This is a genomic window from Flavobacterium noncentrifugens (assembly GCF_900100375.1).
Lineage (GTDB): Bacteria > Bacteroidota > Bacteroidia > Flavobacteriales > Flavobacteriaceae > Flavobacterium > Flavobacterium noncentrifugens.
The window spans coordinates 230685-288355 of the sequence record NZ_FNEZ01000005.1 but is presented as its reverse complement, the minus strand read 5'-3'; the positions used below and the strand labels follow the sequence as shown (position 1 = coordinate 288355).

The window sequence follows — 57671 nt, the reverse complement described above, 5'->3', positions numbered from 1 at the left end:
TTTCCGGCAACGGTTACGGCACGCGAGGCATCATTCACATGAACAACCGTTTCCCTGTATTCCGGCGCGATTTTGACTGCTGTATGGGCGCGTGAAGTTGTGGCGCCTCCAATCATGATTGGGATTTTAATATTGAGTTTGTCGAGTTCTTTGGCCAGATACACCATCTCATCTAGCGACGGCGTGATCAATCCGCTGAGGCCGATGATGTCTACATTTTCATTGATCGCCATTTCGATGATTTTCTCTGGGGAAACCATCACACCAAGATCGACAATCTCATAATTGTTGCAGCCTAAAACGACTGAAACGATATTTTTTCCAATGTCGTGCACGTCGCCTTTTACAGTTGCCATCAGGATTTTCCCAGCGCTTTGTGACGTTCCGTCTTTTTCGGCTTCTATATAAGGAAGTAAATACGCGACTGCTTTTTTCATCACGCGCGCCGATTTAACGACCTGTGGCAGGAACATTTTCCCGCTTCCGAACAAATCGCCTACAACGTTCATTCCGGCCATCAAATTGATTTCGATGACCTGGATGGGTTTTACTGCGAGTTGGCGCGCTTCTTCGACATCAATTTCTATGAATTCATCAACGCCTTTGACCAAAGCATGCGTCAACCGTTCCTGAACCGGAAGCGCCCGCCATTCCTGAACTGCCTTTTCATTGGCTTTGTAATCGCCTTTGAAGGTTTCGGCCAGATCTAAAAGCCTTTCGGTTGCGTCGTCGCGGCGATTTAATAAAACATCTTCAACGTGTTCGAGTAAGACTTTATCGATTGAATCATAGACCTCGAGCATTTCGGGATTTACAATTCCCATCGTCATGCCGTTCTGGATCGCGTGGTACAAAAATGCCGAATGCATCGCTTCGCGGACTTTGTCGTTTCCACGGAAAGAAAACGACACATTGCTGACACCGCCCGAAACATGAGCATACGGCAAATTTTCCCGAATCCATTTCGTTGCCCGAAAGAAATCGAGCGCATTGAGCTTGTGTTCGTCCATACCAGTGGCAACCGGAAAAATATTTGGATCGAAAATAATGTCTTCGGCCGGGAAACCTACTTTATCAACGAGCACATCGTAAGATCTTTTACAGATTTCGATGCGGCGTTCATACGAATCGGCCTGTCCGTTTTCGTCGAATGCCATTACAATCACAGCCGCACCGTAGCGTTTTACAAGTTTTGCTTGGTGGATGAAATTGGCCTCGCCTTCTTTTAAAGAAATTGAATTGACAACGCTTTTTCCCTGCGCGACTTTGAGTCCGGCTTCGATAATTTCCCATTTGGAACTGTCGATCATCAATGGAACTCGGGAAATATCAGGCTCGGAAGCGATGAGGTTTAGGAAAGTCGTCATCGCATGAACACCGTCGAGCATGCCTTCATCCATGTTGATATCAATGATCTGGGCGCCGCCTTCGACTTGGGCGCGGGCAACGTCGAGCGCTTCTTCGTAGCGTTCTTCTTTAATTAAACGAAGGAATTTTCGGGAACCAGTAACGTTCGTGCGTTCGCCAACGTTGACGAAATTCGTTTCGGGAGTGACAATTAACGGTTCGAGACCCGATAATTTTAAGTATTTATTACAGTCTGCGTCAGCCATTAGGTGGTTACTTCGATTTTTCGTGGTTCATATTCTGCGGCAACTTCAGCGATGAGGCGAATGTGATCGGGATTGGTACCGCAACAGCCACCGATGATGTTGATCAAATGGTCTTCGAGGTATTCGCGGATCAGCGCCTGCATTTCTTGCGGCGTTTGGTCGTATTGGCCGAAAGCATTTGGAAGTCCGGCGTTTGGGTGTGCAGAAATATTCAAAGTTGTATTTCTGGACAATCTTTTCAGATATGGTTTTAATTGATCTGCTCCGAGGGCGCAATTGAATCCGACGCTTAATAGCGGAATATGCGAAATCGAAATTAAAAAAGCTTCAACCGTTTGCCCCGACAAGGTGCGTCCCGAAGCATCGGTGATGGTGCCTGAAACCATGACCGGAATGTCGAGGTTTCTTTCTTCTTTGACTTCTTCGATGGCGAACAAGGCAGCTTTGGCATTTAAGGTATCGAATATGGTTTCGACCAATAAAATATCGCTTCCTCCATCGATTAGCGCTTCGACCTGTTGTTTGTATGCGATCCTTAAATCGTCGAAAGTGACGGCGCGGAAACCCGGATCATTGACATCGGGCGACATGCTTGCTGTTCTGTTTGTCGGGCCGATCGAACCGGCGACAAATCTTGGTTTGTTTGGATTTCTGGCAGTGAATGCATCGGCGACTTCGCGGGCAAGTTTAGCCGATTCATAGTTGAGTTCGTATACCAGATCTTCGAGATGGTAATCGGCCATCCCGATTGTAGTTCCTGAGAACGTGTTGGTTTCTACGATATCGGCGCCTGCTTCGAAATATTGCGCATGCACGTCGCGGATCGCCTGCGGCTGTGTCAGAGACAATAAATCGTTGTTTCCTTTGAGCGAATGCGGAAAATCCTTGAAGCGTTCGCCACGGAAATCTTCTTCTGAGAAGTTATAGCGTTGCAGCATTGTTCCCATGGCGCCATCGAGGACGAGAATTCTTTTTTGTATTTCCTGGGTTACTTTTGACATTTTTATTGCCATGAAGGCGTTTGTTTTTGCCACGAAGTCGCAAGGCGAAAGGCAGTTTTGAAAACGGAAACTTTATCAATTAGCCCCGATTGCAGCGAAAATCCTTTTTTGCCATTTTTCATGGCATAAAAGATTGCAGCGAAAAGCGGGACAAAACATGAACTGGAAACCAGCTGTTGTGCTTCAAAAAAATAAAAATTGTATCATGGAAAGGGAGAAAATCTCGTGGTTATCTGTCCCGAAAAACGGGTAGAATGTAGCACCTTCTTTAAGATAAAGGGTTGCTAAGGCTTCACAGGGTCTATCCCTCGGCCTTTCGTGATAACAGTCAGTATGTTTATGAACCCTGCAAAGTAAGGCAATCGCATTGGATTTTGCAACTGCATTTGACGAAAAAAACCTACAACGTTGTCGCTGCAGGCTGGATTTAGGCAAAAAGGGATTCTTTGACGCGGATCTGGCTGGCGATTTTGAGAATATCGGTGAGTACGCCGCGTGCGGTGACTTCTTTTCCTGCTCCGGCGCCCTGGATGACGATTGGGTTTTCACCGTAGGAATTCGTGTAGATTTCGATGAGGCTGTCGGCGCCTTTGAGTTGGCCGAGTGGCGAACTTTCGGGTTCAGATGTAAGTTTGACTTCGAGTGTTTTTTGGATTAGGTCGAGTTCGCCGATGTAACGCAGGACGTGGTTTTCTTTTTGGGTGAGTTTGGCGGTTTGATAAGGTTTATCGAATAACAATTTATTGACCGAATATTCGGCTTTAGAGTGCTTTTCGTTTAGGTTTGGGAGCAGTAAAGAGGTGATTTTGATGTTTGAGAATTCTGTTTCGAGGCCGAGTTCGCGGGCCAAAATGAGTAATTTCCTGGCGACATCATTTCCGGAAAGATCTTCTCTGGAATCGGGTTCGGTGTAACCGATTTTTTCTGCGTCGTGGAGAATTTGGGAAAACGGAATATTTTCTTTTCCGAAACGGTTGAAAATGTAACTTAACGAACCTGAGAATACGCCGCGGATCTTGGTGATTTTTTCTCCGGAATGGTGTAAGTCTTTTATAGTATTGATAATTGGCAATCCGGCTCCGACGTTGGTTTCGTATAAAAACTGCTTGTCGAATTTTTTGAAGTTTCTTCTAAGTGCTGCGTAAAAATCGTTGTGCAACGTGTTTGCAATTTTGTTTGCGGCGACAATGTGAAATCCGTTTTGGATGAGTGGAATGTAGGATTTTACGAGATGTGAACTGGCGGTTGCATCTACGGCGATCAGGTTTTCGAGGTTTTGGAATTGCACATATTCGATAATGTCCTCGATGTTAAATGGAATGGCCGATTGTGCAAAATTAGCTCCGCTCAGTTCGGCTTCGCCTCGGGTTGCTTCCCATTTGTTTTTTAATCCGTCTTTTTCGAAGAACGCTAAAGTTGAATTGGTGATGATTGGAAACCGGAGTTCGATATTTTGGCTTTCGAGGAAGAATTGCTTGCTTTCGACGATCTGATTGATGAGTGTACTGCCGACATTTCCGATTCCGAAAAGGATGATATTAATTTTGAGTGACATAGCTGGGTTGTTTTTGGGTGTTGAAAATCGGTTGGATGATTTTAGACAATTGTTCGAATTCGATTAAAAATGCATCGTGTCCGTGGATGGATTTGATTTCGTGGTAAAAGATATTTGATTTGGTTTGCTGCAAGCTGGAAACTGTTTCGCGATTTTCCTGCGGAATAAAAAACAAGTCGGAATCGACAGCAATGACGTGAATATTTGCCTGAATTTCATTGGCTACAGCCTCAAAACTCTGATAGTTTTTTGAAATATCGACCGTTTTTAAAAGATGGTTCATCAATTTATATGACGCTAATCTGAAGCGGTTTTGCAATTTTTCACCGTGATGCAACAGCCAGGTCTCGATGAGAAAACGGATTTCTCCTGCTGGTTTTTCGCGGTTGAATTTGAGTCCGAGCGATTGCGGCGTGCGGTAAAGCAACATCGCATGAATGCGTGCATCAGAAATTGGGTTGTCTGAATTGTTGAGGATCTGGTCTTGTATCCATACATTTGCAATGACCCAATCGGTCGCTTTCCAATCGGTGGCAACCGGAATGAGATTTTCGATTTTTGTTGGATGCAAAGCCGCCATTTCCCAGGCAATTCCGCCGCCAAGGCTTCCACCGATAATGGCAAATAAATTTTCAATTTTCAATGCAATCAAACCCTGCCAAAAAATCTGGGCGATGTCTTTTGCGGTAAAATCTTTGTAATTGTGGATCAGGTTTTCATATTCGCCATTAAATCCGTTACCGGGAATGTTGAACGCGATCACGGTAAAATCATTGGTGTCTATGGTTTTATTTTTTCCAATAAGTGCATTCCACCAGCCGTTTTCTCCGGCAACATTAGAATTTCCGGTGAGTGCGTGATTGACCAAAACAATCGGTGCGGTTCCAATTTCAGGGCCAAATTTTTGCCAGAATAACGGCACATTTTGATGCGATTTTCCGTTCTCAGTGATCCAATCGCTTATGATTATTTTCTTTAATTTTCCCATGATTTCTTTTTTAAAAACTGCCCGGCCGAAAACGTGTCGGCCGTTGCAGTTTTAACAAACAAACAAAAAACAAACAATTTATTTTGCGATTAAGCCGCGTTGGCCGAATCGTATTCTTTGAGCAAAGTCAGGTGCACCGGAGTTGGATTAACGATGTTGTCCTGAATGGGGCAGCGGGATTCGACGATCTGAATCCAGTTTTTGAGTTGTTCTAAAGTCGCGTCAGATGTTGGTTTTACAACAATTTGGATCGATTCAAAACCCGCGCGTTTATCGGTTTCCTTCCCATTGTATTTATCGAGTTCCAAGGTTCCCGAAATCTCGACCTGAAGTGATTTCAGGCCGATGTTCAGTTCTTTAGCAACAATTTTTCCCACGGCATTAATGCATCCGGCGAAACCGGCGAGCAAATATTCAATCGGGCTTGGGCCTTCTAATTCTGGCGCAAGCGGATTTTTACTGATTCTGACGTCAAAGCTTTGCGCCTTGACTACAAACTGGCCATTGCCGACAGCATATCCTAAAACATTTACGGTTTTTAAACTCATGATTACGCTAATTGAGGGTTTTTGATATTGGCAAATACCGCTTTTAAGTCGGCTTTTAAATCTTCGATGTCTTCGATTCCGACAGACAAACGAATCAGGTCTTTTGAAACTCCGGTTGCCAATTGCTGTTCGTCTGATAATTGCTGGTGTGTCGTACTTGCTGGATGAATGATCAGTGATTTGGTATCGCCGATGTTGGCCAATAATGAAAACAATTTGGTCTGGTCGGCTACTTTTTTAGCGGACTCATAGCCGCCTTTAAGGCCAAATGTCACGATTCCGCTTTGCCCTTTCGGCAAATATTGTTGTCCGAGTTCGTAGTATTTACTCGATTTTAATCCCGGATAATTGACCCATTCCACATCTTCGTGCGCTTCAAGCCATTCGGCCAAAGCCAATGCATTTTCGCTGTGTTTCTGAATTCGGATCGGCAAAGTTTCGAGGCCCTGAATAATCTGGAAAGCGTTAAACGGACTCAGCGCACCGCCGAAATCCCGCAAACCTTCGATGCGGACTTTTGCGATGAATGCTGCATTCCCGAGTGCTTCATGATAAACGAGTCCGTGGTAACCGGCTGAAGGCTCTGTAAATTCAGGAAATTTTCCATTGCTCCAGTCGAAGTTTCCGGCATCGATGATGGCACCTCCGAGAGACGTTCCATTTCCAGATATGTATTTGGTTAAGGAATGAATGACGATATCTGCACCGTATGCGATCGGATTCAAAAGGTATGGCGATGGAACGGTGTTGTCAACAATAAAAGGCACTTTGAACGCTTTGGCTTCCGCCGAAATGGCTTTGAGATCAAGTACATCAAGCTTTGGATTTCCAAGTGTTTCTGCAAAAAATACGCGGGTATTTTCTTTGGACGCTTTCGTGAAATTATCGGGATTTGACGGATCGACAAAAGTCGTTGTAATGCCCAATCTTGGCAAAGTCACATTCAATAAATTGTAAGTTCCGCCGTACAAACTGTTTGACGCTACGATATGGTCGCCCGATTTCAATAATACCAAAAGTGCTGTAGTTAACGCGGCAGTTCCTGATGCGGTGACCACTGCTGCGATTCCACCTTCAAGTGCGGCGAGGCGTTGTTCGAGAATGTCATTCGTTGGATTGTTCAATCGGGTGTAGATAAATCCCGGTTCTGCAAGTCCGAAAAGATTGGCTGCATGTTCGGCGTTGTTGAAAACATAAGAAGTCGTTTGGTAAATCGGCACGGCTCTGGTTCCTCCGGTTTTGGTAACATCGTGTCCTGCGTGTAGTGCGTTTGTTGCAAATTTCTGTGTGCTCATGATAAATAGATTTTAGTAATTAGATATTTAGATGTGTAATTTTTCGGGAATAAAAAAGCCCTTTTGGCTGGCTTACCAAAAGGGCTTATAGTTTGAACTATAACAAAGATTAGATCTTTCGCTTTTGGCAATAGCAATTCGGGATGCACATACACATCATACAACAGATCATCATTTGGCTTGCTACTGGAAAATTCATTTTTTGTAATTTTTTAATTTTGAAACAGATTGAAATAAAAAAAGCCCCTGCGGTTGGCAGAGGCTTTTGCTTTATATTTTAAAAATTTAAAATCAGGCAATAGTGTTCTCTGCGGAAGTCTTCCACATCATTCGACACATATTGCAAATTGTAAATTTCATTTTTTCGATCTTTTCGTTGGAACAAACTTCTGAATTGTTTTTGGATTCACCAAACCCAATTTCAAATTTTAACATTAAAATTTTCATTCCATAAAAAAACCCGTCAAAAAAAACGGGTTTTAAAATATTGAAAACTTAAATTAGTTTTTAACGATTTTTGTTGTTCCAACACCTTGTGCAGAAGTTGCTTTCAAGAAGTAAACTCCTGTATTCAATTCGCTGATGTTGATTTGATTCGAAACTCCTGAAGCTTTCACTTCTTTAACGATTCTTCCGTTAATATCGGTCAATTGCAACTGGCTTAGCTCTGTATTGTTTTTAGTTTCAACGTTCAAAACATTGGTAGCAGGGTTTGGATATACAGCAAAGTTTGATGCGAAGAAATCCGCAGTTGCTAAAGTACGGTCAACAGAAAAAGTATCGATTCCAATAAGGCTTGAGTTATCACCCACCGGACCTCCATCAGTTACGAAATATCTGAAAGCAAATTTCGCAGAAGTCGCCTCATTAAGTCCTGAAATTGTTGCGCTATATTTCGTCCAAACTTGCGGATAAGAATTTGCTGTTGTAAGTAGATTTGGATTTACAGTAACTAATAAAGCTGTGAAATCACCAACATCAGTTGGGCCTGCTGATGGAGAGGTTGTGAAATCGCCATTGCTACTCATTCTGAATTCCAATCTGTCTGCGTAAGAGGTTGTTCCATTTGCAGTAAATGTTCCAACTCTAGTGTAGAAAGAAACAACATCACCATTTTGTACTGTAATAGAAGGAGTTATTAACCAGTTGCTAAGTGTAGCGCCAGTTGCAGCGGTACTAGTAGAACTGGTATAGTTAACTAAAGCAAAACCGTTAGCAACTCCATTTTGACCTAGTGGTGCAGGGTAAGCCTGACCTGTGGTATAAACCTGATTTTGAAATTGCCCCCCGTTTGTAGCAGTAGCTACTCCAGGCAAATAACTAGCAATGCTCCATAATGTTGTTGCAGATGCTAATGTACTTTGATTAGTTCTAGTAAATCCCGCGGTAGTTAAATCAGCGGTAACACCGCTAAAGTCATAACTGTAAACATTTTGCGCCTGGGCAGTTCCAATTGCAAAAACAGCAGACAATAAGAGTAAAGTTTTTTTCATAATAGTTGATTTTTAAATTGATTCACAAATCTAACAAAAAAATAATACAAAGGATCAGGTATTTATCTTCTTAACAGTATCGCAATGTGATTTTTTTCAGCAAAAGTAGAATAAATGTATAGATTCATTCCCTCGACGATAAATTAAACGTTAATAGTTTTACCAATCAAAAACGGTTTCCTACATTTGCAACCGAAAATCGAGAGGAAAAATTTGACTGATTGCAACCTCATTAAAAAAATGCTAAAGCAGAAATTCTCCTTTAGCTTCCTGCAATCCTGTTTTTACCTTCCAAATTAATTTAAAATAAATTTTTTATGGCTTATTTATTCACGTCGGAATCAGTTAGTGAAGGACATCCTGACAAAATTGCCGATCAGATTTCAGATGCTTTAATCGATAATTTTCTGGCGTTTGATTCAGAATCTAAAGTAGCCTGTGAAACTTTGGTTACAACCGGACAAGTAATCCTTGCAGGCGAAGTAAAATCAAAAACATATCTTGACGTGCAGCAAATTGCCCGCGATGTCATCAAAAAAATCGGCTATACTAAAAGCGAATACATGTTTGAGGCCAATTCTTGCGGAATTTTATCTGCAATCCACGAACAATCGCAAGACATCAACCAAGGTGTAGACCGTGCCAGCAAAGAAGAACAAGGCGCCGGAGATCAGGGAATGATGTTTGGATATGCCACCAATGAAACTGAAAACTACATGCCACTGGCCTTGGATTTATCCCATGCCTTGTTGCGGGAACTGGCAAATTTGAGAAGGGAAAATTCCGAAATCACCTATTTGCGCCCGGATGCGAAATCGCAGGTAACCTTAGAATATTCTGATGACAACAAACCACAACGCATTGATGCCATTGTAATTTCTACGCAACACGATGATTTCGATGACGAAGCTTCGATGCTGGCAAAAATCAAATCAGATTTGGTTTCGATCTTAATTCCGAGAGTAAAAGCGAAATACCCTCAATATGCCCATTTATTCAATGACCAAATTACCTATCACATCAATCCAACCGGAAAATTCGTCATTGGCGGGCCACACGGAGATACGGGTTTGACAGGAAGAAAAATCATTGTGGATACTTACGGCGGAAAAGGGGCTCACGGTGGCGGTGCTTTTTCAGGAAAAGATCCGAGTAAAGTAGACCGAAGCGCTGCTTATGCGACGCGTCATATTGCCAAAAACTTAGTGGCTGCCGGTGTTGCCGATGAAATCTTAGTTCAGGTTTCGTATGCTATCGGAGTGGCAAAACCAACATCCATCAACGTGGTGACTTATGGAACTTCCAAAGTGGATTTAACCGATGGGGAAATCAGCAAGAAAGTAGAAGCGATCTTCGACATGCGCCCCTATTTCATCGAACAACGTTTGAAACTCAGAAACCCGATTTATAGCGAAACCGCTGCTTACGGACACATGGGACGCAAACCTGAAACGGTAACCAAAACCTTCAGAACGCCAAACGGCGAAGAAAAAGTATTGACAGTTGACTTGTTTACATGGGAAAAATTAGACTTTGTAGACAAAGTAAAAGCCGAATTCGGATTGTAATTTTTTCTTTACAGATATTAAAAACCTTCATCTTCCCGGTGAAGGTTTTTTATTTTCCGCAGTTCGTATATTCAAAACCGCCGTTGGATTGAAGTACATTTTATGTTTGGGAGATTTGATGCACTTTTGAATCAGCAAACCAGGGTTAAGGTTTAAATCATTCAAAAACTAAAAATAAACATCATGAAAAAATTACTGATATTACCAGCGCTCTTTTTGTCCCTTTTGACTTTTTCCTGCTCCGATGATGACAGCAGTAACAGCACACCAGCGGCTGATGATCCAACTACGCGAATTCCGGTAAAAGACGAAGTCATGCAGGCATCTACATTTAAATACAAGCGATTTTACCAGGAAGCCGAAACCGAAGCTACAAGAAAAGGAATCGTGATCCTGGCGCACGGCGACGGAACAGATGAAAATGATGCTACATTAAACGACCAGTGTATTGCGTTGGCACAACAAGGCTATGTTGCCGTAACAACCTCTTACGACATACCCGAAAACAGTACGTTAGCAGAAACAAATCTGCGTTTTAAAGGCCAAATAAACGAAGTGATCGTTGATCTTACCACGATTTTTGACATCCCGAGAAACAAAGTGATCATTGGCGGATTGTCGCGCGGCGGAAACAACAGCTTTGCCTTAGTGCTTCCTGGCCAGGCCGGAATTTCACCAATCGAAGGTATCAAAGGTGTGATTCTCGAATGCTCGGGCGGCGATACCTGGAAAGGCAGCGCGATTTTATTTCCGGTCGCTTACATGAGCACGCTAAATGATGACGTTATGAATGCGAATGCGAATGAGTTCAAAACCGGGCTCACACAAAACAACAACGCCGGAGTAGCTACAGCCAGCGAATGCCTGATCATTCCCGGAACCGGACATTGCACAGACAGCGGAAAATACAAAGCATTCGTAGTTGCAAAAGTCAAACAATGGCTGCCATAAAATGTACGATTTCAGATGTACGATTTACGCTATCAGCATCCGCATCTTCATTAAATCGTACATCTGAATCCTGAAACTCGGCATCCGACAGTCATTAAATATTTATTACAAATTGTATTTCAACGAAAAAATCACGTAACGCGGCTGCACCTGATATTGGGAAGTCCGCGTTGAAAATTGCGTAAAGCTGTCGTCGTTTAAAGTCGTCGTATTCAGCAAATTCGTAGCTGAAACCTTATATTCCCATTTACTGCTCTTCTTCTGGTAAATCAGGCTCGCACTCAGGAAATCATATTCATTATTGATCGTATCGTCCTTACTCGTATAATGAAAATATTCATATTCGGATACAAATGAAAAAGCGTCCATAAAATAATAATCGAGTTTCACTGACGGTTTTTCCGTATAAAATGTATTTTGTTGGTAATGGTTAATCGCGATGTTGTAGCCGACTTCAATATTCGGAAAATCTTTATAATTTGTAGCTAATTTCGCTGTGTAGCTTTGCGTAAACGATTCTGTTGTTTCGGGAATTTCAAGGTTCGTAATTGGCGTGATGCGGATGTTGTTGAATTTTGACCAATTCACATTGGCATTCACCGAAGCTTTATAATCTCCGAAAGAGCGCCCGTAATTTCCAACACCAGTCAGCATTTCATCTGCAAAATTAGAATTATACGGTTCGGATGATTGGTTGATTCCAATGAATTTCGCCTTGTTTTTCACCGCGTCCATCCTTCGGCTGTAATTCACAAATCCGAAAATATTCGTAAAATTGAACATGTTGTATTTAAAATACCGCAGCGAATGCGTTTGCACTAAAGCATTTTCGAGGTAACGGTTTCCTTTGAAAAGCGAATTGTAGCCGTTCATGACATACCCTTCGGCGAGTTTATTGATATCGGTGAAATCAGTAGTCATTGCATAATTATACGTCAGCGATTCCGATTTTTTGAGTTGGTAAATCGCATATACATCGGGCAGAAATCTGTAAAAATCATCACTCGCTTTGCTTTCCAGCTGATTGTTAAAAGTATTGTACCGATGCACGCTGAAACCCGGATTGATCGTAAATTTCCCCGTAATGAATTTGTAATGCAGCCCTAAAAATACATCGTTAAAACTGTAAGCGACGTCATTATCGGTATTCGGATTCAGGTCATTCACACTGTTATTATCCAAAATCTGAAAAATATCCGAATCAAAATTCTGATACGAATACGTATTTCCCAAAGTAACGTTGATGTTCGATTTCGGCGTCAGCATGTAATAATAATCAAACTTCGAATCGACTTTATTGGTCTTTACAAAGCGGTTTTGGTTTAAATCGTATCGCGACTGATCGGCAATGCCCAGATCGTCGCCCTGATTCTGCGGCAGCAACGAATCCGGAAAAGGGTTTCGCCCCAGATTCGCGTTGTAAAACGGATCTTCCTGCTGGAATAAATGCTGCATTTCAAACGCAAAAACATTTTTGTCGCTTTGTGTATAATACAAATTCACGTTCTGGTTCAGCGAAATCGGATCTTGTTTTTTAAGCGTGTTGACTGTTTGCGAATCGCTTAAAGCAGATGCGGTCGTTTGCGTAAATAAATTCGAATATTCATTTTGGGATGACTTTTTGAACAGCGCATCATAGTCGAATTGCAATTTCGTATTCGGTTTATAACTCGAACTCAGTTTCACGAGTGCAAGATTGCTCTTCTGGTTTGTCGCTTCATCGGTATTGATTTTTGTTTCAGTATTTTGCTGGTTTCCGATTCCGTTTAGCAAATCGCTTCTTGTCGTTTGTGATTTGGTTTCGAGCTCGGTCAGTGTTGATGAAACAATTGCAAATCCGCTTAAACTCCACGCTTTATTGACATTGTAAGCAAAATTTGTCGCGCCGAATTGTGTTTCAATTTCCTTTGCGCGGTTGTTCCGAAGCAACGTCAATCCGAGGTCATTCGACGAAACATTAAATCCGGTTCCACCCTTTTTCATCAGGCTTTTAAATCCGCCGGTAAATTTGAAATAATCCTGAGGCGTAAATGGCAATTCGCCAATGTTGTTGAAATTCCCAATCAGATTGATGCTGTATTCCGGACTGTAATAAAACAATTTCGGATTGATCACATAACGGCGGTCTTCGTGCCCAACGCCAATTCCGGCGGTCATATCGCCAAACCAAAAGTTCTTTTTGCCTTTTTTGAGTTTGATGTTCATCGCGACATTCTCCTCGTTATTTTCGAGTCCTTTGAGTGCTGAGACTTCGTTGTAATTGCGCAAAACCTGAATCTTGTCGATTGCATCTGCCGGAATATTCTTCACGCCGAGTTTGGTATCCCCGTCGAAAAAATCCTTGCCTTCGACCATTAATTTCTGGACTTTTTTGCCTTCCACTTCTATTTCACCATCGGCATTAACTTCTACTCCAGGCAGTTTTTTAAGCACATCTTCGAGTTTTCTTTCGGTTCCCGATTTAAAAGAATCCGCATTGTAAACGATCGTGTCGCCTTTGATCGAAACCGGCATTTCACGCACGACTTCCACGCCTTGCAATTCGATTCCGCCAGCTTCAAGCTTAATGTTTTGAGAGGCGTTTTGTGTAGAAGTTGTGATGGTAACATCTTTCGATTGCATGCCAAGATAACTGACTTTTACCGTATAAGTCGCATTCGGTTTTAACGTCAATTGGTATTTTCCCTTGTCATTCGTGATCGCATACGAATCCATCGCATTCGTTCCCGAATGGATCGCCATGACATTTGCCATTTCAAGCGGTTTATCCGAATTATCGAGAATCAAACCGTCGAGCTTGACGTTTTGCGAAAAGGAAAAAGCAGTAATAAAAAGCAGGGCAAATAGCAAAAAATTCTTCATAAAATACAGCAATTAAGGCATGCGCATCGGCATTCCGTTGCCATTTCTTCCCGAATTCATTTTCCGGATCTCTTCCATTTTCTTTACAACGGTTTCGTCATATTCTTTTTGCGAGATCACTTTTCCATTTGTTGGCGCTTTAATTACGGCTTTGTCTTTTGGATTCAGGACGATTTTCGAACACAAGATCGTTGTTTTCCCGTCGTTGGCTTCAAGGATCAAACCAGGCAATCCCCAATAATTTTCCGGGCCTTGACTCACAGGGATTTCCGGTGTATACCAGGCAGTGATCGTAATGTTTTCAGGCATTTCGAGTTCTTCCATAATGCTGGTCGTTTTTTCTTTACTTTCGGTTTTAGCAGCGTCTTTTTTGTCGTTTTTGAATTTGATATTCCGCAGATCCGATTTGCTCACCGGACGAACGGCAGTCGCTTTAAAGCAATTGTAACCGCCAATTTGCCGCGTTTCCGATTCCATTTTCCAGTTCAGTTTTGGAAGCGAATCTTTGACAAGGAATTCTTTTCCCATGAATTCTTTATCCACGACATAATTTTTGTCTTTAATGTTTTTGTAAAACGTTCCGCCGCCCCCCATCATTGAAGCCATCATTTTTACGCCACCACCAAACTGGCTTTGCTGTTGTCCGGGTGCGTCGAGTTTTTCTTCTTCTTTATAAGTCGATGTGATTTTATCGAAATTCAGGATGAATGTTTTTTCAAACATGCCTTTCATGCGGTCTTCAATCATCTTGCGCATCTCGGGCGTAATGTCTTTGTTGCCTTCAAATCTCGATTTAAGATCAGAAGTGCTGGTTTTGGATTCGTATACCGCCATGCCTTGAAAGTCCTGAGCCTGAGCATTTATAAATCCGACAATAATCAGTAAAAAGGAAAGAGTGAACTTTTTCATTTGGAGTAATTTTTAGCAAAACAAAGATGGACGAATGGCATTTATTTTTGTAACAATGTTTTGTTAAAAGATTGTACTTTAGCGGTTATGAAAAAATATGTGTTGTTTTTTTTAATGTTGTGGATGTCAGGCAGCTTTGCCCAAAACCCAAAAATTGCAGTTTCCAAAATTAATTCTTTTGCGTTTGCCGCCGATACTTTTTTGGGTTATGATAAATTCGGATGGAAATATTTTATCATCAACAACACTTTCAATAAAGAAAAAGACAGCCTGATTTTGCAGTATAAAAACCTGGCTTTAGGGAAAATCACGAAAGTCGATTTGCAAAATCCGCTGAAAATCATGCTGTTTTATGAAAATTTCAACACTGTGATTTTATTGGATAACCAATTGAACGAAACCCAGAAAATCAGTTTTTCAGAAAACCAGGTTCCGATTGTCGTGGCAGGAACCGGAATGGCCGCGCAAAATCGATTGTGGATTTACAACAGTTTGTCCCAGCAGATCGGGCTTTTCGATTATCTGAAAAACGAATACAAGTCGATCACGGTTCCGTTTACCGGAAAATTAAAATACTATGAATCCGATTTTAATTATTTCCAATGGATCGATGAAAACCACGAAAGATTCGCCTGCGATGTTTATGGAAAAATGGCTGATTTAGGGAAACTTCCCGATTTTGACCGCGTGCGCTTTGCATCTGACAACTGGATTTTATATTCATTGGACAATCAATTGTTTGCATTGGACATCAAAAACAACAAGCCGACACCGCTTTCAATTCCCGAAAAAAGCTTCAAAAGTTTTACGGTCAGAGACCAAATTTTATCTATTTTTACAACCGACGGAATTACGAATTATAAAATCATATTACCATAATGCACATAGCAGTAGCAGGAAACATTGGCGCGGGAAAGACTACTTTAACGCGTTTGCTGGCGAAACAATTCAAATGGGAACCGCATTTTGAGGACGTGGTCGACAATCCATATCTTGACGATTTTTACCATCAGATGGAACGCTGGTCGTTTAATTTGCAGATTTACTTTTTGAACAGCCGTTTCCGACAGGTTCTTCAAATCCGCGAAAGCGGGAAAAAGATCATACAGGATCGTACGATTTATGAAGATGCGCACATTTTTGCCCCAAACCTGCATGCGATGGGTTTGATGACGAACCGTGATTTCCAGAATTATTCTTCTTTGTTTGAATTGATGGAATCATTGGTTGAAGCGCCGGACATGTTGATTTACCTGCGAAGCTCGATTCCGAATCTTGTAAACCAAATCCACAAACGCGGCCGTGAATATGAAAATTCGATTTCAATTGATTATTTAAGCCGTTTGAACGAACGTTACGAAGCTTGGGTTCAAACGTACACCAAAGGAAAGTTATTGATCATTGATGTAGACAATATTGATTTTGTCAACAATCCTGAAGATCTGGGAATGATTATGAATAAGATCAATGCGGAATTAAACGGATTGTTTTAGAAAATATAAACCATTAAGGGATTGAGTTTTATTAAGCTTAATAGATTTTAATCCCTTAAGGTTCAAAAGAAAAAGCCTTACATTGCTGTAAGGCTTTTTTATTATTGCAAAAGTATTATTGCTTTTTAAGCTCTTCGAGTTTCTTATTCACTTCGGCTTCTGTACCTTCAACGGTTTGCGTTTGGGTCACTGGTTCTCCGTCATTTTCAACCATCGTCGTTGTGATGGTTGCAGATACTTTTCCATCCACATTGGTTTTGCTCACCACTACTTCCCTGCTCGTGTTTTTTGATGCCGGGGCATCTGTAGTGATCACCTCAACATTGACACCTTTGGTTTTTTCAGCCCCGGCAACATGTCCGCCTAAAATAGGAGCAATCACCAATCCGATCAGACAAGTTAATTTGATCAAGATATTCATCGATGGACCAGAAGTATCTTTAAACGGATCTCCAACCGTATCTCCGGTTACCGCGGCTTTGTGCGCATCAGAACCTTTGTAAGTCATTTCTCCGTTGATCATCACTCCAGCTTCGAATGATTTTTTAGCATTATCCCAAGCCCCGCCAGCGTTATTTTGGAACACTGCCCAAAGTACACCAGAAACGGTCACTCCAGCCATGTAGCCGCCTAACATTTCCGCGATCAATTGGTTGTTGTCGCCGTAAACCAGTTTTCCTAAAATCACGATTGCAATTGGAAAACCGATCGTTAAAATTCCAGGCAGCATCATTTCGCGTAAAGCGGCTTTTGTAGAAATTTCAACACATTTGCCGTATTCCGGTTTGCCTGTTCCTTCCATAATTCCAGGAATTTCTTTAAACTGTCGGCGCACTTCATATACCATGTCCATGGCTGCTTTTCCTACGGAATTCATAGCTAATGCGGAGAAAACCACCGGAATCATTCCACCTACAAATAACATCGCCAAAACCGGCGCTTTGAAAATATTGATTCCGTCGATTCCTGTAAATGTGACGTAAGCAGCAAATAATGCTAGAGATGTTAGTGCTGCAGAAGCGATTGCAAAACCTTTTCCGGTTGCTGCGGTTGTGTTTCCAACAGAATCTAAAATATCAGTTCTGGTACGCACTTCTTTCGGCAATTCGCTCATTTCAGCGATTCCACCGGCGTTGTCAGAAATCGGCCCAAACGCATCGATTGCCAATTGCATTGCTGTGGTTGCCATCATCGCAGATGCCGCTAAAGCCACGCCGTAGAATCCTGCCAAAGCATAAGTTGACCAAATTGCTGCGGCAAATAATAAAACCGTTGGAAAAGTTGAAATCATTCCTGTTGCTAAACCAGCGATCACGTTTGTTCCTGCTCCGGTTGATGATTTTTGTACGATTGCCAAAACCGGTTTTGTACCCAATCCGGTATAATATTCAGTTACCGAAGAAATCGCGCCACCAACAAATAATCCGATTAAAGAGGCGTAGAAAACCCGCATTGACGAAATATCCTGCAAGCCTTCTCCGAAAAAAGTCATTTTCATCGTTTCCGGAAGCATTTTTCCGACAAGGAAATAACAAGCCACAGCGGTTAAAGCAATAGAAACCCAGTTTCCAATATTTAATGCTTTTTGAACTTGTGCTTCTTTGGCATTGTCATCTGTAATTTTTACAAGCATCGTTCCGATAATCGAGAATAAGATCCCAAAACCTGCGATCGCCATTGGCAATAAAATCGGGCCGATTCCGCCGAAAGCGTCTTCGATTTTCCCGCCCATATCTTTAATAACGTAGTTTCCAAGAACCATAGCTGCTAAAACTGTCGCAACATAAGAGCCAAATAAATCGGCGCCCATCCCGGCTACATCGCCTACGTTATCTCCAACGTTATCTGCGATTGTTGCTGGATTTCTCGGATCATCTTCTGGGATTCCAGCTTCGACTTTACCAACTAAATCGGCACCTACATCGGCAGCTTTGGTATAAATTCCGCCACCTACTCTGGCGAATAGCGCAATCGATTCCGCTCCAAGCGAAAATCCAGCCAGCGTTTCAAGCACTTTGGTCATGTCTTCAGTAGAAGTCCATATGCCGCCCATAAATAAATGGAATAATATGATGAAAAATCCGGTCAATCCTAAAACGGCCAATCCGGCAACGCCCAATCCCATTACGGTTCCACCGCCAAAAGATACTTTTAAAGCCTGTGGCAAACTAGTGCGCGCCGCCTGAGTTGTTCTTACATTGGTTTTGGTTGCGATCTTCATTCCCATGTTTCCAGCCAATGCAGAGAAAAATGCCCCGAAGATGAATGCGACTACTATTAATATATGTGTTGTTGGAACTACGTATGAAATTCCGGCCAATGCGATGCTGGCACCGACTACGAAAAAGGCCAATAAGCGGTATTCTGCTTTAAGGAAAGCGAGCGCGCCTTCGTAGATGTAATCTGAAATTTCTTTCATTTTACCGTCGCCGGCATCCTGTTTTAAAACCCAGGCTCGTTTGGCCGACATGAACGCAAGCCCGATAATTGCCATGAAAATCGGCACATAAATCATAATTGATTCCATATAAATGTTTTTTGGTAATTGTTAATATTTTTGTAAATGTAACAAAACACTTATAAATAAAAAAGCAATATTCCGGTTAGAATACTGCTTTTTTTATTAATCTTCAATTATTTAGGCTATCTGATGCTGAACAGGCCTTCGGGCTTATTTTCGATCTGGTCGAAACGGTCGATACATTCCTGCAAAATTGCGTAGGCTTCGTTTACATCGCCCCAACCTTCTACGTCCACTTGTTTGTTCTCCAAATCTTTATAAACCTGGAAGAAATGTTCGATTTCTTTCAAAAGGTGAGGATTCATATCTGACAAATCATTTAATTTATTCCAGATCGGGTCTGAAACCGGAACACATAGTACTTTTTCGTCCGGGCCTTTGTCGTCTGCCATGTGAAACACGCCGATTGGTTTTACCTGCATCACACAACCTGGAAAAGTAGGCTCGGTCACCAAAACCAAAACATCAAGCGGATCGCCGTCCAATGCCAGTGTTTCCGGGATAAACCCGTAATCTGCCGGGTACATCATCGAAGAGAACAACATCCTGTCGTAACGGATTTTCTTCAATTCGAAATCGTATTCATATTTATTTCTGCTCCCTTTTGGTATTTCGATCAATACGTCAAAAGCTTTTAATTTTGCTGCGGTCATTTTTGTATGATTTTTCTAAAATTTTGCGACTGCAAAAGTAAGCAAACACAAGGTTTTTCCAACAAAAATCAGGGTTTAAATTCAGATGATTTATAGAAATTTAATAAACGACCGCCCTATTACGTTTTCGGAGGCAATGATGCGATAACATACGAGTCTGAAAGTTTAGTTTCCATGGCTGGTACTTTTAGCCCGGATAGCAGCGGAAATCCTTTTTTAATGACCAGCGGGAATAAAAAGATTGCAGCGTATAGCCGGAAATAGCTCCTTAAAAATAAAACCCAAACGACCCTTTTACCGCAAATTTCTGTGCGTCGGGAACGTTGATGTAATTGCCGCGCCAAGAGAAATCGATGCGGAATACCTTAAAGATATTCCCGATTCCGGCGCTGTATTCCCAATAAACATCTTCGGGTGCACGATACTCCAATCCTGACTTGTTAATGGCTTTGTTGGCATTTGAAACCGTTCCGTAAACGCCGCGAACGCCAATGATTTCGCGCCAGTTTAGTTTTCTGAGCAGCGGAATCCGTGCAAATATCTTCCCATGGAAATTGTGTTCCCATTGAAAAGTCGCATATTCATCGGCTACAAATTCGTAGAAATTCAGGTTGCTAAACGTGTTTTCGATCGTGAAATAAGTCTGGTTTCCTGGAACGATGCTCATTAGTCCGAGCGGCACGGTTCCGAAGGTTTTCCCGAGTTCGACGATGAAATTCGACCTCCCGATTGGCCCGATCAAAACCGGTTGTTTGAAATACAATTGCAATCTTTGGTAATCAAAATCACTGTCGGCGATGCCTTTGTAACCGGCCGCATAATTGACGAAAATCCTTGTGTACGGATTGTCGACCACGTCTCTTTCTACGCCGTAACCGATCGTTTTCCTGTTTGGCGTGTAATCGAGCTGGACTGCGGCTTCGAATTGTTTCACATCGCTTTTTACTGTTCCCGTCGCATCGATGTAATCAAGGCTGAATGTTGGCGATGCCGATTCGAGCGTGCGATACGAGAATTGCGTGCCAACGACGAGGTTTTTTACCGGTTCGATCTCAAATCCGAAAGTCGATAAATTAATATTAGTGAGTTTGCCGTTGCTTCCGCTTGAAAACAGCGAGGAAGATGCGAAGCTTCGACCGAGCACATCATTTGTAGTCGTTAAGCTGGCGCCGATTTGCTCAATGTCGCGCCGGTTTCCGCCCGATAAAATGATGCGGCTTTTTTTGTCGATCATCCATTTTCCGGATAGGCCATATTTGAATTTATTGTCATCGAAACCATAAGCCGTGTAACCCTGCAAACGCCAGGAATCATTGGGACCGAAATACGTTCTTCCGCCTGCGCGAAGCCTGAAACCTTCAACTTCGTTGTATCCGACAGTCGAAAATATTGGACCGTAATCAAAATTCCAGTCGGGAAATTCTATATATCCGCTGCCGAGAATTGAAACCAAATTGTAGATTCGCTGGAATTTCTTGACGGTTTTGAGTGTGTCGAGCATTTTGTAAACGCCGAGTTCGTCCTTACTTAATTTCTCAAAACGGTTCTGTGCCCAATAATCATCCGATTTTTTATAGGCTGCTTCATCAATATAATTGACATCGGCTTTATAAAAATCTTCTGGTTTTTCTTTATTGAATTCATGGTTTCGGTAGAATGTGGTTCGTTTTCCGTAAACGCCTTTGGATTTTTCTTTCTTATTCAAAGCGAAATCCGACATCATATAATCTTTTGTCAACAGGAAAACCGAATCATTCAACACTTCAAATTCCTGTTCGATATAAATGTCTTTAACCCAGTTGATGTTGGCGCTTTTGGTCACGGCCATATTGATATTCTTGATTGCCCAGGTCGTGTCATTGACCCAAAAATCGCCTTTGAAAGTGAGTTCGTTTTTCCTTCTCGGATAAAACACAATATTGTAGCACCATTTGTTGTCAATGAAAGCACTGTCGCTCAATACATAATTGTACACGTCGATTCCGGTACGCGACAGCGGGCTTGTAAAACCCTTGTCGAAAAACGTCAGGTAATTGTTGTAAATGTCATATTCGGCATACAAATCTTTGATAAAAGCAATGATTTGCTGGTTGTTGCTGAAGCCCGAATTTTTATTTGCCTTGAGCACTTCTTTGACTTTGTTCCTTACATTATCGCCATAAACGTTGGAAAGCGCTTCGTTGATGAAAATTGGCAGATAGGTTTTCCCCGTAACTTTTGAAGTATCGATCTGGTCGAAAATAAATTCCATGCCTTTAAAAATCTTGCGTTTCATAAAAGCACTATCGATCGAATTCATGTCAAATTCTACCTTTTCATATTTTTCCATCTGGTACTGCTTGAACATGTGAAGTCCGTTTTTGCGTTTGTGTTCCCAGATTTTCCGTAAAATATCAAGCGCCGGATTGTTCTTTTTAGATGTTTTTCCAGAATAAACGACGACTTCTTTTAATTTTTCACCATCGCTCAATTGGATCTTAAAATCGTAATTCACAGCTTTCGTCAGCGGCACTTCTTTCGTATCAAAACCCATAAATGAAACGACAAGCGCGGTGTATGTTTTTTGCGATTCAATATAAAAACGCCCGTCTTCATTGGTCACAATGCCTTCGCTGGAACCTTTAAAAACCACATTTGCATACGGAACCGGCTGGCCGCTGTTGTCTACAACAATCCCGCTGACTTTGGTTTGCGCCAAAGCCGGAATGATGAATCCCAACAAAAAAACAAGGGGGAATAATATTTTTTTCATATCAAAAAAAAAACTTCATCAAATGGACTGATGAAGTTTCAAATATAAGTTTAAAATCGTCGAATGTCAAATGTCAAACGTCTAAAGTCTGACAAAATTGTCGTTATCCTTTCCTTTGACATCCGAAGTTTGACGTTTGACTATTTGTACATTACTTTTTTAACCGCTTTTACAACGTCCCCAGAATTTGGAAGCCATTCTTTAAGCAGTGTCGGAGAATACGGAGCCGGAGTATCGGCAGTCGTGATTCTCTGGATTGGCGCGTCTAAATAATCAAACGCTCTTTCCTGAACGATATAGGTGATTTCTGAAGCAACGCTTGCAAACGGCCACGCTTCTTCTAAAACTACAAGTCTGTTTGTTTTTTTAACTGATTTCAAGATCGCGTCATAATCCATTGGACGAACGGTTCTCAAATCAATGATCTCACAAGAAATGCCTTCTTTTTGCAATTCATCCGCAGCGATAAACGCTTCTTTGATGATTTTTCCGAAAGAAACGATCGTTACATCCGTTCCTTCTCTTTTAATATCGGCAACGCCAAGCGGAATCGTGTATTCTCCTTCAGGCACTTCGCCTTTGTCGCCATACATTTGCTCCGATTCCATGAAAATCACAGGATCGTTGTCACGGATGGCCGCTTTCAACAAGCCTTTCGCATCATAAACTGTTGATGGAACAACGACTTTCAATCCCGGAGTATTTGCAAACCAGTTCTCGAACGCCTGAGAGTGCGTTGCTCCCAATTGTCCTGCCGAAGCAGTCGGGCCGCGAAAAACCATCGGCATTGGAAATTGTCCCGCCGACATCTGGCGCATTTTCGCAGCATTATTGATGATCTGGTCGATACCAACCAATGAGAAGTTGAAAGTCATGTATTCTACAATCGGGCGACAGCCGTTCATCGCTGAACCTACTGCAATTCCGGCAAAACCAAGTTCTGCGATCGGTGTATCAATGACTCTTTTCGGGCCAAATTCGTCGAGCATTCCCTTCGAAGCTTTATACGCCCCGTTGTATTCTGCGACTTCTTCACCCATTAAATAAACCGATTCGTCGCGGCGCATTTCTTCACTCATGGCCTCGGCGATCGCTTCCCTAAATTGTATCGTTCTCATATCTTTTAATTGTATGTCCAAAATTTGAACAGCAAAAATAAATATTTTAAACAACTAAAAGCATAAAATTGGTGTAAATTATTAGGAGCTGTTTCCGGCTATACATTTCAATCTTTTCCGGCTTCGTTCCTCCGCCACAAAAGGATTTCCATTGCTATCCGGGCTAGTTTTCTTTTGTCTTGAAACAAAAGAAACAAAAATTCAAGCCTTAGACTGTTCGGCGACCTACTATTTCTTGATTCCTAAATCAAAAGAACTCGCTTCGCTCAAACAGCTTTTGATTTAACGGAATCTTTGAAATGCAGGTGCCCGCCTGCCACAGTCTAATGGCAAAAAAGAAAAATGTTATTTTATTTTTGGCTTTTACTCCGCTACGCTCTGTACAATTCGCCCTTTGGGCTCGGGTCTGAAGAAGCGCCAAAAATCCTCCTAAGAATGTTGTCAGTTTATTGGCGTATTTTCACCTTCCAAGGCAAGTGATATTCGCTCAATCATTACAAATTTTTCATCGTGAAGCAGCGCTTTGATTGCGCAGGCGGGCACCTGCTGTTTAAAGATAACATAAAATCAAAAGCTGTCTGAGCGAAGCGAGTCTTTTTGATTTCGACATCGAAAACTTAGCAGGTCGCCGAGCAATTAGCGCGGGCATTTTTGCTTCTTTTGTTGCCAGACAAAAGAAGGCCTCGCGGCAGCGAAAGACTGTAAATCTATCGGGAGTTAGATTTTTTATCCATCTCAACTTAACGTTATAATATTTTAGTAGTTTTCGCCTAATCTCGCAAACCCGATTTATTTCAAGACAAAAGAAGAAGAAGAAGAAGAAGAAGAAGAAGAAGATAAAAGTTACGAAATCGATATAAATATTATGCATGCATACTACTTTTTTAAAAATAATTCCTTAATTTCGTCCCGCAATTACACAATTTAAATCCTAAAAAATGAAAATATTAGTCTGCATCAGCCATGTGCCTGATACTACTTCAAAAATTAATTTTAGCAACGGCGACTCTGAATTTGACACGAATGGCGTACAGTTCGTGATCAATCCGAACGATGAATTCGGTTTGACGAGAGCGATCTGGTTCCAGGAGCAGCAAGGCGCAAATGTTACTGTGGTCAATGTTGGCGGCGCTGATACGGAGCCAACATTAAGAAAAGCTTTGGCGATCGGAGCAAACGAAGCGATTCGCGTAAATGCTGCACCAACCGACGGTTTTTTCGTAGCCAAACAACTCGCAGAAGTCGTTAAAAACGGCGGGTATGATTTGGTGATCGCCGGAAGAGAATCTTTGGATTACAACGGCGGAATGGTTCCGGGCATGCTTGCCGGATTATTAGGTTACAACTTTGTAAATTCCTGCATCGAATTGAAGGTGGATGGCACCAATGCAACCGTTGCGCGTGAAATCGACGGCGGAAAAGAAATTGTTGCGACTTCATTGCCATTGATTATTGGTGGACAAAAAGGCCTTGTTGAAGAAAAAGACCTGCGCATCCCGAATATGCGAGGCATTATGACCGCGCGTACAAAAGCGTTGACAATCCTTGAACCGGTTTCGGCAGAAAGCAATACCAAAGCAGTTAAATTTGAAAAACCAGCACCAAAATCAGCAGTAAAATTGTTCTCTGCAGATGACATTGACGGTTTGGTAAATGCGTTGCACAACGAGGCGAAAGTCATTTAGGCCGAATGAAAAACGACGAATGACGAACGAAAAATCATTCAACCATTAGACATTCGTTATTCGACAGACCGCGTAAGGGATTGCAGCGTAAATCCTTTTATTTTATGTAGCGCAGCGAAAGAAAAATAAAAGATTGCAGCGAAAAGCCCGGCCCGCAGGGAAACGCCAAAAAAAACGATTAAACGATTAAATAAAAAACGATTAAACAAAAAAATCATGTCTATATTAATATATGCAGAATCGGCAGAAGGAAAATTCAAGAAAGTGGCTTTCGAGCTGGCTTCTTATGCCAAAAAAGTAGCAGAAACCTTGGGAACAACGGTAACAGCAGTGACAGTTAACGCCGGAAATGTTTCAGATTTGTCTAAATACGGTGTGGACAAAGTGTTGAAAGTAAACAGCGAAAAACTCGCCGGGTTTACTGCAAAAGCATACGCCGATGTGATTCGTCAGGCAGCTGAAAAAGAAAATGTGAAGTTGGTTTTATTGTCGTCGACTACGGATAGCTTGTATTTGGCTCCGCTAGTTGCCGTAGCTTTGAATGCAGGCTACGCTTCAAATGTCGTGGGATTGCCGCTCAGCACTTCGCCTTTCCAGGTGAAAAGAAATGCGTTCTCGAACAAAGCATTTAACATTACTGAAATCGCGACTGACGTGAAAGTATTGGGATTGGCGAAAAATTCTTATGGTGTTTTCGAAAATGGGTCGTCTTTAGCTGAAGAAGATTTTTCTCCGGCAATTGGCGAGAATGATTTTGGCGTAAAAGTACAATCTGTTGAAAAAGCTTCCGGAAAAGTAACGATAGCAGATGCGGAAATCGTAGTTTCTGGCGGACGCGGATTAAAAGGCCCGGAAAACTGGGGCATGCTTGAAGAATTGGCTGGCGTTTTGGGCGCGGCGACCGCGTGTTCGAAACCGGTTTCTGATTTGGGTTGGAGGCCACACACTGAGCACGTTGGACAAACAGGAAAACCGGTTGCGGCGAATCTTTACATTGCCATCGGAATCTCGGGTGCGATCCAGCACATCGCGGGAATCAACTCTTCAAAAGTGAAAGTCGTGATCAATGCCGACGCGGATGCGCCATTCTTTAAAGTAGCCGATTACGGAATCGTAGGCGATGCTTTTGAGATTGTTCCTAAACTGACTCAAAAATTAAAAGAATTTAAAGCACAGAATTCATAATATTTTATAAATTGTGCCTTGAAAAGGCTATCTGGATTTTCATGATTTCAGATAGCCTTTTTTGTAGGTATTAATTAAATTTGTTGGTACGAAGTCAAGGATACTTTGTACTTTTGCAGCTATGAGTTTAGTAAAATTAACGATAAAAGGAATTTCATACAGCCAGACGCAAAACGGTGCGTATGCCTTAATTTTGAATGAGGTCGACGGCGAGCGCAAACTTCCGATCGTCATTGGCGCTTTCGAAGCACAATCGATTGCGATTGCTTTGGAAAAAGAGATCAAGCCACCGCGTCCGCTGACACACGATTTGTTTAAAAATTTCGCCGACCGTTTTGACATTGTGGTCAAACAGGTGATCATTCACAAACTCGTTGACGGTGTTTTTTATTCGAGCATTATCTGCGAACGCAATAAAATTGAGGAGATCATTGATGCGCGGACTTCAGATGCAATCGCTTTGGCATTGCGATTTGCCGCCCCGATTTTCACTTATAAAAACATATTAGACAAAGCCGGGATTTTCCTGAAAGCGAATCCAAACGATGGCGAAAAAGAATCCCAGGACATGGACGACGTGCTTTCAAATCCGGAAACTTTTGGCATGGAAGAAAGCAATCAGGCCGGAGAAACGTATTCGAAACACAGTTTGTCTGAATTGCATGAACTTTTAGAAGGCGCTGTGAATGACGAAGATTATGAGAAAGCGGCGAAAATCAGGGATGAGATTTCGAAACGGGAATCTTAGCTGTTTTGTTTGGTTGCTCGTTTTAACAGTAACATTAACGAATTGTTCGCCAAAAATAAAACCTGCTGAAGCATACAAAATGCTGCAAGGCAAATATATAAAAAATGATAATCAGACTTCAACAGCAAGGCAACTGGAATTGGAAAAAGATTATGCTGACGAATTAAACAGCGGTGATTCTGTGTTTGTTTCAGACACAAAAAACCACCTTTATTCTTATTATAAAGTTTACAATATCCGATTAGAAACTGATAAAAAATACAAAATAAGCCTGAGCAGTTTATGCGATTGTTGGGGATTTAAAAAATACTTGTTTATCCCTGCTGTGATTGGTTTCGATCAACAGGAAAATCCGGCTGATGCCAAACTTGAAAAAGAAAACGTTGATTTTGGTTATGAATTTGGCCCTTTATCTTTAAATACCAGCTACATTTTAGACAGTAATTATGGCGGGAATTTTAATTTTTTTGTTTTTTCGGCTAATAAAGACCTAAACCAAGAGTTGTATACTTTTTTAACGCTGCCAATACCAATTCCTGTAAAAGTAAAATCGACGCTCGTTGGCAAATTTCACATCAAAATTGAAGAACTAAAACCATGAAACAATACTTAGACCTCGTAAAGCACGTTTTAGAAACCGGAACCCAAAAAGGCGACCGCACCGGAACAGGAACAAAAAGCGTTTTCGGTTACCAGATGCGTTTTGACCTCAGCGAAGGGTTTCCGATGGTGACGACGAAAAAATTACACCTAAAATCAATCATTTACGAACTGTTGTGGTTTTTGAAAGGCGAAACCAATATTGCTTACCTAAAAGAAAATGGCGTAAAAATCTGGGACGACTGGGCTGATGAAAATGGGGAGCTTGGGCCGGTTTATGGCCACCAGTGGCGCAACTGGAACAGCGAAGAAATCGATCAGATCACAGAAATCATTGAAACTTTAAAAACGAATCCAAATAGCAGGAGAATGCTTGTTTCGGCTTGGAATCCTTCGGTTTTACCAGATACTTCTAAATCATTTGCTGAAAATGTAGCCAATGGAAAAGTAGCGCTTCCGCCGTGTCATGCGTTTTTTCAGTTTTATGTCGCCGATGGGAAATTGTCATGCCAATTGTACCAACGGAGTGCTGATATTTTCTTAGGCGTTCCTTTCAACATTGCTTCTTATGCCTTGCTGACGATGATGATCGCGCAGGTTTGCGGTTTAAAAGTAGGTGATTTCATCCATACTTTTGGCGATGCACACATTTACAATAATCATTTCGAACAATTGGAATTGCAACTGTCACGCGATCCGAAACCATTGCCGAAAATGATCTTGAATCCGGAAGTTAAAAATATTCTGGATTTTACTTTTGACGATTTTACGTTGGAAGGTTATGAGCCGCATCCGCATATTAAGGGAGCTGTCGCAGTATGATTTCTGTAACGAGAAATTATTTTTTGCTTTTTGCTCTGCTATCATCTTACACTGCGGCTTTTGCACAAAGCACAACAGAAAGAATCATTTATCTGGATTCCACATTTAACGAAACGAATCAGATCAATCAGAAATATTATCGGGTCATTAGTGATTTTTATAAAAATCAACTAACTTATAAAATGACGGATTACTATAAATCCGGCAAACTATATGCCGTTGGGTATTCAACTGACAATCGCTATTTACACGAAAATGGCGAATTCCATTATTATTATGAAAATGGAAATAAAAAAGAAATAATCAAATATGAAAAATCAGTTCCGCTTGGATTGTATTTCTCGTGGTATGAAAATGGCAACAAACAAATAGAAGGTGAATATCTTAAATCTGAAAATGACGATCGTTCAACAGGCAGTTTAAAAATCAATCAATTTTGGAATCAGCAAAACTATCAAATGATTACCGGTGGAAATGGTTATTTTGATCTTGTAACAGAAAAAGGCTGCGATGAAGGTGTGATTGCTGACGGTTTAAAAAACGGCATGTGGTATGGTACTGACAACAGATTTAAATTCAATTATGTAGAAAAATATAACAATGGTAAATTGTCTGTTGGAATAAGTTCAGATGAAAATTTAGTGCCGCATATTTATCGCCAAATAGAAATTAGGCCTGAATTCCCTGGAGGAATCGATGGATTTTACCAATACGTAGGGCGAAATTTCAGAGTTCCAGAGATCGATAATCTAAAAGGCAAAGTTTTTATTGCTTTTTATATTGAGCCGGACGGCAGCATCGACGATATTAAAATCGTCAAAAGCTTACATAAAGACGTGGATAAGGAAGCCTTTCGGGTAATGTCTGAATGCCCAAACTGGAATGCTGGTGTTTTACGGGGCATAAAAATTAAGGTCAGATATACACTGCCAATTAACATCCAGGCAGACCGTTAAATAAAAAATCCGCTCGAAAGCGGATTTTTTACTCTAATTACAGTGCTAAAACACCGTTATCTGCTCCGGCAAAACTATTCCAAACGAATGAATCAGATTCCGGTTCATTTACGAAAGTTCCATCAATTACATATTTGAATTCGTAAGAAGCATCTTTAGCGATATCGAAAGTCCCTTTGAATGTCCCGTTTTTCAGCTTGCTCAACTCACCTGCTTTTGGATCCCAATTGTTGAAATCACCAACAACAGCCACAACATTCGCATCTTTTGCCTCAGTAGTAAAAGTTACTTTGACAACTGGTTTCGTTTTTATAATTTGTTTCTTAACAGACATAACTATTTCATTTTTAGAATTATGGGACAAAGAAAATAAATTCAGATGAAGAATTGATGAAGCTGTCGCAGAATTGCTAAAATTTCACTAAGCTTCCTTATTTATGCATAATTTCTTATTTTTAAGTTCAATATATTTCAGATTTAAAACCGGAAAACGTTGGCGTACTAAATTATCCGCATGCCATAAATACCATTTTTCAAAATAAATATTATCTTTAGTATCTTAAATCCGACAAATTATGCAACCTGAACAATATGAGCAGTTTGATTATGCGAGAAAGCGCATCAGGCAAAAAAAGTATTTGTATTATCATTTTGTGTTATTTTTGCTTGGCAGCCTCTTTGCGTTCATCGGCAATCATTTTATGAAAATCGGCGATCCGCTGCAATGGTACAAATGGCTTATTTCGATCTGGCTTTTCATCTTCATCCTGCATTTTATCAAAATATTCATTACCGACAGGTTTATGAACAAAAACTGGGAGAAAGAACAAATTGACAAATTGGTGGCCAAACAGCAAAAAAAAATTACCCAACTCGAATCCAAAATCGACAACGGCTCTATCCAAAAATAAATTCCATGATTGTAATGATTGCGGCAGCAGCCGAAAATAATGCGCTTGGCAAAGACAACCAGCTCGTATGGCATTTGCCGGATGATTTCAAAAGGTTCAAACAATTAACTACCGGGCATTACATTATCATGGGGCGCAAAACATTTGAAAGTTTTCCAAAGCCACTGCCAAACCGGACACATGTTGTGATTACGCGCCAAAAAGGGTATCATCCTGCAGGTTGTTTGGTTGCCGACAGTATCGGATCTGCCATTGCTTTGGTTCCTAAAAATGAAGATGCGTTTGTGATTGGCGGTGGGGAAATTTACAAGCTCGCCATGCCTTTCGCAGATAAAATAGAACTTACCCGCGTTCACGCCAGTTTTGAAGCCGATGCCTTCTTTCCTGAAATTAATTCTATGGAATGGAAATTAGCAACCGATACATACCATCCAAAAGATGAAAAACACCAGTTTGATTTTACGTATGAGACTTTCCTGAAAACAACATAAAAAAAACATCCGCTTGTTCAGGGCGGATGTAATTTTAAAAGTCAGATTAATCAAGCAGCGAACCGCTTAAAACAGTATTTGATATGCCAATATAAAAATGGCAATCGTAAGCAAGACACCGGTAATGAAGATAATTAAATTTGCTGTTTTTTGTGAGTACATCTGAAAAAATCCTTTAACACCAAATACCACAAAGGTGTTAAAAATGAAAAAAACAACAACTTCTGAGAAAAATGTTAACCCAAGGAAGGTTTGATTGCGATCTGCACCCATTCCGGCTGAAGAGATGATGCTATTAATACTGCCTGCAATAATTATTGAAACTATTAATACCAAAAAAATCCATTTCACTTCGGTCGCTACAACTCTTGACAACATGACTTTTTATTTTTTATTCTTGCTTTGTAAATTTCCAAAATAAGCGCCAACGCCACAATACCTATATTATGGTATATTTTTTCCTAGCCGGATTCAGGGAGCACATCCCTAAATTTAGGGATGCTGAAAAGTTTAAAAAACACCTATCTTACTGAATACAACCGCAGATGAAATATCATCCAGCCTTTTTAAGATTGTCAAGTTTGTATTATATTTGTCGAAAATAAAAAATGTCAAAGAACATCACTCCGTATAAAACGTCAGCCCTGGGCAAAAAAGAACAGGTCGCTCAAATGTTTGACAACATTTCCGGAAATTATGACGGACTAAACCGGGTCATTTCTTTTGGCATTGATGTCAAATGGCGAAAAAAAGTCTTAGCACTTGTAGCCGCCCAGAATCCGAAGAAAATCTTAGACATTGCCACCGGAACCGGAGATCTGGCCATTCTGATGGCACAAACAAATGCGGAGCAAATCATCGGGTTGGACATTTCGGCAGGAATGCTCGAAGTGGGCCGCAAAAAAGTGCTCGAAAAACAACTCGCTTCCCGGATCGACCTTGTTTTGGGCGATTCCGAAAACATGCCATTTGAAGACCATACTTTTGATGCCATCACCGTAGCGTTCGGGGTTCGGAATTTTGAAACCCTTGAAAAAGGCCTTGCCGAAATTTTGCGTGTCCTGAAACCGGGCGGCCTATTTGTAATTCTCGAAACTTCAAACCCAACAAAATTCCCTTATAAACAAGGATACAATTTTTACTCAAAATACATCCTTCCGCTCATTGGCAAGCTTTTTTCAAAAGACAATGAAGCTTATGGCTACCTATCCGAATCTGCAGCCGTTTTTCCTTTTGGCGAAGCCCTGAACAATATTTTAAGGAAAATTGGGTTTATAAACGTTGTGGCAATGCCACAAACATTTGGCGTTGCCACCATCTATTCTGCTTCGAAAAAATAATATGAAAAAAATATTTGCCTTTTTTATACTCGTTTCCGCTTTTCAATCGAATGCCCAGGGCATTAAGGGATTGTTTAGTAAAGATCCGATCATCAACCACGAAAACTTCGACAAACAGCGGGTTTACTGGGGTTATTTCCTGGGATTCAATTCTTACGATTATAAATTTGATTATAAGAACATGGGAACCGATATCCTTGTGGATAAAACAACCGGATTTAACGTTGGGCTTGTCGGGGACTTACGCCTTCAGGAATACATCAACCTGCGTTTTGAACCCGGGCTTTATTATACGCAGCGAAATCTGAATTATCCGGATCTTGAAAAACCGGTCGACAGGAAACGGGAAGTGGGAGCAACATACATCCATTTTCCATTATTGCTTAAATTTTCAGCTTTGCGTACCGGGAATGTTCGGCCTTACCTTGTGGGCGGACTTTCTACAACGTTAAATTTAGCGAGCAATTCTAAATCTTTGGACGACAATGCCCAGCAACGCTTCAGGGTAAAACAATGGACGAAAAATTATGAAGTAGGTTTTGGGATTGACCTGTACCTCGAATATTTTAAATTCTCCCCTTCGATCCGCGGCGTTTTCGGAATGGGCAATGAACTGATTCCCGACAATGACCCGAACAGCCCGTGGACCGGAAACATTAAATCGATGAGCACGCGCGCGATTTTAATCAACTTTACTTTTCACTAAGAATCGCGCCTGAATTCGCTCAGGATAATCGCAGTGGCGGTGGCTACATTGAGGCTTTCGGTTTGCTTTAAATTTCCAAAACGCGGAATCGACAATCTTTCGGTTGCGGTTTTTTCTATTTTTTCAGAAATTCCGTTGGCTTCATTTCCCATGACAATGATTCCTGCATCCGGAAGTTTCTCCTTATAAATATTCTTTCCATCCATAAAAGTCCCGAAAACCGGAAGTTTGGTGTGTTTCATGAAATTTTCCAAATCGGTATAATGAACTCCAACACGTGAAATCGAACCCATTGTTGCCTGCACGACTTTCGGATTGTATAAATCGACAGTTTCATGCGAACAAACAAGCTGCTCAATTCCGAACCAATCGCACAAACGCAAAATCGTCCCGAGATTTCCCGGATCGCGAATGTCATCCAATGCTAAAATCAATCCTTTTTCAACTAATTTTTTTTGCGTTGGAATTTTGAAAACGGCCAGACAATTATTCGCTGTCGATAAAGCACTGATTTTTTTTAGATCGCTTTCGCTGATGGTCGTCTTTTTCGAACCCGGAACTTCTGGAAATAAATTCTCAGTTTCATACAAATGATCGAGCTCAAAATCGGAAGCCAGGAGTTCGCCGATGACTTTTACACCTTCTGCAAAAAACATTTCATTGGCATGCCGATATTTTTTTTGCTGCAAACCCGTTATTAGCTTTATTTGGTTTTTACTAACCATAGAAATAATGTACTTTTGATTCAAATATTTCACATCACTTGAGAAACACCGTTACAAAAATATCACTATTTATTCTAACAGGGATCATGATATCGGCTTGCGATGCGGTGAAAAGAGTGCCGATGGGCAAAAAACTCCTGACGGACACCGAGATTTTTGTGAATGACCAAAAAGAAAAATCGGAAAATATTTCAAATTTGCTTTACCAAAAACCCAACAGTTCGATCCTGGGTTACAAGCTGCGGCTGAATTTGTACAACCTGGCAAAGCTCGATCACGATTCGGTTTACAAGGCGAAATTTGCGAACGATCCTGAGAAATACCGCCGAAAATCCAAGTGGCTTTCTGCCAAGCAGGTAAACCGTTTGGGCGAATCTTTTTATTATGCAGGAATCCACGATTTTCTTCGCGATACTGGTGAACCGCCTGTAATCATTGACAAAAAAAGCACCGATAAATCTTCGACCCGCTTAAGGTCGTGGTATTTTAACAACGGTTATTTTAAAACGACCACGCGTTATGAAACCGATTCGGTTGCTGCTAAGAAAGGAAAAATCCGGTATTATGTCACGACCGGAAACCCATATTTTATCGATACGGTAAAAGTCAGTATCAAAACGCCGGTGCTCGATTCCATGTACAATCTGCGGAAGGAAAATTCGCTGATCAAAACTGGAAAACAATACAAAACAATTGATTTTAATGATGAACGAACCCGCATCACTACGCAGTTTCGAAACAATGGTGTATATAATTTCCAGCAGAATTTCATCACGTATGACATCGATACACTAAACACCAATTACAAGGCGAATGTAGATTTGAAGATCAATGATTTTTCATACCGCGAAGGCGATTCGACCAAAACGGAGCCGTTTAAAATCTACAAAATCAGCGAAGTCAACATTTATACCGATTATGGCGTTAACAATTCCAAATCTACTGCAAACGACACGATCAAAACAGTATACAACAATTTCAATTTATTGAGTACGAGCAAATTAAAATACCGCCCGAAAGCCATTACAGATGCGGTTTTTATTAATAAGGGAAATTTATTTGCCGATTTCAGGACAACTTTAACGACACGTTACCTAAGCAACCTGAAAATTTTCAATTATCCGACGATCCAATACGAAGTCAACAAAAAGGATACGCTCGGCAATTCGCTGATCGCCAATATTTTCCTGACGCCGAGAAAAAAATACAGTTTTGGGTATTCACTCGATTTTACACATTCGAACATCCAGGATTTCGGGATTGGCGGAAGTACTTCGCTGTCAATACGCAATATTTTCAACGGTGCCGAAACGTTTGAAATCGCGGCCCGCGGAAACATCGGTTCCTCTAAAGATCTGGCAAATCCTGACGATAATTTCTTTAACGTGTCGGAATACGGACTCGACATGAAGCTGAATTTCCCACGAATTTTCATGTTTTTCAATACCGAGCGGATCATCCCAAAAAGCATGATTCCGTCAACAACGATCAGTCTGGGTTTTGCCAAGCAGCAAAACATCGGACTTGACAAAGAAAATTTTACAGGAGCAATGACCTACAACTGGAATCCGAAACGGAACAACAATGCCCGTTTCGACCTTTTTAACATCCAATATGTGAAGAACATCAACGTGGGCAATTACTTCAAAGTATACAATTCTTCGTACAAAAGACTTAACAACCTGGCGCATATCTACAACGCCAATCCCGCCTATTTTGAAAATGGAAACCTGATAATCGACCAGGGAACGAATGCTTTTATTACCGATGTCCTAAGTGGAAACCCTGCAATTGCTGCCAGCGAAGAAGACCGGAAAACGATCAGCAGCATCAGCGAAAGACGCGAAAGATTGTCAGAAAATAACCTGATTTTTGCTTCGAGTTTTACGTTTTCGAAAACAACGAAATTTGACATTAAAGATGAAGGCTTTTATGCTTTTAAGACCAAAATCGAGTCGGCAGGAAATTTTCTATCGCTGATTGCCGCAGCGTCCAAACAGCTTAAAAACCAAAACGGAAACAATACGATTTTCGAAGTCGAGTATTCTCAATATTTAAAAGGCGAAATCGAATACATCAAACATTGGGATTTAAACCGTAAGAAAATTCTCGCATTCAGGAGCTTTCTTGGACTTGCCGTTCCGTATGGAAATTCGAACAGCATTCCGTTTTCACGAAGCTATTTTGCGGGCGGATCGAATGACAATCGTGCTTGGCAGGCTTATTCGCTCGGGCCGGGAAGCGTAGCGTCGATCAATGACTTTAATGAGGCGAACTTAAAAATTGCCGTAAGCACCGAATTCAGGTTTAATTTCTTCGGACAGTTCAATGGCGCTTTGTTTGCCGATGCCGGAAACATCTGGAATGTACTCGATAATATCGAAGACGACAAGGCGGTTTTCAGCGGCATAAAATCGCTCGAAGATACTGCGCTCGGCACCGGATTTGGCTTCAGATATGATTTTAACTTTTTTGTCGTCAGGCTCGACCTTGGTTTTAAAACCTACAATCCAGCCGATGAAAGCGGAAAAAAATGGTTCCGCGATTACAATTTTGCGAACTCGGTACTAAATATTGGAATAAATTATCCTTTCTAAAATTAGAAATTATTATTTTTGTAACCTTTAATTTAAAACAAACAACAATGGCTCATAATATTAAACCTGGTGTTGCTACCGGCGATGAAGTTCAGGAAATTTTCAGATACGCAAAAGAAAAAGGATTTGCGCTTCCGGCGGTAAATGTTACAGGTTCAAGCACCATCAATGGCGTTCTTGAAACTGCGGCAAAACTAAAAGCACCGGTAATCATTCAGTTTTCTAATGGTGGAGCGGCTTTTAACGCAGGTAAAGGCTTGTCTAATGCCAATGAAAAAGCAGCCATTGCTGGCGGAATTGCAGGTGCAAAACACGTGCATACATTAGCCGAAGCTTACGGAGCAACTGTCATTTTACATACCGACCATTGTGCTAAAAAATTATTGCCTTGGCTTGACGGATTGTTGGATGCCAGTGAAAAACACTTTGCCGAAACTGGAAAACCATTGTTCAGCTCGCACATGATCGATTTGTCTGAAGAACCGCTTCACGAGAATATTGAAATCTGCAAGCAATACCTTGAAAGAATGAGCAAAATGGGCATGACCCTTGAAATCGAACTTGGCATTACAGGTGGTGAAGAAGACGGCGTTGACAACTCAAACGTAGACCATTCGGCTTTATATTCTACTCCGGAAGATGTGGATTATGCATTTACCGAATTGAATAAAATCAGTCCGCGTTTTACCGTTGCAGCTGCTTTCGGAAATGTTCACGGCGTTTACAAACCAGGAAATGTAAAATTGACACCGACTATTTTAAGGGATTCTCAGGATTACATCCAACAAAAACACAACCTTGAGAAAAATCCGGTTGATTTCGTTTTCCACGGCGGATCAGGTTCTACAATCGAAGAAATTCGCGAAGCAATCAGATACGGCGTCATCAAAATGAACATCGATACCGATTTGCAGTTTGCTTTCACAGAAGGAATCCGCGATTATATGGTTAAAAACATCGACTACTTGAGAACACAGATCGGAAATCCTGATGGCCCGGAAGCACCAAACAAAAAACATTACGATCCAAGAAAATGGGTTCGTGAAGGTGAAGTGACATTCAACACGCGTTTGGAGCAGGCTTTCGCCGATTTGAACAATGTGAATACTCTATAATAACATTTATACAATTGGCCACTGACGATCTTTTAATTGTCGCTGGCCAATTATTAATTACAGATATATGGCTTGGTTTAAAAGAACTCAAAAGGGAATTACCACCGCAACAGAAGATAAAAAAGATGTTCCGAAAGGTTTGTGGTATAAATCGCCAACCGGAAAGATCATCGATGCCGATGAATTGGCCAGAAACTTATACGTTAGCCCCGAAGACGGTTTTCATGTAAGGATTGGAAGCAAGGAATATTTTGAGATTTTGTTTGACAACAACGAATTTATAGAGTTGGACAAAAACATGACTTCAAAAGATCCGTTGCATTTTGTCGACACCAAAAAATATTCCGACCGTTTGAAAGACGCGATGGAAAAAACCAAACTCAAAGATGCCGTCCGCACCGGAGTTGGAAAATCAAAAGGAAAAGATTTGGTCATTTGCTGTATGGATTTTGCCTTTATCGGCGGATCTATGGGCGCAGTCGTGGGTGAGAAAATTGCACGTGGGATCGACCATTCGATCAAAAACAACATGCCGTTTGTGATGATCTCCAAATCAGGTGGCGCGCGTATGATGGAAGCCGCTTATTCCTTGATGCAGTTGGCAAAAACATCAGCAAAACTGGCACAATTGGCCGATGCTAAAATTCCGTACATTTCGTTGTGTACCGATCCTACCACCGGAGGAACAACCGCATCTTATGCCATGTTGGGCGATGTAAACATTTCAGAGCCAGGTGCTTTGATCGGCTTTGCAGGCCCAAGGGTTGTGAAAGATACGACAGGAAAAGATTTGCCCGAAGGTTTCCAGACTGCCGAATTTGTATTGGAACACGGATTTTTAGATTTCATTACGCCAAGGAAAGAGCTAAAAGACAAGATCAATTTGTATTTGGATTTGATTTTAAATCAGCCGCTTAGATAAATATAAAGCCCCATTTTTAGATGGGGCTTTTTTATATTTATATACAATCCATAAATCGGATTATAAATTAATTAGCTGTAATCACGCAATCTCCATTGCTTTGTATAGCCCAAGACACAATCGCTCCTGTACTGGTTGTAAAGCTGGAAGGATTTGCTCTTCCAATATTATGTGTTGCACCAGGACCTGCATATATGTCGGCAGATGTCCAATAGGTATATTTAGCTCCAAGAACAGCATTCGGAATTTGGATGCCATAAGTAGACAATACATAGGAGGCTGAATAAAGAAAACTACCCGAACTGCTAAACACATACCAATTTGGAATGTTGTTCGTTGTTGGAGTGGCATTTACAACGTCTGTATAACTAATGGTTGACATTGGACCCACAGGTATTGGAGTTCCGGGCGCAACTTTGTTTCCAACGATCGTGAAATTTCCGGAAGGCCCTTCAGCCGCATAAATATATTGTATGTAAAAGGTCGTACTTGTATTATTGGTGAAGATCAATTTGTGCGACGATCCACTTGGAGCAGCATTAACAACCGGGCCGGTCGCAGGTTGTTTATTTAAAGCATTTGACGCTGACTTTGCATTGGCCTCATTGCTGGCGGTGTCACTATCATTTGAGCAAGAAATAAGCGCATTGGAAAAGGTTGCAAGAATAACAATCGTTAAAGTATAGATGATTTTTTTCATTTTAAATATTTAATATTAGTGAAACACAAAAGATAAAATAATTCTAAATTTTCTGCGGGAGCCGGCACCTCTAGTTTCAACTTTCCCAATTAATATTTTACAATTCCATATCTTAATTTTAAGTTATTAAAAGATCAGTTTACGTTAATTACACAGTCACCATTGCTTTGCACTACCCAGCTTACTGTTATTCCATTAACCTGAAAACTAGTTGGATTAGACCTCCCTATAAAATTGGAAGGAGCTGCCGTTCCTGGGATAAATACATCAGCACCCGTCCAATACGTATATTTTACACCCAACTGCGCAGATGGATTCTGTATACCATAATTGGCTAATGTATATGCAGCAGTTTGGGTGGAAATTGCGGGAGGATTAGTTGTATTGTTTGTAATTGTCCATTGTGGGATGCTGTAACTACTTGGAACTGCAGTTACAAAATCTACATAAGTAATTGTTGACATTGGACTTACTGTGATAGGCGTTCCTTCTTTCTTAGCTATTTTATAATTTCCTGCGGGTCCTTCTGCCGCATAAATAAACGGAATATAAAACGTAGTATTTGTATTGTTGTTAACAACCAGTTTGTGTGAATTTGGAAGCGGGGCATTTACAATCGGTCCTGTTCCACCCGATAATTTATTCAGGTTTGCAACTGAAGATTTGGCATTGGTTTCATTATTTGTCATCTCGCTGTCATTTGAGCAAGAAATTAAGACATTTGAAAAAACTGCAAGTATTATAATGCTTAAGGTAATGATGATTTTTTTCATATTATGCGGTGTTTTTAATTGGTTGGAGCCAAGTACACTTAACATATATTGTTAAGCTTTTCAACTCAGGAATAAAATTTTAGGGATTTCTGCAAGAATCATTACCTGCTGTAATGGATTTCTTCAATTCTTTGAGTCGATTCTATCCCATATGCAGCTTCATTTAAATTAATAACGTTACAGAACTATATGAAAATAAAGGCAAAGCACACAAAGCCCTGATTTAAAATATATTAAGATAAAATTAAAAGAAATGAAGTTACGGTTAACGGATGGAAAAAAAAGTTATAAACAATCAGATAAAGACTACATTCCTGTTCGAATAGCTTCCACCGGATCCAATCTAGAGGCCGAAATCGCCGGCAGAATTCCTGAGATCAATCCGATAATTGTTGCAAGCGAAGTTCCAAGAAGTATATTTCCAAGACTCAGCACGAATTCAAAATCGAGTACATTGGTCATCACAAGCGCAATGATCCAAACCAGCAATAATCCGATCATTCCGCCAATGACAGATAAAATCATGGCTTCGAATAAAAACTGGTATAGGATAAATTTGTTTTTTGCGCCAAGCGATTTTTGGATGCCAATCAGGTTCGTGCGTTCTTTCACCGAAACGAACATGATATTCGCGATCCCAAATCCGCCAACGAGTAATGAAAATAAGCTAATTCCCCAGCCGATCATTTTCATCTGCCCGACAATATTATCGATCATATCGGTAAAACCGGATAAAATATTGATGAAAAAATTATTGATTTCCTGAGATTTCACCCCACGAAAATTGCGAAGTTTTTGAGCAATGTTGCCTTTTAACTCTTCGATGTCAGCACCTTTTTCAGGCTTGATCAAAATAACGGGAAGCATCGATTCATTGTTGTCGCCATAAATCTTCCGAAGGAAATTAGATGAAATAAAAGCCGAAGTGTCATTGCTGTCACCGATTCCCAAAGTCATTCCCTGTTTTTTGGTAATGCCGATGACTTGAAAACGGCGTCCGTACAAACGCACCATTTTTCCAATCGGGTCGATGTCGCCAAAAAGGCCTTTCGCCACTTCATAGCCAAGAACAACTACTGCTGAACCTGAATTTGATTCCGACTCATTAAAAAAACGACCTTCTGAAAGTTCGAGCCGCTGAATGTCTGCAAATTCATAAGTCACTGCAACGATATTCACATCGGTAACATCATTAGTCTCATATTTAAAACTTTCGTGCTGCGTAAAAAACTGGAAGCAAGAATTTTCAACATTATTCAGGTTTTCCTTTAGATATTGGAATTCTTCATAATTCACTTTCGGAAATTGCTCGCGTTTCCATTCCGGAACTTCAGTTGGCCCAAACGACTGGCTCGTCAGGAAAATCGTATTTTTATCCAAAGTACTCAAATCTGCCTTGATTTTCCTGTCAAGCGAATTCACCGCAGTAAGCACCGCAATAATCGAGAATATCCCAATGGTAACGCCAAGCAGCGACAAAACCGTTCGCAATTTATTATTCCGCAGCGCATTCATCGCAAACGTAAAACTTTCCTTGAGCAAGCGCAGGTAGACGACCATAGTGTGTTTTTTGCTCTTCAAATTTAAGACATTCGACTGCAAAAGCGCACATCGTTATCAAAAAAAATCAACAACCGTCGGGCGCAATCCTTGTGATGTTGATAAACGTTTTTCCATCGAATGTAAAAGCGCCGCCAGAAGTGCCGATCCAGAGTTTTCCATCCTTGTCTTCTAAAATACTTTGAACATATTTATTCGGAAGTCCGTCTTTTTCGATATAATTTGCAAACGATTTTCCGTCATAGCGCGTCAATCCGCCGCCTGCGCTTCCAATCCAGAGATTTCCGGCTTTGTCTTCTGAAATCGTCCAGACAAAATTATTTTTGAGTCCGTTGTTTTCTGTAAAATTTTCAAATGCTTTTCCGTCGTAACGGCTCATACCGCCAAATCGGGTCCCAAACCATAGGTTTCCAGTTTTATCCTGCATAATGCATTGCACAAAATTGTCACAAAGGCCGTCTTTCTCCGAAAAATTGACGAGCGATTTTCCGTCAAAACGATAGGCGCCATTGCCATTGGAACCAAACCAGATGTTTCCGGCAGCATCCTGAAAAATGCTGTTGATTAATTTTGAAGCCGGATATGCGTTTGGAGATTTCGAAAGATCGGCTTCGGGAACGGCAAAATTTACAAACGATTTTCCGTCGTAGCACGAAACACCGCCTTCCGTGCCAATCCAAAGCTTACCTGAATTGTCTTTTAAAATGCTCCAGACCTGATTGTTGGGCAATCCGTCTTTTGTGGTAAAATTCGTGAATTGATTTCCGTCGTAAAGCGTTACCCCATTATTTGTTGCAAACCAAATCTGATTGCTTTCATCCTGCACAATGCCTCTGACAATTTCGCCACCAAAACCACTGCGCAAATCTGTCGGCGAAAAATACACATAGTTTTTTCCGTCAAAACGGCACACGCCATCACCGTTGGTGCCAAACCAGATATTTCCGTCCTTATCCTGAACCATCCGTCGGATGTACTGGCTGATCTGAACAACCGGTTTCGGCATTGGCCCATAAACCGTCGGTGCCGACCAGGCCATGTTTTTTGTTTGGACTGTTTGATCGGAAATTTGCGCTTTTGGCTGCCCGTTGCACGAAGACACAAAAACGAACACAAAGATCAGATGGAGTTGGAAAATAGTTTTCATATTGCTGTTTATTAGATATTTATAACCACGCAAACCTACACGTTCTTACGCTGGACATCCGCAACATCGGTGTAAAAAGAAATGTAAATTTTGTAAAATTTTTCAGAAACAGGGCCACATATTCGAAAAAAGCTGGACTTTTGAAATATGAAAATCAGATATGCATTCTTTTTATTTGCGGTTTTTTTGCTCGGTGGATTTTATTTTCTGATCAAAACAAAAAACAAAGCCGATTATAATTTGGCAAAACGCGAAATCGAAATCAGGAAAATCGGTGATGCGATTTTGCTTCAGGCTGGCGATAGCACTTCACGCGTATTGCCAGTAAAGAAGCTTTCGGACAAATCATACGAATTGCAATTCGAGAAGAAATTTGCCATCGAACCCAATGCGCTTGTGGCCATCATCCGGAAAACATTTGCCGAAAGCAATGATACAGATTACATCGTAAATGTTTTGGATTGCGACCACCATGAAGTCGTTTATGGATATGATGTTTCTAATCGTGAAACAAAAACCGCCACTCCGTGTTTGGGCCGCAACCTGCCTTATGGGTGTTATATGGTGTACATCAAATTTCGGGAAACTGCTCCGGATCTTAAAAAAGAAGCTGTTTCAATCTCGCTATTGGCCGTCATACTGTTTTTCCCTTTGATTGTTTTCCACTTTCGCAAAAAGAAAATGCAACCTGGGAAACTTATAAATTCCAATCAAACCATTAGCATTGGAGCCATCCTTTTTGATGTTGAAAAAAAGCATCTTATTACAACTGAAAAAACGATGAATCTAACGACAAAAGAAAACAGGCTGCTGTTAATATTTGCAGAAAATCCGAATGAAACCATCGACAGAAGCAGGTTGCAAAAAGAAATCTGGGAAGACGACGGCATTATCGTTGGCCGAAGTCTTGATGTTTTTATCTCAAAACTCCGAAAAAAATTAGAATCGGATGTTTCCGTTCAGCTCATAAACGTTCATGGCAAAGGGTACAAACTGCAAATTAAGAGTGTTGTTGATTAACCGTTGTATTGTCTGATTTTTATTGGCAAAAAGTCCAAAAATTTTAAAAAAACCAAGACTTTGTTCGGTAGAAAAAAACTACTTTTGCGGCTTCATACACAACTACAAAAATGAGCACAACAAAAATCATCAAATCAGCGCTGATCTCGGTCTTTTCAAAAGACGGGCTGGAGCCAATTGTTCGCAAACTACACGAACAAAACGTTACTTTTTATTCTACCGGGGGAACCGAGGAATTCATAAAAAATTTAGGAATTCCTGTAGTTCCAGTTGAAGACGTGACTTCGTATCCGTCGATTTTGGGCGGACGTGTCAAAACATTGCACCCGAAAATATTCGGCGGCATTTTAAACCGACAAGACCACGAAGGCGATGTGCAGCAAATGGAAGAATACAATATTCCGCAGATTGACCTTGTCATTGTCGACTTATATCCATTTGAAAAAACAGTGGCTTCGGGCGCATCAGAGGCTGATATCATTGAAAAAATCGATATTGGTGGCATTTCTTTAATCCGCGCGGCAGCGAAAAATTTTAAAGACACCGTAATCGTGGCTTCGGTAGACCAATATTCCCAATTATTGGATTTAATTTCCGAGCAAAACGGCGCGTTGACATTGGAAAACAGAAAAGCGTTTGCAACGAAAGCATTCCACGTTTCGTCCCATTATGATACTACGATTTTCAATTATTTCAACACCGACGATACTTTTTACAAAGAAAGCATTGCGAACGGACAGGTTTTAAGATATGGCGAAAATCCACACCAAAAAGGATTTTTCTTCGGGGATTTTGATGCGATGTTTACCAAATTGCACGGAAAGGAGTTGTCATACAACAATTTATTGGATGTTGATGCCGCCGTAAATTTAATCGCCGAATTCAAAGACAACGACCCGACTTTTGCGATTTTAAAACACAATAATGCTTGCGGATTGGCGACAAGAAGCTCGATGAAACAAGCTTATTTGGATGCTTTGGCCGGAGATCCGACATCGGCATTTGGCGGCGTTTTAATTGCAAATGGAAATATCGACGCAGCAACTGCCGAGGAAATCAACAGTTTATTTTGCGAAGTTGTGATCGCACCTTCATACGATGATGAAGCGGTGAAAATATTAGAACAAAAGAAAAACAGGATTATTTTAATCCAGAAAGATGTCGAACTTCCTCAAAAACAGGTTCGAACCGCTTTAAACGGATTTTTAGTCCAGGATAAAAACAAAGTCACCGACAATAAAGGCCACTTAAAAACCGTTACCAACACAGCCCCGACTGCCGAAGAAATTGAAGACTTATTATTTGCATCTAAAGTTTGCAAGAACACCAAATCGAACACGATCGTTTTTGCAAAAAACCGCACCTTGATCGCTTCCGGAACCGGACAAACATCACGTGTCGATGCGTTGAACCAGGCGATTGAAAAAGCAAATACTTTTCATTTTGATTTGCATGGCGCGGTGATGGCGAGCGACGCATTTTTCCCTTTTCCGGATTGTGTGGAGATCGCAAAAAATGCCGGAATTACAGCCGTAATCCAGCCCGGCGGATCGATAAAAGACCAATTGAGTATTGACTATTGCAATGAAAATAAAGTTGCGATGGTATTTACCGGAACGCGTCATTTTAAACATTAATTTGTTTAACTTTGTGCGTTAAAAATTTATAACAATTTAAACCCTTAAAAGACTTATGGGATTTTTTGATTTCATGACCGAGGATATTGCGATAGACCTTGGTACCGCCAACACGCTGATCATTCATAATGACAAAGTCGTGATCGACAGTCCGTCGATAGTTGCCCGTGATCGCGTATCCGGCAAAATCATCGCCGTTGGTAAGGAAGCCAACATGATGCAGGGTAAAACACATGAAAACATCAAAACCATCAGGCCTTTGAAAGATGGGGTTATTGCCGATTTTGACGCTTCTGAAAAGATGATCTCCATGTTTATCAAAAGCATTCCGGCATTGAAAAAAAGGATGTTTACGCCTGCCCTTCGCATGGTTGTTTGCATTCCGTCCGGAATTACGGAAGTGGAAATGCGCGCCGTAAAAGAATCCTGTGAGCGCGTCAACGGAAAAGAAGTGTACTTAATTCACGAGCCAATGGCCGCAGCGATTGGTATCGGAATCGACATCATGCAGCCAAAAGGAAACATGATTGTTGATATCGGTGGTGGAACTACAGAAATTGCAGTGATCGCTTTGGGCGGAATCGTTTGTGACAAATCGGTGAAAATTGCCGGTGACGTTTTCACGAATGATATCGTTTATTATATGAGAACGCAGCACAACTTATTTGTTGGGGAAGCGACTGCAGAAAAAATCAAAATTACCATCGGAGCTGCTTTAGAAGAACTCGAAACGCCTCCAGACGAAATGTCGGTTCAAGGCCGTGACCTTTTAACAGGAAAACCAAAACAGGTTGACGTTTCATACAGAGAAATCGCGAAAGCGTTAGATAAATCGATCCAGCGTATTGAAGATGCGGTTATGGAAACTTTATCACAAACGCCACCAGAATTGGCAGCAGATATTTACAATACCGGAATTTATCTTGCCGGCGGTGGATCAATGCTTCGTGGACTCGACAAACGCATCTCCCAAAAAACAGACCTTCCGGTTTACATTGCCGAAGATCCGTTAAGGGCCGTTGTTCGCGGAACCGGAATGGCCTTGAAGAACATTCCTAAATTCAGAAGCATTTTAATCAAATAGCAGATTTTTAATTTTTCGGAAACGGTTTTATTGTTGGATTTCGTCCAAAATAAAAAAGGCGTACTGATCCCTGAACACTAAAAAAAAATGCAGCAAATATTTAATTTTATATTTAAAAACAGCCATCGATTGCTGTTTTTGCTGCTTTTGGGAATTTCGTTAGTCTTGACCGTTCAGGCGCATTCGTTTCATAGAAGCAAAGTCATTTCTTCTGCGAATTTCCTTACAGGCGGCGTGTATGAACAGATCAATTCATTTAGTGAATACTTGCGTTTGAAAGACCAGAATGAAGAACTCGCGATAGAAAATGCAAGACTAAAAAGTTTGTTATTCAACGCAAAAGATACCACTTCCATCCCGAAAATCGACAGCATCAAAGGTGTGGATAAAGTCAACATCATCGTTTCAAAAGTCATCCACAACTCATATAATTCACAGGAAAATTACCTGACGCTTAACAGTGGTTCCGCAGCCGGAGTGCAACCTGATATGGGCGTCGTGAACAGTGCGGGAATCGTCGGAATTATCGACAAAACTTCAAAAAACTATGCAACGGTTTTAAGCATCCTGAATGTGAAATCGCAGATTAATGCAAAAATCAAAAAATCAAACCATTTTGGCTCTTTAGTCTGGAACGGGAAAAGCACGGGATTTGTTCAGTTAATTGATATTCCAAGGCTGGCTTCAGTTAGAAAAGGCGACACCATCGTAACCGGTGGACAATCGGTGATTTTTCCTGCAAATATCGGAATTGGAACAATTGATAAAATTTACATCGACAACCAAACGAATTATTACACTTTGAACATTAAATTGTTCAACGACATGACCAATCTTGGACATGTATACATCATCAAAAGTAAAGACCGTGAAGAAGTGTTGAATTTAGAGAAAAAAGAAAATGAATAGTGCCGTATTGGTCAATATCGCCCGGTTTATTTTGCTGCTTGCGGCACAAATCCTCATTTTCAACAACATCAACTTTTTGGGATACATCAATCCGTATCCATACATGCTGTTCATCATTTTATATCCGGTAAACGGAAACAAATACGGACTCTTGCTTGCGAGTTTCTTCCTGGGAATTATTATGGATATGTTCTGCAATTCCGGCGGCGTACATGCGGCTGCCTGCGTTGTCCTGGCTTTCTGCAGGCCTTACATCTTTAAGTTTTCATTCGGGTTGAGTTATGAATACCAAACGGTTCGGCTGAATGATGTTCTAACGCCCGAAAGGTTTTCATTCATTTTAATTGCCGTTGTCATCCACCATTTCGTATTGTTTTTACTAGAGATTTTTAAGCTCAATTTCCTGCCGGAAATCTTACTAAAAACCTTACTCAGCACCATTTTCACCATCATTCTTTGCATCACGATCATCTACATTATTAAGCCAGGGAAACGATGAGAAAAGTATTATTGCCGACCATCATAATTGTTGCAACGATCTTGCTGATTTTGAGGCTGTTTTACCTTCAGGTGATCGATGACACGTTTAAATTAAAATCAGACAACAACGCGATCAAGATCCAGTATGATTATCCGGAGCGCGGTTACATTTATGACCGAAACGGGAAATTAATGGTTGCGAATCAGCCATCTTATGACATCATGGTGATTCCGCGCGATCTGAAAAACATCGATACGCTTGAATTTTGCCATTTGCTGAATATCAAAAAAGAGGATTACATCCGGATCATTGCGAAAGCAAAAGTATACAGTCCGCGACTTCCTTCGGTTTTCTTACCGCAATTAAACAAAGCCGAATTTGCTGCCTTTCAGGAAAAGATCAGGAAATTCCCTGGATTCTACATTCAGAAAAGATCGTTACGTGATTATCAGGTGAAATTCGGGGCGAATGTCTTCGGATTTATCACACAGGCCAGCGAAGGAACTGTAAAGAAAAATCCATACTATCTCAGCGGGGATTTGCTTGGAAAACAAGGTGTTGAAGAAAGCTACGAAACCGTCTTGCGCGGAATCAAAGGCGTAAAATACATCCAGAAAGACAAATACAACCGCGAAATCGGCTCCTATAAAGAAGGAAAATTCGATACGATTGCCGTTCAGGGCGAAGATATTAATTTAACAATTGATGCGGTTTTACAGCAATATGGTGAAGAATTAATGATTAACAAGCGTGGCGGAATTGTAGCGATCGAACCAAAAACCGGAGAAATCCTGGCTTTGGTAACCGCACCATCTTACGATCCATCGATATTGGTCGGAAGACAGCGTTCGAAAAATTACACGATGCTGTACCGCGATTCGATTGCAAAACCTTTATATGACCGCGGTTTATTGGCAGAATATCCGCCAGGATCGCCATTCAAAATTCTCACCGGATTGATCGGTTTGCAAGAAGGCGTCATCGATGAAAATACGGCTTTTGTCTGCAACCACGGTTTCAGTTATGCACGCGGAAGATTTATGAAATGCCACTGTCACGGCGGCGTGATGCAGTTGCACCGTGGAATTTACGAATCCTGCAACACCTATTTTGCCAGCACTTACATGCGCACGATCAATAAATTCGTTCGCCCGGCTGATGGTGTCGATGTGTGGAGCGGCCATTTAAAAAGTTTCGGCCTGGGCCAATTCATGGGCTATGATTTGCCTACGGGCAGAAAAGGAAAAGCGCCAACATCCAAAACTTACAAACGCATTTACCCTAATGGCGGCTGGAGAAGCACAGCTATTGTTTCGAACTCGATCGGACAAGGAGAAGTATTAATGACGCCGATTCAATTGGCCAACATGATGGCGGCCGTAGCGAATCGTGGTTTTTATTATACGCCTCACATCATCAGGAAAATCGAAGGCGAAAAAATCGATAAAAAATTCACAACCAAACACGTAACGACAGTCAACCATAAATATTTCGAACCTGTCGTTTCCGGATTATTTGACGTTTACAATAAAGGAACGGCGCATGCTTTACAAGTAGAAGGCATCGAAATTTGCGGTAAAACCGGAACTGCTGAAAACTTTGCGAAAATCAACGGAAAACGCGTCAAACTTCAGGATCACTCGATTTTCGTAGCATTTGCGCCAAAAGACAATCCGAAGATTGCTATCGCAGTATTCGTAGAAAACGGTTATTGGGGCGCGCGTTGGGCCGGACCGATTGCGAGTTTGATGATCGAAAAATACATTCGTGGAAAAATCACACGCACCGACCTTGAAAAACGCATGCTCGAAGGCAGCCTTCAGGGCGAATATGCAAAATATACCGGCAAGAAAGAAACCGACAGCCTTTTGCTGTCAAAGCCTGAATTGACAAAATCGGCAGCGCAAAAGCCGGATGATGCCGAAACTGAAAACTAATGAAAAACCAAAGCGTCAAAAGCAACCTCGACTGGATCAGCGTCATTTTGTACATCCTTTTGGTACTGATGGGCTGGTTCAACATCTATTCGTCATCGCTATCGACCGGTGAGGAAACTGCTATTTTTGACCTGAGCCAATTTTACGGCAAACAGCTGATGTACATTGCATTAACGATTCCGTTGATCATTATCATCCTATCCGTTGACGGAAAATTCTACGAAAAATTCTCAAGTATTATTTTTGGGGTTGCACTATTATCGCTCGCAGGATTGTTTGTTTTTGGAAAAACGGTAAAAGGACAAGCCAACTGGTATTCATTTGGGTCTTTCGGAATCCAGCCCGCAGAGTTTGCAAAAGCCGCAACCGCATTGGCTTTAGCCAAATATTTAAGCGACGTGCAGGTCAATTTAAAAGATGTCAACCGGCAAATACAAGCGCTGGGAATCATCTTTTTACCCGTGATTTTAATTATTCCGCATGATCCCGGAAGTGCCTTGATCTATGCGATGTTCGTACTCGTATTGTACCGCGAAGGTTTGCCGGCATGGTACTTATGGACCGGATTTATCGCCATAATTCTATTTGTATTGTCATTGGTTTTCGAACCCTGGGCCGTCATTTTAATGGCCATTGTCGTGATTGCACTTGTGTATTTAAGAAGCAGGCTCGTTGACCGGAATATTGTCGCCAGCGCAATCGTATTGGTCCTTTGTTCGGGTTTTGTATTTTCTGTAGATTACATTTTTGACAACGTTTTCAAGCAGCACCACCGAGACCGTTTCAACATTTTGCTTGGAAAGGAAGTCGATATGAAAGGCATCGGATACAATACAAACCAATCTGAAATCGCCATAGGATCAGGCGGCTGGTTGGGAAAAGGGTTTCTCGAAGGCACACAAACCAAAGGCGGTTTCGTTCCCGAACAACACACCGATTACATCTTTACAACGGTTGGCGAAGAATGGGGATTTTTAGGCTGTATGGTTGTGATCGCCTTATTTTTAGCGCTCATTTTCAGGATCATTTACCTTTCTGAACGACAGAAAACCAAATTCAGCCGCGTGTATGGTTATTGTGTCGCAGGCGTTTTATTCATCCACTTTTTCATCAATATCGCAATGGTTGCAGGGATTTTCCCTACGATTGGTGTGCCGCTTCCGTTCTTTTCCTACGGTGGATCGGGACTTTGGGGATTTACGATCTTGCTGTTCATATTCCTCAAAATGGATGCAAATAAAGTTAATGAATGGTAGGTTTTTATTTTTTCAGGAGCTTTTTCCCGCTTTCGGCTTTATCTCTCCGCTGCGCTGCGAGGATACCGCCTCAATCGGGGCTAGTTAAAACTCCACGCTTTGTAATCGGCATTTTTCTCCAGATCATTTTCAATGGCATCATCAAGCTGGGGAAAGAAATCAATTCCAGTCAGCTGTTCGATCCGGTCAATCGGAACTACAAATTGATACAAAGGTTTTTCACTATCCGCATGCGGAACCAAAAAACCGATCATCTTGTATTTTCCATGGTCTTCGTCTAATAACACTTTATAAAAATACTCCGGAACGGCAACATCTTCTTTGCCAATGGTCTTTAATCTGTCATTCAACACACTGCCGGTAATGATATAAATTCCGTCATATTTTTGAGCCCAGAAGCGCACTTTCTGTTCGAGCCTGTTCCAGATCCCGCTATTAAAATCATGCTTTTGCGGTGCAATATTAGACGTATAAAAAGTCTCTTCAAACGCTGTTTTAGAAAATTTCCGATCTGCTGCCGGAGACAAATGCCCTTTGTCATAGCCTGATTTTTTATAATTGCGCCAATCGGCAGAACCTGTTTTTATTTCTGGATCTTCAATAAAAATCGGCCTTTTATAGTTGAACGACATCAATTCGGATGGTTTTAATTGATAAGCAACCCATTCCGATTCCTCAAATTTTTCATTGTAAGACAGCGTAAACCCTGTATGTACAACAATCTGATTCGTCGTAGAAGTTGGTAAAAAGTGGAATATTTCCTTATTTTCCAGATTTTCGGCGGTTGTATGATCTCCACTTTGATCCAATTTAATATTCTCTTCATAATCAGCTGTTTTGCAATATAAAAATATCACAACACCGCATATCATAAGGAATCCGATACCTGTTGGCTTGCGAATTTTCATCATCTTTTGTAACATCTGTTAAAACTTCTGGAATAATTGTTGTTAAATTCGCCGCGGCTGAAAAGCCACATGTCAAACCAAAAACAAACATAACATGAAAACTAAACTAATTTTTACAATGATGTTGCTTTGCGCAGCCCAATTATTTTATGCACAGCAACCACAGTTTCAATATGTATCTTCAGCAAAAAATGATTCCATCTCTGCCCAAACAAAAAGAAATTGAAGCATTAAAAACAGCGATGACACCAATAGAACCAACAGCAAAGGAAACAGAAATCACGCAAAAAGAAGCTGAAGAAAAAGCAGCCGCAGTATTGAAAGAGCAAAAGGAAATGGCGAAGCAGCAAAAGAAGCTGGAAGACGAACAAAAGCAATTCTAGAAAAAACAGGAAAAGATTGCTTCAGCGGAAAAAGACCTCACGAAAGCCCAAAGCAAATTGACCGATAACCAGAAAAAATTATCAAAATCAAAAGGAAAATTTGACAGCAAAAGGGCAAAAGGAAAACTGACGCCAATTGAGATCGAAGAACAAAAAATCGAGATCAACAAGCAGAATATCAAGGTTCAGGAATTGGAAGGAGCAGTTCAAAAACGCCAATCAGAATTAGAAAAACAAAGAGGATAAATAAAAAAAGCCACCGATTATTATGGTGGCTTTTTTTATGCCTTATAAAATGTTAGGACTTGATCAGGCTTTCTTTTTTCACTTTCGTAACGACATTTTTTTTGGCGTCGCCTGTTGGCTGCAAATCATCAAGAATGTTGATCGCTTCTTCCACATAAATGTCTTTAGACAACGATTCGTGCCACCTGTCGCGTTTTTCTTTTAGCACCGCATCATTTTTCATTGCTTCATTTTCGTAAGGAAGTGAAGAGAATTTAAGCGAATTTTGGTAGTCTGCAATCGACTTGTACTTTTTGGCTTTTTCCTCAATTGCATTCTGTTCTGCTTTGAATTTATCAATATTTAAGCTGTACACATTCTCTTTATTTCTTTCGTCAATCCATTTGGCATTCTCATCGATTAGCTTGAATTTGGCATTTTCGGCCACACGTTTTTTACTGTTGTCGATGGCTTTGTCAAAATTGGTTTGCTTGTCCCAGAAATTGAATACTGCAGGATCGATCTTATCATAAGGCATGGCGTTGTCAATATCTCTTTCACCCATTTTTAAGTAAGCGTAACGGTCCGGAATTGCAACATCGCTGCTCACGCCTTCGAGTTGTGTAGAACCGCCGTTGATCCTATAAAATTTCTGGGTTGTCGTTTTCAACGCACCAAGGTCGCCCATCGTGCTTCCCCTTACAAACTGGTTCAGGTCGATGACATTTTGAACGGTTCCTTTTCCGTAGGTTTGCTTGCTTCCGATAATGATTCCACGACGGTAATCCTGGATCGCGGCGGCAAGGATTTCAGATGCTGAAGCAGAGAAACTGTTTACCATAACGACCAATGGACCATCCCACTGGATTTTTTTATCTTTATCTGAAAGCACTTCTTTTTTGAGTCCGGCTGATTTTACCTGTACGATCGGTCCGTCGGCGATGAACAAACCGGCAATATCAACTACGGTTTTTAACGAACCGCCGCCATTGTCGCGAACATCCATGATGATTCCCTGTACGCCTTCTTTTTTAAGGCGCTCTACTTCGATCGCAACATCTTTTCCTGCATCGCGCCCATCATTATTTTCAAAATCAATGTAGAATTTCGGCAGGTAAATAATCCCATACTTGATTCCGTTTTTCTCGACCACACTTGATTTGGCGTAAGTTTCTTCAATTTCAACAATGTCACGGATCAAGGAAATTACTTTGATCGTTCCGTCTACTTTTTTAACGGTTAAACGCACTTCAGTACCTTTTGGGCCTTTGATCTTTTTGACGACATCATCAAGGTGCATCCCAACGACATCAACCGGCTCGTCTTTTCCCTGTGCCACTTTCATGATCACATCGCCTGCCTCAAGCTGTTTGTCGCGCCATGCCGGACCTCCCGAAATCAATTCAGAGATTTCAGTATAATCATTTTTCTTTTGGAGGCGCGCCCCGATTCCTTCGAGTTTTCCGCTGATACTAACATCGAAACGCTCTTTTTCATCAGGTGCAAAATAATTTGTGTGCGGATCAAATCTTGAGGAAATGGCATTTACATAAACAGAAAACCAATCGTTCTGATCCAGGTCATTGATGAAATCGAAATATTCATTCAATGATTTTAGCGAGCTGTCGCGGGTTTCTTTTTCAAGCTGTGCGTAGGTTTTCGGTGGAGAATTGTCTTTCAGTTCTTCTTTCGTAGGGTCAAGCTTTGGGGACTTTTTAAGCTCGTCTGCCGATTTTTTTGCTTTGTCAGAAACGACACCGTTTTTCTTGTCTTCTTCGAGTTTCAATTTGTCTGTCAAAGAAGAAAGCGTAGACAATTTGATTTGTTTGCGCCATTTTTCTTTGAGCTCTGCAGTCGTTTTTGCGAAAGGCAGCTTCTCATAATCGGTGTTGAAATCTTCCTGAACGGAGTAATCGAAAGGCTTTGCAAGGATGTCTTTGTAAAAGCTTTTGCTTTCGGCGATTCTTTTGATCAAACGGTCGTAAGTCAAATTGAAAAAAGCAAGGTCTTTATTTTTGATCTGGTCGTCGATCTGCGTTTCATATTTCGCGAATTCATCGATATCCGATTGCAGGAAAAAACGCTTTGACGGATCAAGCGCTTCGATATAATCTTTATAAACTCCTTTTGAGAATTTGTCGTCGATAGCCACGGGATCATAATGTCCGCGTTCGATCACAAAGGTTAGTAATTCGAGCAGCAGTTTGTCTTTTTCGGGATCGCCTTCTGCCTTTTTTGGCACAAAGCTCCACAAAGCCACCGACAGTACGGCGACGACAAGTAAAATTTTATAATTCCTTTTCATAAATTTAATTATAGCATTCATTAAAATTTTTGGACTAAATTAAACAAAAAAGCAGGCTGCGACTCGTGCGAGGGGCTAATTTTTTGTTAAAGATGCTAATGTAGCAACTTCATTTTAAAATTGCTTATTTTTGTGTCAAATTTATAATTGTAAACTGCTTGATTTTTGTTCAGATTTGAATTGAAAGACCAATGCCCTAGCCCTGATTACAGTGGAAATCCTTTTTGTTTTATTGGCATTTTTCTGTCAAAAACAGAACATTCCAAACAAAAAGATTGAAACGGAAAGCAGGAAAAAGCTCCTAAAAAAATAAAATTACATGCCTCATAAACCTTTGATTTTAGTGACCAATGACGATGGAATTACCGCACCGGGAATACGCGCGCTGGTTGAAGTGATGTCGGAAATTGGCGAAGTCGTCGTTGTAGCGCCGGACAAACCGCAAAGCGCGACCGGACATGCGATAACGATCAACAACACTTTATATTTAAACCGGATTTCTGCTGAAAATGCGGCGATAACCGAATACAGCTGCTCTGGAACGCCGGTAGATTGTGTGAAATTTGCAGTGAATGAGATCCTGAAACGCAAGCCTGATTTGTGTGTTTCTGGCGTAAACCATGGTTCAAATTCGTCGATTAATGTGATTTATTCGGGAACGATGAGTGCGGCGGTCGAGGCTGGAATTGAAGGCATTCCTGCGATTGGATTTTCGCTTTTGGATTATGATTGGAATGCTGATTTTGAGCCAGTGAAATCGTTCATCAAAAAAATCGCGCTCGAAACACTTGAAAAAGGTTTGCCTCCAGCGACGGTTTTAAATGTGAATTTTCCGAAACTTTCCGAGAAAAACATCAAAGGACTTAAGATCTGCCGCCAGGCAAAAGCGATGTGGATCGAGAAATTTGACAAGCGCGTGACGCCGCAAGGCAAGGATTATTACTGGCTTACCGGCGAATTTGTAAACCAGGACAAAGGTGAAGATACTGATGAATGGGCACTCGAAAATGGCTACATTTCCGTCGTTCCGGTGCAGTTTGACATGACGGCGCACCATGCGATAATGGAATTAAACACATGGAATTTAAATGAGAAAAATTGATTTATTGATAGGCGCTTTGATCGCATTTGCGGCGGCGGCCATTGGTGCGTTGTTATTTGTCGCCATTTTTACCGAATACGCTTTCATTCAGGGCTTGCAGATCATCAAATCGCAAGGGAATCTTGGGAAAGTCATTACGCTGGGCGCAGTTCTAAACATCGCTATTTTCTTTTTGCTTTTGAAGAATAACAAAGAACTCATGGCGCGTGGTGTGGTTTTAGGGACTATTTTACTGACGATAATTACGCTTTTCGTTTAAGACTGAATTATGAAATACTACATTATTGCGGGCGAAGCTTCGGGCGATTTGCACGGATCAAATTTAATGAAGGCATTGTATGCGAAAGATCCGGAAGCCAATATCAGGTTTTGGGGCGGGGATTTGATGCAGCAAGCCGGCGGAACATTGGTCAAACATTATCGTGAACTGGCTTTTATGGGTTTTATCGAAGTCATATTCAACCTGAAAACGATCCTGAACAATATTGAGATCTGTAAAAAAGACATTGCGGAATTTCAGCCCGATGCAATCATTTTCATTGATTATCCCGGATTTAACATGCGGATTGCGAAATGGGCCAAAGCGCTTCGTATTCCGACACATTATTATATTTCGCCCCAAATTTGGGCGTGGAAAGAAAACCGCATTGCGGCGATCAAACGCGATTTTGATAAATTGTATGTGATCTTGCCGTTTGAAAAAGATTTTTATGAAAAGAAACACGGATTTCCGGTGGAGTTTGTCGGGCATCCGCTAATTGATGCGATCCATTCGAGAATAGAAACCGATCACGCCACTTTTGCGAAGGAAAATAATCTCGATGAACGGCCGATCGTAGCGATTTTGCCGGGAAGTCGGAAACAGGAAATTTCGAAAATGCTTTCCGTGATGCTAAGCGTTGTTAAGGATTTTCCGGATTACCAATTTGTGATTGCGGGCGCTCCGAGCCAGGAATATTCTTTTTACGAATCCTTTCTTAAAGATAAAAACGTAAAGTTTATTTCGAATAAAACGTATGATTTGCTGAGCCATTCGAGTGCGGCTTTGGTCACTTCGGGAACGGCGACGCTTGAAACCGCTTTGTTTAAAGTCCCTGAAGTCGTTTGTTACAAAGGAAGTTGGGCATCTTACCAAATTGCAAAGCGCATCATTACGCTCAAATACATCTCATTGGTCAACCTGATTATGGATAAAGAAGTAGTCACCGAATTGATCCAGGAGGACTGTAGCAAGAAAAATATTACAAACGAACTAAAAAAATTACTCGATCCGGCTTACCGTAAAAAACTCCTTGCAGATTACGATGAACTCGAGCAAAAACTGGGCGGAACAGGCGCAAGTGAAAAAACGGCAGGCCTAATTATAAGAAGTTTAACAAAATAACGTTCTCAATTGTTATACGATTAAACGTAAATTTTGCATAAATTTGTAAAAAACCAAATCTTTTGAAACAGATCACTTACTTAATCCTGTTGCTGATTGCGGTCGTTAGTTGCAAACCAACGTCGAATATCATCACTTCGAAAACAGAAGCAGAAAAAAGAGGCGTGTATAAAACGCCCGAAAACAGAAGAATTGTTGCTAAGGCAAATTCGACAAATGCTATTCCATCAAGAAATATCGTTAAGATTTCTGAACCTAAGAAAACCAGCAAAAAAGCGATCATCAATGACAAAAACGATGATGACTACGAAATTACTGCAGAGAATTCTTCTTATTTGGTCAGACAACTCATCAATACCGCTTCACAAAATTTAGGCGCGAATTACCGTTCAGGCGGCACAACCCCGGAAGGTTTTGATTGCTCGGGTTTGATGTACAGTACTTTTAAAAAGTTTGACATTTCGTTGCCAAGATCTTCAAATGACATGGCAAAAATCGGGACAAAGCTCGACAATGACGAAATCCAGAAAGGCGATCTAATTTTCTTTAAAACCAATGGAAAAAGTGTGATCAACCACGTTGGAATGGTGACTGAGGTTTCGAGTGACGAGATCAAATTCATTCATTCCTCGACTCAAAAAGGTGTAATCATTTCTTCTACGAAAGAAGCTTATTATGGGCGCACTTTCGCTCAGGCCAACCGCATTCTGGTGAATTAATTTCCCCTTATAACCTTT

At 41.0% G+C, this 57671-nt stretch carries 52 protein-coding genes and 1 riboswitch (1 of these 53 only partly in view); of the genes, 30 read left to right on the top strand and 22 right to left on the bottom strand.

Features of this window, described 5'->3' with window-relative positions; translation table 11 throughout:
- The 7 genes from metH to BLS32_RS14915 form a co-directional block, all read right to left on the bottom strand.
- On the bottom strand, positions 1-1613 hold the 5' portion of the coding sequence (metH, locus tag BLS32_RS14940; protein ID WP_091397617.1) for a methionine synthase. It extends 1069 nt beyond the left edge of the window; the window shows 1613 of its 2682 coding nt (coding positions 1-1613); the start codon lies at positions 1611-1613; its stop codon lies off the left edge, out of view.
- Positions 1613-2614 (bottom strand): homocysteine S-methyltransferase family protein, encoded by a 1002-nt coding sequence (locus BLS32_RS14935; RefSeq protein WP_091397770.1) that lies wholly within the window; start codon positions 2612-2614, stop codon positions 1613-1615. The genes metH and BLS32_RS14935 overlap by 1 nt, the downstream gene beginning before the upstream one ends.
- Positions 2615-2840: 226 nt before the next feature.
- A riboswitch (SAM riboswitch) is annotated at positions 2841-2942 on the bottom strand.
- Between the two features lie 99 nt (positions 2943-3041).
- Positions 3042-4169: a homoserine dehydrogenase family protein gene (locus BLS32_RS18555; protein ID WP_170227576.1), complete on the bottom strand. Its 1128-nt coding sequence runs from the start codon at positions 4167-4169 to the stop codon at positions 3042-3044.
- Entirely contained in the window at positions 4153-5157 is a 1005-nt protein-coding gene (locus BLS32_RS18550) for an alpha/beta fold hydrolase (RefSeq protein WP_170227575.1), read from the bottom strand. Before BLS32_RS18550 ends, BLS32_RS18555 begins: the two co-directional genes overlap by 17 nt.
- An 89-nt stretch (positions 5158-5246) precedes the next feature.
- The gene (locus BLS32_RS14925; protein ID WP_091397614.1) at positions 5247-5705 is read right to left on the bottom strand and encodes an OsmC family protein; all 459 of its coding nucleotides are present in this window, start codon (positions 5703-5705) and stop codon (positions 5247-5249) included.
- A gap of 2 nt (positions 5706-5707) precedes the next feature.
- A complete protein-coding gene (locus BLS32_RS14920; protein ID WP_091397611.1) occupies positions 5708-7000 on the bottom strand; it encodes an O-acetylhomoserine aminocarboxypropyltransferase/cysteine synthase family protein in 1293 nt (430 codons plus the stop codon).
- 500 nt (positions 7001-7500) lie between these two features.
- Positions 7501-8493: a T9SS-dependent choice-of-anchor J family protein gene (locus BLS32_RS14915; protein ID WP_091397609.1), complete on the bottom strand. Its 993-nt coding sequence runs from the start codon at positions 8491-8493 to the stop codon at positions 7501-7503.
- 317 nt (positions 8494-8810) lie between these two features.
- Here BLS32_RS14915 and metK point away from each other — a divergent pair, with 317 nt between their 5' ends.
- Positions 8811-10061 (top strand): methionine adenosyltransferase, encoded by a 1251-nt coding sequence (metK, locus tag BLS32_RS14910; RefSeq protein ID WP_091397607.1) that lies wholly within the window; start codon positions 8811-8813, stop codon positions 10059-10061.
- 183 nt (positions 10062-10244) lie between these two features.
- The gene (locus tag BLS32_RS14905) at positions 10245-11012 is read left to right on the top strand and encodes an alpha/beta hydrolase family protein (RefSeq protein WP_091397605.1); all 768 of its coding nucleotides are present in this window, start codon (positions 10245-10247) and stop codon (positions 11010-11012) included.
- 105 nt (positions 11013-11117) lie between these two features.
- On the opposite strand, the gene BLS32_RS14900 is transcribed toward BLS32_RS14905, so the two are convergent.
- Both BLS32_RS14900 and BLS32_RS14895 read right to left on the bottom strand, forming a co-directional pair.
- Positions 11118-13874: a carboxypeptidase-like regulatory domain-containing protein gene (locus BLS32_RS14900; RefSeq protein WP_091397604.1), complete on the bottom strand. Its 2757-nt coding sequence runs from the start codon at positions 13872-13874 to the stop codon at positions 11118-11120.
- 12 nt (positions 13875-13886) lie between these two features.
- A complete protein-coding gene (locus tag BLS32_RS14895) occupies positions 13887-14783 on the bottom strand; it encodes a GLPGLI family protein (protein ID WP_091397602.1) in 897 nt (298 codons plus the stop codon).
- Positions 14784-14870: 87 nt separating this feature from the next.
- On the opposite strand from BLS32_RS14895, the gene BLS32_RS14890 reads away from it, so the two are divergent.
- Complete coding sequence (locus BLS32_RS14890; RefSeq protein WP_091397600.1) at positions 14871-15662, top strand: hypothetical protein; 792 nt, start codon at positions 14871-14873, stop codon at positions 15660-15662.
- Positions 15662-16276, top strand: coding sequence for a deoxynucleoside kinase (locus BLS32_RS14885; RefSeq protein ID WP_091397598.1), 615 nt, complete (start codon positions 15662-15664; stop codon positions 16274-16276). The genes BLS32_RS14890 and BLS32_RS14885 overlap by 1 nt, the downstream gene beginning before the upstream one ends.
- 115 nt (positions 16277-16391) lie before the next feature.
- Here BLS32_RS14885 and BLS32_RS14880 read toward each other — a convergent pair whose 3' ends face one another.
- The 4 genes from BLS32_RS14880 to BLS32_RS14865 form a co-directional block, all read right to left on the bottom strand.
- Complete coding sequence (locus BLS32_RS14880; RefSeq protein ID WP_091397597.1) at positions 16392-18803, bottom strand: sodium-translocating pyrophosphatase; 2412 nt, start codon at positions 18801-18803, stop codon at positions 16392-16394.
- 116 nt (positions 18804-18919) lie between these two features.
- Entirely contained in the window at positions 18920-19450 is a 531-nt protein-coding gene (locus tag BLS32_RS14875; RefSeq protein WP_091397595.1) for an inorganic diphosphatase, read from the bottom strand.
- 268 nt (positions 19451-19718) lie between these two features.
- Entirely contained in the window at positions 19719-22202 is a 2484-nt protein-coding gene (locus BLS32_RS14870) for a DUF5686 and carboxypeptidase-like regulatory domain-containing protein (RefSeq protein WP_091397593.1), read from the bottom strand.
- A gap of 140 nt (positions 22203-22342) precedes the next feature.
- A complete protein-coding gene (locus BLS32_RS14865) occupies positions 22343-23320 on the bottom strand; it encodes a pyruvate dehydrogenase complex E1 component subunit beta (protein WP_091397589.1) in 978 nt (325 codons plus the stop codon).
- A 938-nt stretch (positions 23321-24258) separates the two neighbouring features.
- On the opposite strand from BLS32_RS14865, the gene BLS32_RS14860 reads away from it, so the two are divergent.
- From BLS32_RS14860 to BLS32_RS14835, 6 genes are all read left to right on the top strand, one after another.
- Complete coding sequence (locus BLS32_RS14860) at positions 24259-25005, top strand: electron transfer flavoprotein subunit beta/FixA family protein (protein WP_091397586.1); 747 nt, start codon at positions 24259-24261, stop codon at positions 25003-25005.
- A gap of 216 nt (positions 25006-25221) precedes the next feature.
- Positions 25222-26190, top strand: a complete 969-nt coding sequence (locus tag BLS32_RS14855; RefSeq protein WP_091397585.1) for an electron transfer flavoprotein subunit alpha/FixB family protein — start codon at positions 25222-25224, stop codon at positions 26188-26190.
- 121 nt (positions 26191-26311) lie between these two features.
- On the top strand, positions 26312-26938 hold the full coding sequence (locus BLS32_RS14850; RefSeq protein ID WP_091397581.1) for a bifunctional nuclease family protein: 627 nt from the start codon (positions 26312-26314) through the stop codon (positions 26936-26938).
- A gap of 79 nt (positions 26939-27017) precedes the next feature.
- Positions 27018-27539: a hypothetical protein gene (locus BLS32_RS14845; protein ID WP_139171786.1), complete on the top strand. Its 522-nt coding sequence runs from the start codon at positions 27018-27020 to the stop codon at positions 27537-27539.
- The gene (locus BLS32_RS14840; protein WP_091397576.1) at positions 27536-28360 is read left to right on the top strand and encodes a thymidylate synthase; all 825 of its coding nucleotides are present in this window, start codon (positions 27536-27538) and stop codon (positions 28358-28360) included. Before BLS32_RS14845 ends, BLS32_RS14840 begins: the two co-directional genes overlap by 4 nt.
- Positions 28357-29316 (top strand): energy transducer TonB, encoded by a 960-nt coding sequence (locus tag BLS32_RS14835; RefSeq protein WP_091397573.1) that lies wholly within the window; start codon positions 28357-28359, stop codon positions 29314-29316. Before BLS32_RS14840 ends, BLS32_RS14835 begins: the two co-directional genes overlap by 4 nt.
- 37 nt (positions 29317-29353) lie before the next feature.
- On the opposite strand, the gene BLS32_RS14830 is transcribed toward BLS32_RS14835, so the two are convergent.
- Entirely contained in the window at positions 29354-29650 is a 297-nt protein-coding gene (locus BLS32_RS14830) for an isoamylase early set domain-containing protein (RefSeq protein WP_091397571.1), read from the bottom strand.
- Between the two features lie 241 nt (positions 29651-29891).
- Here BLS32_RS14830 and BLS32_RS14825 point away from each other — a divergent pair, with 241 nt between their 5' ends.
- Both BLS32_RS14825 and BLS32_RS14820 read left to right on the top strand, forming a co-directional pair.
- A complete protein-coding gene (locus BLS32_RS14825; RefSeq protein WP_091397568.1) occupies positions 29892-30227 on the top strand; it encodes a 2TM domain-containing protein in 336 nt (111 codons plus the stop codon).
- Between the two features lie 5 nt (positions 30228-30232).
- Positions 30233-30718, top strand: a complete 486-nt coding sequence (locus BLS32_RS14820; protein WP_091397565.1) for a dihydrofolate reductase — start codon at positions 30233-30235, stop codon at positions 30716-30718.
- Positions 30719-30784: 66 nt separating this feature from the next.
- On the opposite strand, the gene BLS32_RS14815 is transcribed toward BLS32_RS14820, so the two are convergent.
- Positions 30785-31096, bottom strand: coding sequence for a hypothetical protein (locus tag BLS32_RS14815; protein ID WP_091397563.1), 312 nt, complete (start codon positions 31094-31096; stop codon positions 30785-30787).
- 230 nt (positions 31097-31326) lie between these two features.
- Between BLS32_RS14815 and ubiE the strand changes: the two genes are divergently transcribed.
- Both ubiE and porT read left to right on the top strand, forming a co-directional pair.
- Positions 31327-32058, top strand: a complete 732-nt coding sequence (ubiE, locus tag BLS32_RS14810; protein WP_091397561.1) for a bifunctional demethylmenaquinone methyltransferase/2-methoxy-6-polyprenyl-1,4-benzoquinol methylase UbiE — start codon at positions 31327-31329, stop codon at positions 32056-32058.
- Between the two features lies 1 nt (position 32059).
- The gene (porT, locus tag BLS32_RS14805; RefSeq protein WP_091397559.1) at positions 32060-32764 is read left to right on the top strand and encodes a type IX secretion/gliding motility protein PorT/SprT; all 705 of its coding nucleotides are present in this window, start codon (positions 32060-32062) and stop codon (positions 32762-32764) included.
- Here porT and BLS32_RS14800 read toward each other — a convergent pair.
- Positions 32761-33489, bottom strand: a complete 729-nt coding sequence (locus BLS32_RS14800) for an RNA methyltransferase (RefSeq protein ID WP_091397556.1) — start codon at positions 33487-33489, stop codon at positions 32761-32763. The two genes, porT and BLS32_RS14800, sit on opposite strands and share 4 nt — an antisense overlap.
- Positions 33490-33611: 122 nt before the next feature.
- On the opposite strand from BLS32_RS14800, the gene tamL reads away from it, so the two are divergent.
- From tamL to accD, 3 genes are all read left to right on the top strand, one after another.
- Positions 33612-36086 carry a translocation and assembly module lipoprotein TamL gene (gene tamL / locus BLS32_RS14795; RefSeq protein WP_307725623.1) on the top strand — a complete coding sequence of 825 codons (2475 nt, stop codon included), beginning with the start codon at positions 33612-33614 and terminating at the stop codon, positions 36084-36086.
- Positions 36087-36133: 47 nt separating this feature from the next.
- Entirely contained in the window at positions 36134-37201 is a 1068-nt protein-coding gene (gene fbaA / locus BLS32_RS14790) for a class II fructose-bisphosphate aldolase (protein ID WP_091397550.1), read from the top strand.
- Between the two features lie 67 nt (positions 37202-37268).
- Positions 37269-38123, top strand: coding sequence for an acetyl-CoA carboxylase, carboxyltransferase subunit beta (accD, locus tag BLS32_RS14785; protein ID WP_091397547.1), 855 nt, complete (start codon positions 37269-37271; stop codon positions 38121-38123).
- A gap of 67 nt (positions 38124-38190) precedes the next feature.
- Here the strand turns inward: accD and BLS32_RS14780 are convergent, their stop codons facing one another.
- From BLS32_RS14780 to BLS32_RS14765, 4 genes are all read right to left on the bottom strand, one after another.
- Entirely contained in the window at positions 38191-38823 is a 633-nt protein-coding gene (locus BLS32_RS14780) for a hypothetical protein (protein ID WP_091397545.1), read from the bottom strand.
- Between the two features lie 134 nt (positions 38824-38957).
- Positions 38958-39596, bottom strand: coding sequence for a hypothetical protein (locus BLS32_RS14775; protein WP_139171785.1), 639 nt, complete (start codon positions 39594-39596; stop codon positions 38958-38960).
- Positions 39597-39902: 306 nt separating this feature from the next.
- Positions 39903-41156 (bottom strand): ABC transporter permease, encoded by a 1254-nt coding sequence (locus tag BLS32_RS14770; RefSeq protein WP_091397540.1) that lies wholly within the window; start codon positions 41154-41156, stop codon positions 39903-39905.
- A 67-nt stretch (positions 41157-41223) separates the two neighbouring features.
- Positions 41224-42303 (bottom strand): ligand-binding sensor domain-containing protein, encoded by a 1080-nt coding sequence (locus BLS32_RS14765; RefSeq protein ID WP_091397537.1) that lies wholly within the window; start codon positions 42301-42303, stop codon positions 41224-41226.
- Between the two features lie 147 nt (positions 42304-42450).
- Between BLS32_RS14765 and BLS32_RS14760 the strand changes: the two genes are divergently transcribed.
- The 7 genes from BLS32_RS14760 to rodA all read left to right on the top strand — a co-directional run bounded on the left by BLS32_RS14760 (position 42451) and on the right by rodA (position 50627).
- The gene (locus BLS32_RS14760; protein WP_091397534.1) at positions 42451-43323 is read left to right on the top strand and encodes a winged helix-turn-helix domain-containing protein; all 873 of its coding nucleotides are present in this window, start codon (positions 42451-42453) and stop codon (positions 43321-43323) included.
- Positions 43324-43433: 110 nt separating this feature from the next.
- The gene (gene purH, locus BLS32_RS14755) at positions 43434-44960 is read left to right on the top strand and encodes a bifunctional phosphoribosylaminoimidazolecarboxamide formyltransferase/IMP cyclohydrolase (protein ID WP_091397531.1); all 1527 of its coding nucleotides are present in this window, start codon (positions 43434-43436) and stop codon (positions 44958-44960) included.
- 55 nt (positions 44961-45015) lie between these two features.
- Positions 45016-46044 (top strand): rod shape-determining protein, encoded by a 1029-nt coding sequence (locus BLS32_RS14750; RefSeq protein ID WP_091397528.1) that lies wholly within the window; start codon positions 45016-45018, stop codon positions 46042-46044.
- A gap of 87 nt (positions 46045-46131) precedes the next feature.
- On the top strand, positions 46132-46953 hold the full coding sequence (mreC, locus tag BLS32_RS14745; protein ID WP_091397526.1) for a rod shape-determining protein MreC: 822 nt from the start codon (positions 46132-46134) through the stop codon (positions 46951-46953).
- Positions 46946-47452, top strand: a complete 507-nt coding sequence (locus BLS32_RS14740) for a rod shape-determining protein MreD (RefSeq protein ID WP_091397523.1) — start codon at positions 46946-46948, stop codon at positions 47450-47452. Before mreC ends, BLS32_RS14740 begins: the two co-directional genes overlap by 8 nt.
- Positions 47449-49371: a penicillin-binding protein 2 gene (gene mrdA, locus BLS32_RS14735; RefSeq protein ID WP_091397519.1), complete on the top strand. Its 1923-nt coding sequence runs from the start codon at positions 47449-47451 to the stop codon at positions 49369-49371. The genes BLS32_RS14740 and mrdA overlap by 4 nt, the downstream gene beginning before the upstream one ends.
- Positions 49371-50627, top strand: coding sequence for a rod shape-determining protein RodA (gene rodA / locus BLS32_RS14730; RefSeq protein ID WP_091397516.1), 1257 nt, complete (start codon positions 49371-49373; stop codon positions 50625-50627). The genes mrdA and rodA overlap by 1 nt, the downstream gene beginning before the upstream one ends.
- Before the next feature lie 80 nt (positions 50628-50707).
- Here the strand turns inward: rodA and BLS32_RS14725 are convergent, their stop codons facing one another.
- On the bottom strand, positions 50708-51538 hold the full coding sequence (locus BLS32_RS14725) for a DNA/RNA non-specific endonuclease (protein WP_245699482.1): 831 nt from the start codon (positions 51536-51538) through the stop codon (positions 50708-50710).
- Positions 51539-51726: 188 nt separating this feature from the next.
- Here BLS32_RS14725 and BLS32_RS14720 point away from each other — a divergent pair, with 188 nt between their 5' ends.
- Positions 51727-51918 carry a hypothetical protein gene (locus BLS32_RS14720; protein ID WP_139171784.1) on the top strand — a complete coding sequence of 64 codons (192 nt, stop codon included), beginning with the start codon at positions 51727-51729 and terminating at the stop codon, positions 51916-51918.
- 57 nt (positions 51919-51975) lie between these two features.
- The gene (locus tag BLS32_RS14715; protein WP_091397511.1) at positions 51976-52164 is read left to right on the top strand and encodes a hypothetical protein; all 189 of its coding nucleotides are present in this window, start codon (positions 51976-51978) and stop codon (positions 52162-52164) included.
- Positions 52165-52216: 52 nt separating this feature from the next.
- Here BLS32_RS14715 and BLS32_RS14710 read toward each other — a convergent pair whose 3' ends face one another.
- Entirely contained in the window at positions 52217-54469 is a 2253-nt protein-coding gene (locus BLS32_RS14710) for a carboxy terminal-processing peptidase (RefSeq protein WP_091397509.1), read from the bottom strand.
- A 298-nt stretch (positions 54470-54767) separates the two neighbouring features.
- Here BLS32_RS14710 and surE point away from each other — a divergent pair, with 298 nt between their 5' ends.
- The 4 genes from surE (at position 54768) to BLS32_RS14690 (ending at position 57653) form a co-directional block, all read left to right on the top strand.
- Positions 54768-55550, top strand: coding sequence for a 5'/3'-nucleotidase SurE (surE, locus tag BLS32_RS14705; RefSeq protein ID WP_091397507.1), 783 nt, complete (start codon positions 54768-54770; stop codon positions 55548-55550).
- A complete protein-coding gene (locus BLS32_RS14700; RefSeq protein WP_091397503.1) occupies positions 55537-55809 on the top strand; it encodes a hypothetical protein in 273 nt (90 codons plus the stop codon). Before surE ends, BLS32_RS14700 begins: the two co-directional genes overlap by 14 nt.
- Positions 55810-55818: 9 nt before the next feature.
- Positions 55819-56934 (top strand): lipid-A-disaccharide synthase, encoded by a 1116-nt coding sequence (gene lpxB, locus BLS32_RS14695; RefSeq protein ID WP_091397500.1) that lies wholly within the window; start codon positions 55819-55821, stop codon positions 56932-56934.
- A gap of 62 nt (positions 56935-56996) precedes the next feature.
- A complete protein-coding gene (locus BLS32_RS14690; RefSeq protein WP_245699481.1) occupies positions 56997-57653 on the top strand; it encodes a C40 family peptidase in 657 nt (218 codons plus the stop codon).
- The last annotated feature ends 18 nt before the right edge of the window (positions 57654-57671 follow it).

Bases quoted from the DNA above. Each gene is read 5' to 3' on its own strand.
- BLS32_RS14935 (WP_091397770.1), bottom strand. From the start codon at position 2,614: ATGTCAAAAGTAACCCAGGAAATACAAAAAAGAATTCTCGTCCTCGAT.
- BLS32_RS14850 (WP_091397581.1), top strand. From the start codon at position 26,312: ATGAGTTTAGTAAAATTAACGATAAAAGGAATTTCATACAGCCAGACG.
- BLS32_RS14905 (WP_091397605.1), top strand. From the start codon at position 10,245: ATGAAAAAATTACTGATATTACCAGCGCTCTTTTTGTCCCTTTTGACT.
- ubiE (WP_091397561.1), top strand. From the start codon at position 31,327: ATGTCAAAGAACATCACTCCGTATAAAACGTCAGCCCTGGGCAAAAAA.
- purH (WP_091397531.1), top strand. From the start codon at position 43,434: ATGAGCACAACAAAAATCATCAAATCAGCGCTGATCTCGGTCTTTTCA.
- mreC (WP_091397526.1), top strand. From the start codon at position 46,132: ATGCAGCAAATATTTAATTTTATATTTAAAAACAGCCATCGATTGCTG.
- BLS32_RS18555 (WP_170227576.1), bottom strand. From the start codon at position 4,169: ATGTCACTCAAAATTAATATCATCCTTTTCGGAATCGGAAATGTCGGC.
- tamL (WP_307725623.1), top strand. From the start codon at position 33,612: ATGGGCAAAAAACTCCTGACGGACACCGAGATTTTTGTGAATGACCAA.
- BLS32_RS14760 (WP_091397534.1), top strand. From the start codon at position 42,451: ATGAAAATCAGATATGCATTCTTTTTATTTGCGGTTTTTTTGCTCGGT.
- BLS32_RS14915 (WP_091397609.1), bottom strand. From the start codon at position 8,493: ATGAAAAAAACTTTACTCTTATTGTCTGCTGTTTTTGCAATTGGAACT.
- BLS32_RS14720 (WP_139171784.1), top strand. From the start codon at position 51,727: ATGATTCCATCTCTGCCCAAACAAAAAGAAATTGAAGCATTAAAAACA.
- BLS32_RS14770 (WP_091397540.1), bottom strand. From the start codon at position 41,156: ATGGTCGTCTACCTGCGCTTGCTCAAGGAAAGTTTTACGTTTGCGATG.
- BLS32_RS14885 (WP_091397598.1), top strand. From the start codon at position 15,662: ATGCACATAGCAGTAGCAGGAAACATTGGCGCGGGAAAGACTACTTTA.
- BLS32_RS14875 (WP_091397595.1), bottom strand. From the start codon at position 19,450: ATGACCGCAGCAAAATTAAAAGCTTTTGACGTATTGATCGAAATACCA.
- BLS32_RS14835 (WP_091397573.1), top strand. From the start codon at position 28,357: ATGATTTCTGTAACGAGAAATTATTTTTTGCTTTTTGCTCTGCTATCA.
- surE (WP_091397507.1), top strand. From the start codon at position 54,768: ATGCCTCATAAACCTTTGATTTTAGTGACCAATGACGATGGAATTACC.
- metK (WP_091397607.1), top strand. From the start codon at position 8,811: ATGGCTTATTTATTCACGTCGGAATCAGTTAGTGAAGGACATCCTGAC.
- BLS32_RS14860 (WP_091397586.1), top strand. From the start codon at position 24,259: ATGAAAATATTAGTCTGCATCAGCCATGTGCCTGATACTACTTCAAAA.
- BLS32_RS14830 (WP_091397571.1), bottom strand. From the start codon at position 29,650: ATGTCTGTTAAGAAACAAATTATAAAAACGAAACCAGTTGTCAAAGTA.
- BLS32_RS14900 (WP_091397604.1), bottom strand. From the start codon at position 13,874: ATGAAGAATTTTTTGCTATTTGCCCTGCTTTTTATTACTGCTTTTTCC.
- BLS32_RS14870 (WP_091397593.1), bottom strand. From the start codon at position 22,202: ATGAAAAAAATATTATTCCCCCTTGTTTTTTTGTTGGGATTCATCATT.
- lpxB (WP_091397500.1), top strand. From the start codon at position 55,819: ATGAAATACTACATTATTGCGGGCGAAGCTTCGGGCGATTTGCACGGA.
- BLS32_RS14725 (WP_245699482.1), bottom strand. From the start codon at position 51,538: ATGATGAAAATTCGCAAGCCAACAGGTATCGGATTCCTTATGATATGC.
- BLS32_RS14750 (WP_091397528.1), top strand. From the start codon at position 45,016: ATGGGATTTTTTGATTTCATGACCGAGGATATTGCGATAGACCTTGGT.
- BLS32_RS14880 (WP_091397597.1), bottom strand. From the start codon at position 18,803: ATGGAATCAATTATGATTTATGTGCCGATTTTCATGGCAATTATCGGG.
- BLS32_RS18550 (WP_170227575.1), bottom strand. From the start codon at position 5,157: ATGGGAAAATTAAAGAAAATAATCATAAGCGATTGGATCACTGAGAAC.
- BLS32_RS14855 (WP_091397585.1), top strand. From the start codon at position 25,222: ATGTCTATATTAATATATGCAGAATCGGCAGAAGGAAAATTCAAGAAA.
- BLS32_RS14895 (WP_091397602.1), bottom strand. From the start codon at position 14,783: ATGAAAAAGTTCACTCTTTCCTTTTTACTGATTATTGTCGGATTTATA.
- BLS32_RS14775 (WP_139171785.1), bottom strand. From the start codon at position 39,596: ATGAAAAAAATCATCATTACCTTAAGCATTATAATACTTGCAGTTTTT.
- BLS32_RS14815 (WP_091397563.1), bottom strand. From the start codon at position 31,096: ATGTTGTCAAGAGTTGTAGCGACCGAAGTGAAATGGATTTTTTTGGTA.
- BLS32_RS14700 (WP_091397503.1), top strand. From the start codon at position 55,537: ATGAGAAAAATTGATTTATTGATAGGCGCTTTGATCGCATTTGCGGCG.
- BLS32_RS14890 (WP_091397600.1), top strand. From the start codon at position 14,871: ATGAAAAAATATGTGTTGTTTTTTTTAATGTTGTGGATGTCAGGCAGC.
- porT (WP_091397559.1), top strand. From the start codon at position 32,060: ATGAAAAAAATATTTGCCTTTTTTATACTCGTTTCCGCTTTTCAATCG.
- rodA (WP_091397516.1), top strand. From the start codon at position 49,371: ATGAAAAACCAAAGCGTCAAAAGCAACCTCGACTGGATCAGCGTCATT.
- mrdA (WP_091397519.1), top strand. From the start codon at position 47,449: ATGAGAAAAGTATTATTGCCGACCATCATAATTGTTGCAACGATCTTG.
- fbaA (WP_091397550.1), top strand. From the start codon at position 36,134: ATGGCTCATAATATTAAACCTGGTGTTGCTACCGGCGATGAAGTTCAG.
- BLS32_RS14710 (WP_091397509.1), bottom strand. From the start codon at position 54,469: ATGAATGCTATAATTAAATTTATGAAAAGGAATTATAAAATTTTACTT.
- accD (WP_091397547.1), top strand. From the start codon at position 37,269: ATGGCTTGGTTTAAAAGAACTCAAAAGGGAATTACCACCGCAACAGAA.
- BLS32_RS14820 (WP_091397565.1), top strand. From the start codon at position 30,233: ATGATTGTAATGATTGCGGCAGCAGCCGAAAATAATGCGCTTGGCAAA.
- BLS32_RS14740 (WP_091397523.1), top strand. From the start codon at position 46,946: ATGAATAGTGCCGTATTGGTCAATATCGCCCGGTTTATTTTGCTGCTT.
- BLS32_RS14840 (WP_091397576.1), top strand. From the start codon at position 27,536: ATGAAACAATACTTAGACCTCGTAAAGCACGTTTTAGAAACCGGAACC.
- BLS32_RS14845 (WP_139171786.1), top strand. From the start codon at position 27,018: ATGCTGCAAGGCAAATATATAAAAAATGATAATCAGACTTCAACAGCA.
- BLS32_RS14825 (WP_091397568.1), top strand. From the start codon at position 29,892: ATGCAACCTGAACAATATGAGCAGTTTGATTATGCGAGAAAGCGCATC.
- BLS32_RS14925 (WP_091397614.1), bottom strand. From the start codon at position 5,705: ATGAGTTTAAAAACCGTAAATGTTTTAGGATATGCTGTCGGCAATGGC.
- BLS32_RS14920 (WP_091397611.1), bottom strand. From the start codon at position 7,000: ATGAGCACACAGAAATTTGCAACAAACGCACTACACGCAGGACACGAT.
- BLS32_RS14780 (WP_091397545.1), bottom strand. From the start codon at position 38,823: ATGAAAAAAATCATCTATACTTTAACGATTGTTATTCTTGCAACCTTT.
- BLS32_RS14800 (WP_091397556.1), bottom strand. From the start codon at position 33,489: ATGGTTAGTAAAAACCAAATAAAGCTAATAACGGGTTTGCAGCAAAAA.
- BLS32_RS14765 (WP_091397537.1), bottom strand. From the start codon at position 42,303: ATGAAAACTATTTTCCAACTCCATCTGATCTTTGTGTTCGTTTTTGTG.
- BLS32_RS14865 (WP_091397589.1), bottom strand. From the start codon at position 23,320: ATGAGAACGATACAATTTAGGGAAGCGATCGCCGAGGCCATGAGTGAA.